The sequence below is a fragment of the Mesorhizobium sp. WSM3626 genome (assembly GCF_000513935.1).
Lineage (GTDB): Bacteria > Pseudomonadota > Alphaproteobacteria > Rhizobiales > Rhizobiaceae > Mesorhizobium > Mesorhizobium salmacidum.
Map to the genome: position 1 here is coordinate 54099 of NZ_AZUY01000020.1, position 45800 is coordinate 99898.

At 62.4% G+C, this 45800-nt stretch carries 45 protein-coding genes and 2 pseudogenes (1 of these 47 only partly in view); 21 read left to right on the forward strand and 26 right to left on the reverse strand.

Annotated features, from left to right (window positions below):
• The 5 genes from M653_RS0115965 to M653_RS0115985 all read right to left on the reverse strand — a co-directional run.
• Window positions 1–104 carry the 5' end (the start) of an ABC transporter substrate-binding protein gene (locus M653_RS0115965; RefSeq protein WP_027144254.1) on the reverse strand. The gene continues 1039 nt to the left of window position 1, outside the view, so 104 of the gene's 1143 nt are visible here — the first part of the coding sequence; it begins with the start codon at window positions 102–104; its stop codon lies off the left edge, out of view.
• Window positions 101–943, reverse strand: coding sequence for an ABC transporter permease (locus tag M653_RS0115970; protein ID WP_084636714.1), 843 nt, complete (start codon window positions 941–943; stop codon window positions 101–103). The genes M653_RS0115965 and M653_RS0115970 overlap by 4 nt, the downstream gene beginning before the upstream one ends.
• Window positions 944–956: 13 nt before the next feature.
• Window positions 957–1835 carry an ABC transporter permease gene (locus M653_RS0115975; RefSeq protein WP_032935355.1) on the reverse strand — a complete coding sequence of 293 codons (879 nt, stop codon included), beginning with the start codon at window positions 1833–1835 and terminating at the stop codon, window positions 957–959.
• A 222-nt stretch (window positions 1836–2057) separates the two neighbouring features.
• A complete protein-coding gene (gene htpG, locus M653_RS0115980) occupies window positions 2058–3950 on the reverse strand; it encodes a molecular chaperone HtpG (protein WP_027144257.1) in 1893 nt (630 codons plus the stop codon).
• A 222-nt stretch (window positions 3951–4172) separates the two neighbouring features.
• Entirely contained in the window at window positions 4173–5057 is an 885-nt protein-coding gene (locus tag M653_RS0115985) for a hypothetical protein (RefSeq protein WP_027144258.1), read from the reverse strand.
• A gap of 174 nt (window positions 5058–5231) precedes the next feature.
• On the opposite strand from M653_RS0115985, the gene M653_RS0115990 reads away from it, so the two are divergent.
• On the forward strand, window positions 5232–7241 hold the full coding sequence (locus M653_RS0115990) for an ABC transporter ATP-binding protein/permease (protein ID WP_032935356.1): 2010 nt from the start codon (window positions 5232–5234) through the stop codon (window positions 7239–7241).
• A 52-nt stretch (window positions 7242–7293) separates the two neighbouring features.
• Here the strand turns inward: M653_RS0115990 and M653_RS0115995 are convergent, their stop codons facing one another.
• Together M653_RS0115995 and M653_RS0116000 are read right to left on the reverse strand one after the other, a co-directional pair.
• A complete protein-coding gene (locus M653_RS0115995; RefSeq protein WP_027144260.1) occupies window positions 7294–8016 on the reverse strand; it encodes a haloacid dehalogenase type II in 723 nt (240 codons plus the stop codon).
• Between the two features lie 42 nt (window positions 8017–8058).
• Window positions 8059–9000: a DMT family transporter gene (locus M653_RS0116000; protein WP_027144261.1), complete on the reverse strand. Its 942-nt coding sequence runs from the start codon at window positions 8998–9000 to the stop codon at window positions 8059–8061.
• A gap of 192 nt (window positions 9001–9192) precedes the next feature.
• Here M653_RS0116000 and M653_RS0116005 point away from each other — a divergent pair, with 192 nt between their 5' ends.
• Window positions 9193–10083, forward strand: coding sequence for a LysR family transcriptional regulator (locus tag M653_RS0116005; RefSeq protein ID WP_027144262.1), 891 nt, complete (start codon window positions 9193–9195; stop codon window positions 10081–10083).
• A 713-nt stretch (window positions 10084–10796) separates the two neighbouring features.
• On the opposite strand, the gene M653_RS01000000132690 is transcribed toward M653_RS0116005, so the two are convergent.
• Window positions 10797–11336 (reverse strand): hypothetical protein, encoded by a 540-nt coding sequence (locus M653_RS01000000132690; RefSeq protein WP_156938204.1) that lies wholly within the window; start codon window positions 11334–11336, stop codon window positions 10797–10799.
• A gap of 118 nt (window positions 11337–11454) precedes the next feature.
• Here M653_RS01000000132690 and M653_RS1000000136725 point away from each other — a divergent pair.
• Window positions 11455–11700: pseudogene (locus M653_RS1000000136725) on the forward strand (LysR family transcriptional regulator); the annotation flags it as partial.
• Window positions 11701–11765: 65 nt separating this feature from the next.
• Here the strand turns inward: M653_RS1000000136725 and M653_RS0116020 are convergent.
• The 6 genes and pseudogenes from M653_RS0116020 to M653_RS0116045 form a co-directional block, all read right to left on the reverse strand.
• Complete coding sequence (locus M653_RS0116020; protein WP_027144264.1) at window positions 11766–12515, reverse strand: glucose 1-dehydrogenase; 750 nt, start codon at window positions 12513–12515, stop codon at window positions 11766–11768.
• 53 nt (window positions 12516–12568) lie between these two features.
• Window positions 12569–13573 (reverse strand): sugar-binding protein, encoded by a 1005-nt coding sequence (locus M653_RS0116025; RefSeq protein ID WP_027144265.1) that lies wholly within the window; start codon window positions 13571–13573, stop codon window positions 12569–12571.
• Window positions 13574–13625: 52 nt separating this feature from the next.
• Window positions 13626–14687, reverse strand: a complete 1062-nt coding sequence (locus M653_RS0116030; RefSeq protein WP_032935349.1) for an ABC transporter permease — start codon at window positions 14685–14687, stop codon at window positions 13626–13628.
• Window positions 14688–14742: 55 nt separating this feature from the next.
• On the reverse strand, window positions 14743–15483 hold the full coding sequence (locus tag M653_RS0116035) for an ATP-binding cassette domain-containing protein (protein ID WP_027144267.1): 741 nt from the start codon (window positions 15481–15483) through the stop codon (window positions 14743–14745).
• A 168-nt stretch (window positions 15484–15651) separates the two neighbouring features.
• Window positions 15652–16181, reverse strand: a pseudogene (locus M653_RS1000000134470) (AMP-binding protein); the annotation flags it as partial.
• A gap of 151 nt (window positions 16182–16332) precedes the next feature.
• On the reverse strand, window positions 16333–17226 hold the full coding sequence (locus M653_RS0116045) for a LysR family transcriptional regulator (RefSeq protein ID WP_027144269.1): 894 nt from the start codon (window positions 17224–17226) through the stop codon (window positions 16333–16335).
• A gap of 104 nt (window positions 17227–17330) precedes the next feature.
• On the opposite strand from M653_RS0116045, the gene M653_RS0116050 reads away from it, so the two are divergent.
• Window positions 17331–18086, forward strand: a complete 756-nt coding sequence (locus M653_RS0116050; protein WP_027144270.1) for an SDR family oxidoreductase — start codon at window positions 17331–17333, stop codon at window positions 18084–18086.
• Window positions 18087–18162: 76 nt separating this feature from the next.
• Window positions 18163–18375 (forward strand): 4-oxalocrotonate tautomerase family protein, encoded by a 213-nt coding sequence (locus M653_RS0116055; protein WP_027144271.1) that lies wholly within the window; start codon window positions 18163–18165, stop codon window positions 18373–18375.
• 172 nt (window positions 18376–18547) lie between these two features.
• On the opposite strand, the gene M653_RS0116060 is transcribed toward M653_RS0116055, so the two are convergent.
• The gene (locus tag M653_RS0116060) at window positions 18548–19363 is read right to left on the reverse strand and encodes an oxidoreductase (protein ID WP_027144272.1); all 816 of its coding nucleotides are present in this window, start codon (window positions 19361–19363) and stop codon (window positions 18548–18550) included.
• Between the two features lie 51 nt (window positions 19364–19414).
• Window positions 19415–19711 carry a YciI family protein gene (locus M653_RS0116065; RefSeq protein ID WP_027144273.1) on the reverse strand — a complete coding sequence of 99 codons (297 nt, stop codon included), beginning with the start codon at window positions 19709–19711 and terminating at the stop codon, window positions 19415–19417.
• A 114-nt stretch (window positions 19712–19825) separates the two neighbouring features.
• Here M653_RS0116065 and M653_RS0116070 point away from each other — a divergent pair, with 114 nt between their 5' ends.
• Window positions 19826–20278: a helix-turn-helix domain-containing protein gene (locus M653_RS0116070; protein WP_027144274.1), complete on the forward strand. Its 453-nt coding sequence runs from the start codon at window positions 19826–19828 to the stop codon at window positions 20276–20278.
• A gap of 60 nt (window positions 20279–20338) precedes the next feature.
• Here the strand turns inward: M653_RS0116070 and M653_RS0116075 are convergent, their stop codons facing one another.
• Complete coding sequence (locus tag M653_RS0116075; protein WP_027144275.1) at window positions 20339–21250, reverse strand: transcriptional regulator GcvA; 912 nt, start codon at window positions 21248–21250, stop codon at window positions 20339–20341.
• A 216-nt stretch (window positions 21251–21466) separates the two neighbouring features.
• Here M653_RS0116075 and M653_RS0116080 point away from each other — a divergent pair, with 216 nt between their 5' ends.
• From M653_RS0116080 to M653_RS0116090, 3 genes are all read left to right on the forward strand, one after another.
• The gene (locus M653_RS0116080) at window positions 21467–21649 is read left to right on the forward strand and encodes a DUF1127 domain-containing protein (RefSeq protein ID WP_027144276.1); all 183 of its coding nucleotides are present in this window, start codon (window positions 21467–21469) and stop codon (window positions 21647–21649) included.
• On the forward strand, window positions 21646–22542 hold the full coding sequence (locus M653_RS0116085; protein ID WP_027144277.1) for an NmrA family NAD(P)-binding protein: 897 nt from the start codon (window positions 21646–21648) through the stop codon (window positions 22540–22542). The genes M653_RS0116080 and M653_RS0116085 overlap by 4 nt, the downstream gene beginning before the upstream one ends.
• Window positions 22543–22809: 267 nt before the next feature.
• Window positions 22810–23910 (forward strand): KamA family radical SAM protein, encoded by a 1101-nt coding sequence (locus M653_RS0116090; protein WP_027144278.1) that lies wholly within the window; start codon window positions 22810–22812, stop codon window positions 23908–23910.
• 8 nt (window positions 23911–23918) lie between these two features.
• Here the strand turns inward: M653_RS0116090 and M653_RS0116095 are convergent, their stop codons facing one another.
• The 4 genes from M653_RS0116095 to M653_RS1000000136730 all read right to left on the reverse strand — a co-directional run bounded on the left by M653_RS0116095 (window position 23919) and on the right by M653_RS1000000136730 (window position 29660).
• Entirely contained in the window at window positions 23919–24563 is a 645-nt protein-coding gene (locus M653_RS0116095; RefSeq protein ID WP_027144279.1) for a 4'-phosphopantetheinyl transferase superfamily protein, read from the reverse strand.
• Window positions 24560–25012, reverse strand: a complete 453-nt coding sequence (locus tag M653_RS0116100) for a GNAT family N-acetyltransferase (protein ID WP_245262161.1) — start codon at window positions 25010–25012, stop codon at window positions 24560–24562. Before M653_RS0116100 ends, M653_RS0116095 begins: the two co-directional genes overlap by 4 nt.
• A 20-nt stretch (window positions 25013–25032) precedes the next feature.
• The gene (locus M653_RS0116105; RefSeq protein WP_027144281.1) at window positions 25033–29151 is read right to left on the reverse strand and encodes a Pls/PosA family non-ribosomal peptide synthetase; all 4119 of its coding nucleotides are present in this window, start codon (window positions 29149–29151) and stop codon (window positions 25033–25035) included.
• Between the two features lie 197 nt (window positions 29152–29348).
• A complete protein-coding gene (locus tag M653_RS1000000136730) occupies window positions 29349–29660 on the reverse strand; it encodes a hypothetical protein (protein ID WP_156938205.1) in 312 nt (103 codons plus the stop codon).
• 107 nt (window positions 29661–29767) lie between these two features.
• Between M653_RS1000000136730 and M653_RS0116115 the strand changes: the two genes are divergently transcribed.
• The 7 genes from M653_RS0116115 (at window position 29768) to M653_RS0116145 (ending at window position 34137) form a co-directional block, all read left to right on the forward strand.
• Window positions 29768–29989, forward strand: coding sequence for a DUF680 domain-containing protein (locus M653_RS0116115; protein ID WP_027144282.1), 222 nt, complete (start codon window positions 29768–29770; stop codon window positions 29987–29989).
• Between the two features lie 120 nt (window positions 29990–30109).
• Window positions 30110–31081, forward strand: a complete 972-nt coding sequence (locus M653_RS0116120) for an MBL fold metallo-hydrolase (RefSeq protein ID WP_027144283.1) — start codon at window positions 30110–30112, stop codon at window positions 31079–31081.
• A 30-nt stretch (window positions 31082–31111) separates the two neighbouring features.
• Window positions 31112–31591 (forward strand): tetratricopeptide repeat protein, encoded by a 480-nt coding sequence (locus M653_RS0116125; RefSeq protein ID WP_027144284.1) that lies wholly within the window; start codon window positions 31112–31114, stop codon window positions 31589–31591.
• Window positions 31592–31949: 358 nt separating this feature from the next.
• Complete coding sequence (locus M653_RS0116130; RefSeq protein ID WP_027144285.1) at window positions 31950–32459, forward strand: DoxX family protein; 510 nt, start codon at window positions 31950–31952, stop codon at window positions 32457–32459.
• 104 nt (window positions 32460–32563) lie between these two features.
• Complete coding sequence (locus M653_RS0116135; protein WP_027144286.1) at window positions 32564–33163, forward strand: BA14K family protein; 600 nt, start codon at window positions 32564–32566, stop codon at window positions 33161–33163.
• 120 nt (window positions 33164–33283) lie between these two features.
• The gene (locus tag M653_RS0116140) at window positions 33284–33607 is read left to right on the forward strand and encodes a DUF2934 domain-containing protein (RefSeq protein ID WP_027144287.1); all 324 of its coding nucleotides are present in this window, start codon (window positions 33284–33286) and stop codon (window positions 33605–33607) included.
• A gap of 242 nt (window positions 33608–33849) precedes the next feature.
• Complete coding sequence (locus M653_RS0116145) at window positions 33850–34137, forward strand: hypothetical protein (RefSeq protein ID WP_027144288.1); 288 nt, start codon at window positions 33850–33852, stop codon at window positions 34135–34137.
• Between the two features lie 968 nt (window positions 34138–35105).
• Here M653_RS0116145 and M653_RS1000000136740 read toward each other — a convergent pair.
• From M653_RS1000000136740 to rlmJ, 4 genes are all read right to left on the reverse strand, one after another.
• Window positions 35106–36050, reverse strand: a complete 945-nt coding sequence (locus tag M653_RS1000000136740; protein WP_156938206.1) for a hypothetical protein — start codon at window positions 36048–36050, stop codon at window positions 35106–35108.
• Window positions 36037–37095 (reverse strand): adenylosuccinate synthetase, encoded by a 1059-nt coding sequence (locus M653_RS1000000136745; RefSeq protein ID WP_156938207.1) that lies wholly within the window; start codon window positions 37093–37095, stop codon window positions 36037–36039. Before M653_RS1000000136745 ends, M653_RS1000000136740 begins: the two co-directional genes overlap by 14 nt.
• Window positions 37077–38954 (reverse strand): ribonuclease H-like domain-containing protein, encoded by a 1878-nt coding sequence (locus tag M653_RS1000000134975; protein ID WP_051442692.1) that lies wholly within the window; start codon window positions 38952–38954, stop codon window positions 37077–37079. The genes M653_RS1000000136745 and M653_RS1000000134975 overlap by 19 nt, the downstream gene beginning before the upstream one ends.
• A 524-nt stretch (window positions 38955–39478) precedes the next feature.
• Window positions 39479–40303 (reverse strand): 23S rRNA (adenine(2030)-N(6))-methyltransferase RlmJ, encoded by an 825-nt coding sequence (rlmJ, locus tag M653_RS1000000135650; protein WP_198028788.1) that lies wholly within the window; start codon window positions 40301–40303, stop codon window positions 39479–39481.
• A 220-nt stretch (window positions 40304–40523) separates the two neighbouring features.
• On the opposite strand from rlmJ, the gene minC reads away from it, so the two are divergent.
• From minC to minE, 3 genes are all read left to right on the forward strand, one after another.
• Window positions 40524–41366 (forward strand): septum site-determining protein MinC, encoded by an 843-nt coding sequence (minC, locus tag M653_RS0116170; protein WP_027144291.1) that lies wholly within the window; start codon window positions 40524–40526, stop codon window positions 41364–41366.
• Between the two features lie 164 nt (window positions 41367–41530).
• The gene (minD, locus tag M653_RS0116180; protein WP_027144292.1) at window positions 41531–42346 is read left to right on the forward strand and encodes a septum site-determining protein MinD; all 816 of its coding nucleotides are present in this window, start codon (window positions 41531–41533) and stop codon (window positions 42344–42346) included.
• On the forward strand, window positions 42343–42615 hold the full coding sequence (gene minE / locus M653_RS0116185) for a cell division topological specificity factor MinE (RefSeq protein ID WP_027144293.1): 273 nt from the start codon (window positions 42343–42345) through the stop codon (window positions 42613–42615). The genes minD and minE overlap by 4 nt, the downstream gene beginning before the upstream one ends.
• A gap of 85 nt (window positions 42616–42700) precedes the next feature.
• Here the strand turns inward: minE and M653_RS0116190 are convergent, their stop codons facing one another.
• Window positions 42701–43426 carry a sulfotransferase family protein gene (locus M653_RS0116190; protein ID WP_245262163.1) on the reverse strand — a complete coding sequence of 242 codons (726 nt, stop codon included), beginning with the start codon at window positions 43424–43426 and terminating at the stop codon, window positions 42701–42703.
• Between the two features lie 127 nt (window positions 43427–43553).
• Between M653_RS0116190 and M653_RS0116195 the strand changes: the two genes are divergently transcribed.
• Together M653_RS0116195 and M653_RS0116200 are read left to right on the forward strand one after the other, a co-directional pair.
• Window positions 43554–45020 carry a hypothetical protein gene (locus M653_RS0116195; RefSeq protein WP_027144295.1) on the forward strand — a complete coding sequence of 489 codons (1467 nt, stop codon included), beginning with the start codon at window positions 43554–43556 and terminating at the stop codon, window positions 45018–45020.
• 278 nt (window positions 45021–45298) lie between these two features.
• A partial coding sequence (locus M653_RS0116200; RefSeq protein ID WP_027144296.1) for a PAS domain-containing protein occupies window positions 45299–45800 on the forward strand: 502 nt, incomplete at its 3' end.

Sequence of the window (45800 nt, forward strand, 5' to 3'; positions counted from 1 at the left end):
GCCGCCGCGGCGGCGGTCAGTGTCAGGAAAGTGCGGCGGCTCAGGTCGCCATTGGCGTATCGGTCGTGCAGCCGCTCCAGCCGCTTCGTGGTGGTGAGTTTCATTGTGTTTCCTCCTTTGGTTCGCCACGTCTTCTCAGTTTTGTCAGGCTTTGCAGGATCAGGCCGCCGATCAGCGGGATGCCGACGGTCACCAGGATCATCACGGTGCCGAGTGCGTTGATTTCCGGACTGATCGAGATCTTGAGCATGGAAAGGATCTGGGTGGGCATGGTCTCGACGCCGGCCGGCCGCCAGAACAGGCTGGCCGAGGTGTTGTCGAACGAGATGGTGAAGGCGAGCAGCGCGCCGCCCACCACGGCCGGAATGAGCAGCGGCAGCGTGATCTCGCGGAACGACGAGAAGCGCGAGGCGCCGAGCGACAGCGCCGCCTCCTCATAGACGCGCCGGATGCCGATCATGCGCGCCTGCGCGATCAGCACCACATAGGGCACGGCAAGCAGGATATGACCGAGCACCAGGAGCAGCATGGTCCTCGGCTGGTCGACCGCCTTGATCAGCACCAGCAGGCCGACGCCGAGGATGGTTTCGGGCACCAGCGCCGGCAGGATCACCAGCGTGCTCAGCGCCTGCTTGCCGCGAAAATCGAAGCGCACCAGGGCAAATGCCGTGGTGACGCCGATGGCGGTGGTGACGATCGCCGTGACCAATGCGATCCACAAGGACGTTCGGAAGGCGGCCAGCACCGCCTCGTTGGCCATCAGCTTGCCGTACCATTGCAGGCTGAAGCCGGTCATCGGAAAGCCGCCGAACATCGAGGCGTTGAACGACAGGATCACCGTCGCCACGATCGGCGCGAACATGAAGATGTAGACGCAGACCGTGACGAAGCCGGTCAGCCGCCAGGCCCATCTGCCTTCCTGCTTGCGCCGTGTTCCTCTCATCCGCCAAGCCCCGTCATCCGCCGAGCCCTTTGACGATCTGCGACATGCCCATGTAGCGCGTGTAGACGGCGGCGAAGAAGCCGAGCACGACGAACAGCACGATCGAAAGCGTGGCGCCCATCGGCCAGTTCAGCTCGCCCATGATGGTGTCGTAGATCAGGTTGCCGAACAGCGCGTCGCGGCCCGAGCCGAGAAGCTGCGGCGTCACATAGCTGCCGGCGGCCAGCACGAAGCAGAGCAGCAGGCCCGCCGCAAGGCCTGGCAGCGACAGCGGCAGCGTGACCTCTCGGAACGCCTGCGCGCTCGTGCAGCCCATCGAGCGGGCCGCTGAAATCAACGTGCGATCAATGCTCTCCAGGCTGACATAGACGTTGAGGATCATGTAGGGCAGCAGAAAATGCAGCATGCCCAGGATGACCGCGCCCTCGTTATAGAGCATCGGCAATGGCTCGTTGATGATGCCCATTTTGAGCAGCGCGACATTGATGACGCCCTGTTCGCCCAGGATGTTGATCCACGAGAAGGTGCGGATGGTGAAGCTGATCCAGAACGGCACGATCAGCAAAAGCAGCAGCAGCCATTTGTGCTTGAAGGTCGTGGCCCAGATGAAATAGGCGGGGAAATAGCCGAGCACGCCGCAGAGCAGCGCCGTCAAGGCCCCAACCCTCAAGGTCTTCAAAAGGAAGCCGTGATAGTAGCTGTCGGTGAGGAATTCATGCCAGTTCGCGGTCGTCAACGCGCTCGTTTCCACGCCGGCGGTGACGAAGGTGAAGAAGGTGTAGGCGCCCATCACGGCGATCGGCAGCACCAGGAAAAAGATCAGCAGCAGGAGCACCGGCGCGACGAGCATCCAGGCCAGCCGTGGATCATACAATGTCCATCGTCGTTTCATGAGCACCCGGACGTCCGCGCTTTCTTCGAAGCGCTGTTTTGTTCCCGAGGCCAAGATTGGGTGATTGCAGGCCCGATGTCTACAGTCGGCGATTGAGCCAGTGGACTTCAACGCCTCGCCGGCTGCGAGAGACGTCGAAATTTGTCGGTAGACGGGGCGCCGTGCAGCCCCGTCTTGCAAGCTCGATCGACAAACACGCCGAGGACGGCTGGCCGGCGCGCCTCAGCCCTTCGAGATGCCGCGCGCGATCAGCCGGGCAAGGCGCTCCGAGAATGCCCTGGCGTCGGCCGGCTTGTCGCCGTCGAGCACGCGCGCCTCGTCGTAGAGAAGGTGGGCGGCATCGTCCTTGAAGGCCTGTTCGTCGTCGCCGAGGCCGGCGAGCGCCAGGACGCGCTCGTGGCGCGGGTTGATTTCGAGGATCGGTTTGGCCGTCTTGTCGAGGCGACCGGCGGCGTTGAGCAGCCGCTCGAACTGCCGGTCCGGACCATGTTCGGGCGCCACCAGGCAGACCGCGCTTTCGGTCAGGCGGTCGGAAGGCTTCACATCCGAGACGGCATCGCCAAGCGCCGCCTTGACGAAGGCCAGGAAGCCATCGACTTCGGGCGTCGCCGCGGTGTCCGGCTTCTTGGCATCATCGAGCAAGGGAATCTCGGAAAGTTCGGCCACGCCCTGCGTGACCGACTTGAACGGCTTGCCGTCGAACTCCGGCGCCATCGACGTCCAGAAACTGTCGACGGGGTCGGTGAGCAGCAGCACCTCGATACCGCGTGCCTTGAAACCTTCGAGCTGCGGCGAGGCTTCGAGCCGCGCGCGGTCGTCGCCGGCCATGAAGAAGATCGCCTTCTGGTCTTCCTTCATCGCCGAGACATAGTCGGCAAGGCCGCGCCAATTTTCGCCCGAGGTGGTCGAACGGAAGCGGGCGAGCTTCAAGAGCTGCTCGCGCCGCTCATGGTCCTCGTAGAGCCCTTCCTTGAGGACGACGCCGAAATTCTCCCAGATTTTGGCATAAGCCTCGGCCTCGTTCTCCGCCAGCTTGGCGAGATCGCCGAGCACGCGGTTGGTCAGGCCCTTGCGGATCGCGGCCAGCAGCGGGCTTTCCTGGATCATCTCGCGCGAGACGTTGAGCGGCAGGTCGGCGGAATCGACCAGCCCGCGCATGAAGCGCAGGTAGCGCGGCAACAAATCGGCCTCGTCGGTGATGAAGACGCGGCGCACATAGAGTTTCATGCGGCCCTTGCGGTCCTGGTCGAAGAGATCGAAAGGACGCGAGCCGGGCACGAAGGCCAGTACGCTGTATTCCTGCCGGCCTTCGGCGCGGAAATGGATGGTGGCGGCCGGCTCGTCATACTGGCCGGAGAGGCCACGGTAGAAATCGGTGTATTCCTCGGGCTTGATCTCGCTCTTCGGCCTTACCCAGAGCGCCGTGCCATCGGCAATGTCGCGCGCCTCGGCGCCGGGTTTCTCGATCAGCGTGATCGGCACCGGCACGTGGCCCGACTGCGACTTGGCCAGTTGCTCGAGCCGGTAGGATCCGGTGAAGGACACGGCATCGTCCATCAGATGCAGCACGACGCGGGTGCCGCGTTTGGGCGCCGCTTCGAGCGGGGCGGGCGCGATCTCGTAGGAACCCTTGCCGTCGGACGACCAGCGCCAGGCCTCGTTGCTCCCCGCCAGGCGGCTGATGACGTCGACGCGGGTCGCCACCATGAAGGCGGAGTAGAAGCCGACGCCGAACTGGCCGATGAGCTGCGTGTCTTCGCTGGCATTGCCCGCGCCGACGCGCTCGATGAAGGCGCGGGTGCCCGAGCGCGCGATCGTGCCCAGCGCCTCCGTCACGTCGTCGCGGCTCATGCCGATGCCGTTGTCCTCGACGGTGATCAGCTTGCTGTCGGCGTCGGCCGATATCGAGATGCGGGGTTTCGGATCGTCGGCCAGCAATTCCGGATGACTGACGGCCTCGAAGCGCAGCTTCTCGCAGGCGTCGGCGGCGTTGGAAATCAGTTCACGCAGGAAGACGTCCTTATCGGAATAGACCGAGTGCACCATCATGTGCAGCAGCCGCGAAACATCCGCTTCGAATGCCTTGGTTTCCGTCGCTTTTGTGTCTGTCGTCATTGCCGAGTTTCCCACGCTGTTCAGCCGCCCGCCGCGCCATGGCGCGTTCAGGACTTCCTTTCAACCATTTTCAACCGTGCTGGCAACCGCGTTCAGCAAGGCCAGCGCGCCGACAATATCGTGATGGGGTGCGGGGGCCGCAAGGGGGCGGAAACGGCGCTGACAGCGAAATAGCCGATTTCCCCCACGAGGGGGGAAATTGGCTGCTTTGGCGCATTGCCCCTACTTGCCCGCCATGTGGTCGGCAAGCGTCTGCGCCTGGGCAAGCAGTGCGGGGAAGACGGGGTTGTCGGGCAGGTTCTTGGCGATGCAGGCGCGGAAGTCGCTGTCGCCTTTTGCCCAGGCGGCGTCGGCGGCATCGGATGTATTGTCGTCGCCGTCGCCGGTGGCTTGCTTGACCAGTTTCTGCGCGGCGGCGTCGGCGGCGGTCCAGACCGCGTCGCAGGCCGCGATCTTCGGGACGGGGGGCGTCGCGGGCGCCTCGGCGATCATGACGCTGTTGCCCCTAACGAGCGTGACGACGACCTCCTGGTCGTAGTTCGGCCCGACATCCTGTGCCCAGCCGCCGAGGCGGGCAATCGCCATGTCGGCGCCATCGGGCGTCTTCAGGGTGAAGTCGAGCGTGCCGGTGAAAGCGGCGTCGCTGCCGATGGCCTGGGTATAGAAGGCATCGAGCTTCAGCGCTGCGTCGAAGCTGGTGGGCAGTTTGAGATCGGCGTCCGTCTCGGCGGCGCGCGATTGGAGCCAGCGCTCGACCAGCCCGCGCGTCGATACCACGATGCTGGGGCCGTCCTCAGTGCCGTGGCGCAGCCCGTCCAGCATGCCAAAGCCGACATCGGAGGAACTGAGGCTTTCGATGTTGATCGTGCCGGCCGCCGGAAAACCCTTGACCGTGAAAGGCCCGAGAAGTGCCGAAAGGCGCTGCTCGAGATCGGCGCGGGCCTTTTCACTGGCAGCATCGAGTGTCTCGACGGGAGCGTTCGCGCTTTCCATCGCCGCGATGGCTGATACCGCCTTGTCGCGCGCGGCGATGTAGTCGTCCTCCGGCGAAGCGGCATAGGCCGCACCGGCTGCCAGCGCGAACACCAAAGTCCAGACCAGACGCATCGTGGAACCTCCATTTTTACAAGCTCTTCGCGTGGCTTGGTGGCGATTGTGCGGCGGTGAAGTCTGGCGAGGCGTTGCAGATATCGGAGTACCAGGACAGCCTTCGCACGGTCGGAGGCCGTCATATGGAGAAGGACAATGAAACCTTCCGATTTCCACGCCGTTATGGCCGTTGTGGCAGACATCAAATCCAAACCGAAGCCGGCCGGCGGCGCCAAGCCAAACGGTGCCAGCAAGCCCCGCCGGGAGAAGGCACCCGATGTCGAGGCCGCCTCCGAGGTCGTGGGCGAGGCCGCACCGCCGCCAGCGGCGGGGGAGCCCGATCCGCAACTGAGCCCCGAACAGGCCGAGCAGGCGCGCAAGAAATATCTGCTGAAGCGTTTCTGGATCAGCGCGCGCGGTTATTGGAGCCGGCGCGGCGACAAGCTCGCCTGGCCATTCACGATCGGACTCCTGATTATGATCTGCGTCAATGTCGGCTTCCAGTACGGGATCAATGTCTGGAATCGCTCGATCTTCGACGCCATCGAACAGCGCAATGCACCGACCGTCTATTTCCTGAGCGCCGTGTTCGTGCCGCTGGTGCTTGGAAGCGCCAGCCTCGTCGTCGCGCAGGTTTATCTGCGCATGACCATCCAGCGCCGCTGGCGCTCCTGGCTCACCACATCGGTCATCGGCCGCTGGCTCACCAATGGCCGCTACTACCAGCTCAATCTCGTCAGCGGCGATCACCAGAACCCGGAGGCCCGCATCGCCGACGATCTGCGGATCGCCACCGAATCGCCCGTCGATTTCGTCTCCGGCGTGCTCAACGCTTTCCTGGCGGCCTCGACCTTCATCGTCGTGCTGTGGACGATCGGCGGCGCGCTGACGCTGCCGATCGGCGGCGCCAACATCACCATTCCAGGCTTCCTCGTCATCACAGCGGTCATCTATGCGGCCATCACCTCCACCTCGATGGTGGTCATCGGCCGGCATTTCGTCGAACTCTCCGAGCAGAAGAACCAGGCGGAAGCGGAATTTCGCTACACGCTGATGCGTGTGCGCGAAAACGGCGAGAGCATCGCCTTGCTCGGCGGCGAGCAGGAGGAACGCAGCGGCATCGACAGGACCTTCGCCGGCGTGCTGAAGCGGTGGGCAATGCTTGCGGGCCAGCACATGCGCACGGCGCTGGTCTCGCAGGGATCGAGCCTGTTCGCGCCCGTGGTGCCGGTGCTTTTGTGCGCGCCAAAATTCCTCGAGGGCTCGATGTCGCTCGGGCAGGTCATGCAGGCGGCATCGGCCTTTGCAATCGTGCAGGGCGCGTTCGGATGGCTGGTCGACAACTACCCGCGTCTCGCCGACTGGAACGCCTCGGCACGGCGCATTGCCTCGCTGATGATGTCGCTCGACGGGCTCGAGCGCGCGGAAGAGAGCGACGCGCTCGGGCGCATCACTCGCGGCCAGACCAAGGACGATACGATGCTCAGCCTCAACAATCTCTCCGTGTCGCTCGATGACGGCACCGCCGTGGTCAAAGAAACCGAGGTCGTGATCCAACCGGGCGAGCGGCTGCTGGTGGCCGGCGAATCCGGTACGGGCAAGAGCACGCTGGTGCGGGCGATAGCGGGGCTGTGGCCGTGGGGTGGCGGCAGCGTCGATTTCCACCCCGGCAAGCGCTTGTTCATGCTGCCGCAGCGCCCCTACATTCCCTCGGGCACGCTGCGCCGGGCGGCCGCCTATCCAGGTGCCGCCGACGACTGGACGGTTCCACAGATCAGGGCCGCCCTCGACAAGGTGGGGCTCGCTTATCTCGGCGACCGGATCGACGAAGAGGCGCCATGGGACCAGACCCTGTCGGGCGGCGAGAAGCAGCGGCTGGCCTTCGCGCGGCTCCTCCTGCACGCGCCCGACATCATCGTGCTGGATGAGGCAACGGCGGCACTCGACGAGAAGAGCCAGGACAGGATGATGGAGACCATCATCCAGGAATTGCCCAATGTGACCATCTTGAGCGTGGCGCACCGGGCCGAACTGGAGGCGTTCCACAGCCGCAAGATCACGCTCGAGCGGCGCAAGGGCGGCGCCAAGCTCGTCAGCGATATCGATCTTGTTCCGCGCCGGCGCAGGGGCTTGCTCGGCCGCGCCTTGTGGGGTTCCGGTGGGCGGGCCGAAAAGCGCGGCGCCGCCCGTAAAAAGACTTGATGGCCGTCAGGCGAGTTGGGCTTCCACCGGGATGGGGCCGACGGCTCCGCCATCAGCCGCGCAATTCCTCCCTATGCGCCTCCACGAGGTCGGCCAAGCTGTCGAAGCGGAAGTCCACCTTCGGCATGTCGCCGGGATGCATCGTGGCCCCAAAACCCTGATCGGCGTGCCGGCGGTGGATCCAGCACGATGCCAGGCCCAGCCGGTTGGCGACGGTGTGATCGTGGAACAGGCTTTCGGCCGTGTGCAGGACCTCCTTGTCGCCAATCCCGAGCGTCGCAAGCTTTTCAAGCATATAGTCGAAATTCCGGGGCGACGGCTTGTAGGAGCCAATGTCCTCCGCCGTGTAGATCGCATCGAAATCGACGCCGAGCTTCCTGTTGCTGAAGGAGAAGCTCGTATTGTCGACATTGGAGAGGATGATCAGCCTGTAGTGCTTCTTGAGGTATTGCAGGGCGGCGGCGGTGTCGGCAAAGGCCGGCCAATCCTTCACGCTTTGGCCATAGGCGATGCATTCCTCCGGCGTGGCCACGACGCCCCATTCCTCGGCGAGCCTTTTGTAGACGACAGCCAGAAGGTCTCGGTAGCGTTTCTGCGGCGTCCAGTTCTGCTGGCTGGATTCATGCCTTGCGTGCGCCTGCAGGATCTCGTCGCGGCCAAGGCCGCGGCCAACCCGTCCCGTCAGCGGCTTCAGGGCTTCGATCATGCCGGATTCCCAATCTATGAGGGTGCCGTAGCAGTCGAAGGTCAGGGCCTTGAAATCAGTCAGCTTCATGGGGTTCACTCCCTTGGGGTCCATGGTTGGTTTGGTGCGGGATCACGACAAATCGGCCGGTTGCCCGATCGGGCCTAGACTTGTCTCGCCCTTGGATACCGTGCCGCGCGGCGACGTCAGCCAGACGCCGAACAGCGTCACCGCAAGGCCGAGGACCATCGCCGCTGAAAGCGGCTCGCCGAAGAGCAGCCAGGCCCAGAGCATCGTCACCGGCGGGCTGAGATAGATCACGCTGCCGACCTGCGCGGCGCTGTGGAGGCGCAGGCTCACATAGTAGACGCCGTAGCAGAAGAAGGTCGAAAACAGCACCAGCCAGGCGATGCCGAACCCGAACCGGCCATTAAGCGGCGGCATCAGCCCGCCATTCCAGCCCGCGCAGGCGGCAAAAAGCATCGCCGCCGTCAGGCATTGGATGCACAGGCCCTGGTGGATGGGCATGTCGATCGTCCCCATCCGTTTCTGCAGCACGGTCGCCAGGGCGAAAACCATCATGGACGCGATGGTCACCATATATGCCCAGCCCGGCGCCGTTCCGAAGCTGAGGCTGTTGAGCGAGACGATCAGCACGCCCAGCGCCCCGAGCGCCGTTCCGGTCCATTGCCTCGATGTCAGCCGGTGGCCCAGGATGGGCTGCGACAGTGCCGCGATGGCGAGGGGGACGAGGTCGGAGATCAGCGCGACCAGACCGGTCGGCACGCGCTGGCCGATGGCAAGCGCGAAGCCGCCGAGATAGAGGAACATCATCGCCATGCCGAACGCCATCTGCCGCATCAGGGCGCGTGCGCCGATGCGCGGCCCGACCATGAGCGCGAAGGGCAGAAGGATCAGTCCCGACATCAAGGTCCGCCAGAACAGCACCAGCATGACGTCGGCACTCTCGCTGGCGTAGCGGATGCCGACGAAGCCGGAACTCCAGCTTACGACCAGCGCGGCCGCCATGAGCGGCCAGGCCAGGCGATGGGGCTGATGTTTCGGGAGCGTCATGCGGTCATTCGTTGAATGGGTGCGGGGTTGAATGCGTGCCGGGGCGGACTTATGGCGGTGCGCACGCGTTTGCACATGACAAATTCCGATGCATCCATGAAATTGCCACTAAATCTGGCATTTTAATTTGCCTGCGAACAGGTTCTGCGCGAGGATTTGGGAGCGCCGCTTTCGTTTCAAACGAGGATTGTCATGGCTGGAGTGATGAGCCGCCGCCTGGATGTCGATGCCTTGCGGGCGATGGTGGCGATCGAGAAACATGGCGGCGTCACCCGCGCGGCCGAGGTGCTGGGCCTGTCGCAGTCGGCCGTCAGCCACAAGATCAGGCGGCTGGAAGCGAGCCTCGACTGCGAAATCCTCAGCCGCAAGGCCAATGCGCCGATGTTCACCAGTTCAGGGCAGGATCTGCTGGGCTATGCCAGGCGCATCCTGGGCATCCATGACGAGGCGATCCTGAGCCTGTCGAAAAGCACGCTGCAAGGAAAGATCGCGTTGGGGATGACCGAGGATACGACCTGCACGGACCTGTCGCGCATTCTTGGCCGGTTTCGCCGGCTCTACCCTGAGGTGAGCGTGCGCACGCAAGTGCGTATGAGCCTGGCCTTGCAGAAGCTGCTGGGCGAGGGGGCGCTCGACGCGGCCATCATCCAGGTGTTCCAGCACGAGGTCCGGCCCACCGACATCCTGCTCTTCCGCGAGAGCCTGCATTGGGTGAAGTCGCCCGAGCTGATCCTGGCGAAAGGGGATCCGGTCCCGTTCCTGTCCTTCGACGACAACTGCTTCTATCGCCGTTGGGGCCTCGATCTCGGCCAGGACGAGGGAACGGTGTTCGAGATCGTGTTCGAATGTTCGAGTGCCGCCGGCATCATCGCCGGCGTGACCTCCGGGCTCGGCGTCGCGCTGCTCAGCCAGCGGCACCTGCAGCCCGGCATGGAGATTGCCGACAAGCAGTTCCCCAAGCCTCCGGACCTCGCCTACGTCATCCGTCGCGCCCGCAACGCCCGCAACCCCGCGCTGGAGACGCTGGTGAAGGAGATCGAGGCCGAGGTGAGACGCCACGGGACGCTGCAGATCGCGGTGTGAGGGGATGGCGGAGAGGCGTGGGCGTTCTGGATTCAAGAAAGTCTTGCTTTTCCCTCCATGAGCCGATCGATGCTGGACGTCTGCTTTGCGCCGCATCCATGGCATGCGCGAGGTCAATCGCTGATCCGAGCTGTCGGCGAAACGGGAGCGTGGCGCCTCAATGCCTTGCCCGCGCCGCCTCGGTCAATCCGAACGCAACAGTCCGCTTCCTGCGGTGGCGGCCTTTTGAATTTCACACGGCAGCGGCTGGGATGGGTTGCGGAACGCAAGGAACGAGTCAGCCGGCGTTCGCGTTATTTAAACTCGAACTAATGGAGGTAACCGTGAGAAAGCTGATATTGGCATCTGTGCTCGCGCTTGCTGCCACAGCCGCTGTGACTTCACCAACCAAGGCGCAATTTCTGTTCTCACCGTTCGGTGGTTTTTTTGGTGGTTTCGGAGGCCCGCCATTCCCCTACCGACCCTATTACAATCCGTATTACAACCCGTATTATGGCCCATACTACGGCTCGTATTACCAGCCATATCGACCGTATTTCCGATACCACCACAGGTATTATCACCGGTACTATTACCCGCACCGGCATCACCACCACAGACGACATCACAGGCACTACTATCGGTAGCTACGGTTGAGCCGTTGGTCAGGTTGACGATCCCTGTCAGGCGCGTTGGCAGGGAAGGAGGTCAAGCCCTCCCTATTCACCCGCTCATCATCTGGCGCGGTTCTTCGCGGACGGCTGCGATCTGTCCATGCCTTTCGATCCCTGGGCCGCTTTGACCAACCGATCCAGCACTGGGAAATCTTTCAAATCTCGATAGGGCGTCAGGTCGAGGTCGTGAGGGACGGCCTTCACCTTCTCCTCGTCGATGGGCTTCTCGTTGCTCTTCATCAGGGCCTGGTAGGCCTGCCATGAAACACGGGCTGCGCGGACGGCATCTCGCTCCGTCCGCAGCGCTATTTGGTGAGCATGCAGATAGTGAAGTCGCAATTTGTCCAAGAGCGATTTCTCGACCACTTCATGCGTGACCAAAAAGGGCGCAAGCCTTACGGCCCGGCCTTGCGACGCCATGGTGCGCGGTAAGTGGCGGTCGATATAGACGGTTCGCCCATCCTCGCTGTAACCGGCAAGATAAGGGATATCGAAATCGTGGTTCACCTCGACCCGCCGCTGCAAGGCAAGCACGACGTCTGTGAGGACGGCATTGTCCACATCCTCGGATTTGTGGCGGGCTTCGTCCTCGAGTTTCATCAGCAGCAACCTGCAAGCAAACGTGCCACCTCACCAACGAGGCCCTTTCCGCATTGTTCCTTCCGATCGCAATCATGATGATGCCGCGCTCTCTGCGGTCTCGGAAGTTTCCTGTTGGGGGGCGCTCGATGCGGCCATCATCCAGGTGTTCCAGCATGAGATCCGGCCCACCGACATCCTGCTCTTCCGCGAGAGCCCGCATTGGGTGAAGTCCCCCGAGCTGATCCTGTCGAAAGGGGATCCGATCCCGTTCCTGTCCTTCGACGATAACTGTTCCTATCGCCGTTGAGGCCTCGATCTCGGCCAGGGCGAGGGAACGGTGTTCAAGATCGTGTTCGAATGTTCGAGGGCTTCGGGAATTTTTTAGTGGCAGGCGATCTCTATCGCCCTGGCACACGCCCCGACAGACGGGTGAAAGCAGTTAGCGGTTCACAGCGAAACCGATAGACCGCCGTCGACGGCCAATACATGTCCATTGACGTAGGCGGCAGCATCTGAGGCGAGAAACACCGCGGCTCCACCGAGCTCCTCAGCCCGGGCCCAGCGGCCTGCAGGGGTCCGCGCTTCGACCCATTTGGTGAAGGCTTCGTCGTTCATTAGCGCGGTGTTGAGTTCCGTTGCGAAATAACCGGGCGCGATCGCGTTGATCGTGATGCCGTGACGGCCCATCTCAGCTGCAGTGGAGCGTGTCAATCCATGCAGGCCCGCCTTCGCGGCAACATAGGCATGAATGGTGGGACGGCCAAGGATCCCTGCAACCGATCCGGTGTTGATGATACGCCCAAACTTGTTGGGCAGCATCAAGCGCACGGCGTCGCGTATCATTCGAAAGCAGGACGAAAGATTGACGGCAATCACCCTGTCGAAATCCTCGTCCTCCCAGTCCACCAACGGCCTGCGATGCTGGATGCCAGCGTTGTTGATCAGAATATCCAGGCGGCCATGGCGTTCGACCATTCCTTCGAGCGATGCCTTCGAGATCGCCGCATCGGTGACATCGAACGGCAGGGCTTCGGCACCGATCCTTTCCGCCGCTGCTGACAGGGCGTGGATGTCGCGGGCATTGACGATCACCGTCGCGCCGTTCTCGGCAAGTGCCTTGGCCATGGCGAAGCCGAGGCCACGCGAAGCGCCCGTCACCAATGCGACACGGCCCTTGAGCGAGAACAATTGCGACATAGAGGTTCCTGTAGCAAGGGGCGGGAGTTTCCTCCCGCCCTTAGGCAAAAGCACTATTTGGCGACGCAGGTATCCGCTGTCTGTGGAGTACAAACGTCGAGGCCCGTGTAGGTCGGGTCAGCCGGCGGAGCCTTGCCGTCCTTCATATCCTTCAGTGCCATCATCGTCTTGTAGCCCATTTCGAACGGGCGCTGGCCAACCTGCCCGAGGGAGTATCCTTCCTTCATTTGTTCAATTTGCGTGGGCAAGGTATCGGCAACGACCAGCGCCAGTTCCTTCTTGGCGATCTTGTCCTTGTACGGCGCGACCGCAGCACGGTTGGCGTCGGGGATGAACTGCGGGAAACCACCGGTTGGGATGAACGCGTCGAGATTCGGGTTCTTCGCCATGATGTCTTCAAACTGCTGCACCGAAAGAGGAAAATCATCGTTGGTATAGAGCGGACAGCCTTCGATTTCGGTCCAGCCGTTCTGGCCGGTTAGCCGGTCCCCGGGCGAGGCGGCCGATTTGGTGCCCGAAAGCGTATCGCGAATGCCCTGCATGCGTTCATTGTGGTTGGCCGCCGCCGCGCCGCCCGATTGGATGCAGATCGTGCCCCCCTTGGGCTTGACCTGCATGGCCAGCTTGGCAAGGTTCACACCGATCTCATAATTGTGGGTGCCGATATAGGCGGCGCGAAGCTCCTTATTCTCGGGCAGGAGGTCGGAATCCCAGGTGAGCACCGGGATACCGGCTTCCTTGGCGGCCTGCAGCGCAACCGCCATCGCCGCGGCATTCGATGGCGACACGGCGATGCCGTCCACCTTCTTGGCTACGAGATCCTGCACGATCTGAACCTGCTCGTCGCCGCCGCCATGCTCGCCGGGGCCTATATACATGCACTCCACGGCGCCCTTCGATTCAGCTTCGGCTTTCTTGCAGCCGTCGCGTGCCTGGTCGAAAAAGGGATTGTTCATGTTCTTCGGTACCAGGGCGAACGTATATTTCGCCTGGGCGCCGGAAACGGCGAGCACCATTGCGCCAAGCGCCACGGCCGCCGTCAGCAGATGTTTTTTCATGTCACGTTCTCCTCCTAGCTGGATGTCCCGCAGGCCTCCCGCCGGCGGGTTTCTAGCGGCCTTTCTTGGGCATCAAGACGGCCAGCGACTTGGCGAGAATGGATTTGCCGCCGGTCTGCATGCCCAGGAGAACCGCAAGAACGATGAAGGCGCCGACGAAGGCACCCTGCCAATTTGAATCGATGCCGGCCATCAGCAGAGCGTTCCTGATCACTTCGAGGAAGGCTGAACCGATGATCGCGCCGAAGGCCGTGCCGGCGCCGCCCATGAGGCTGGCGCCGCCAATGACTGTCGCGGCGATCACGCGCAGCTCGTACCCCTGGCCCATGGCGTTGATGGCTGAGCCGTTGTAGCCGAGGAGCAGGAGGGAGGCGAGCGAGGCGGTGAAAGCCGAGAAGACGTAGGCCTCGAATTTGATCCAGTCGACCGGAACGCCGGTGAGCCGTGCCGCGTCCTCATTGCCGCCGATGGCGAAGAGATGCCGGGCCCAGGCAGTAAAATTGAACACGAAGCCGACGATGAGGGCCAGAACCACCATGGTCCAGAATTGCGATGACAGTTCTGGTATCCAGTGCGGTGCCCAGTGCTCGGGCCCATGCAGCGGCCATCTCCACTGACCGATCGCTTTCACGATTGGAGCATCGGGCCCGAATTGGTAGAGCATTTGGTTGGCCGAAAATACGACGGCGAGCGAGCGCGCCGCGGACAGCATGCCGAGGGTGACCACGAAGGATGGCATTCCGACATAAGCGACGAAGAAACCATTGACCGCGCCGCAAGCCATACCGGCGAAGAGGCCGATGGCGAAGGCCACGTACCAGGGATAGTGCCAGGTCAGAAACAGGCCGGCGACAATGACCACGAGGCCCATGATCGAGCCGACCGACAGATCGATGCCCCCAGTAATGATCACCACCGTCATGCCGAGCGCCATGATGCCGAAAGGTGCGAAGTTGCGCGTGACGTTGGCGGCGTTTTCGGAAGTCCCGAAGCTCGGTTCCATGGCAGTCATCCAGGTGACGAGTGCAATGAGCGCGATCGTCACCCAGAAGGGCTGACTTGACATCACACTTTGGAGCGCGGTCTTTTCCTTGGTCGGGACGAACTCAGACATGCCCGGTCGGCTGATTTCCCGGGCGGACTCCCTGACACTAACTGACTCCCGAGCACTATTCGCCACGGATGGCCCCCGTTATTAATCCAGTGATTTCCTCGGGTGATGTGTCGCCGGCATCCTTGTCGGCAACCTTTGAACCCCGCCTGAGCACAATGATACGATCTGAGACAGCGAAAACGTCAGGCATGCGATGGCTGATCAACATGACGCCAACCCCTTGCGCTTTGAGGCGTCGGATTAATTCAAGCACTTCCGCCACCTGACGCACCGAAATAGCGGCGGTCGGTTCGTCCATCAGCACCAGCTTGGCGTTTGAAAGCCGTGTCCGCGCGATGGCTACCGCCTGACGCTGCCCACCCGACATCTTCCTGACGAGGTCGCTCGGCCGGGTTTCCGATTTCAGTTCCTTGAACAGCGATGCCGAACGCTCGATCATCGCCTGTTTATCGAGCACCTTGATTGGCCAGAAGCCCTTCTTCATCTCGCGGCCAAGAAAGACGTTCTGCGCGGCCGTCAAATTGTCGGCGAGCGCGAGATCCTGATAGACTACTTCGATACCTTTGGCCCGCGCTTGGACGGGTTTATGGAAGTGACAAACCTCGCCGTCCACGACAATTTCGCCGTCGTTCGGCGGAAAATTCCCGGCCACCGTTTTGACTATCGTCGACTTGCCGGCACCGTTGTCCCCCATCAGCCCCACGACTTCGCCTCGCTCCACTTGGAAGCTAACGTCCGTCAGGGCCTGGATGGCCCCAAAATTCTTGGAGACGTGGCGAACCTCAAGTACCGGCATCGCGGTCCTCTCCGGACAACATTGCCAATTGTCCCGGCTATATGCAGGACAGCTAATCAGCGAAACGCTTTCAACACAATGATTTATTGGATCAGGATCCGGCGATCACCTTAACTGAGACGGCGGGAGAGGTTCGGTCTGGCGGATTGATTTCAGCCCATGGGTGGTGCGGAAATCGGTGTCACCTCAGCCACCGCATCGCCCGCACCGAGGATGGTGGCGATTTGCGGAGGGTTCGCGACCTCGTCGAGCTTGCCGCGATTGGCGGGATCGGTGACCACCAGCCTGGCGCAGCTGTAGCCCAGGCGATGCTCGATCGCCTTCGGGCCGACGGCGGTGAACAGAGGCTGGTAGACGGCGCCGATACGCCAGGCGCCGAGGATCAGCGCCACCAGTTCGGGAATGCGCGGCAGCATGCCGGCCACGACATCGCCGGGGCCGACGCCCAACCGCTTCAGCAGAGTGCCGACACGGCCGGATATGTCGGCGAGATCGTCGAAGCTGAATTCGCTGAGCTCGCCGCCGGCCGAGATGGCGCGCAGCGCCAGCCGGTTTCCGCCGGTGTGCCGGCCGCAGCATTCGACATAGGCGTTGATGCCGGTCGCAGGGTCGCCCCGCAGTCTGGCGATCTCATCCTCGATCCGAAAGCCCGCAACGGCATCGTCAAAGCGCGGCAAGCCGGTCTTTGTCGCGGTCATGAAAATCATCCCTGACGGCGCTCCATGTCCCATGGCGCGCCGTCGCAGCGACATTGACATCAGACGGCGCCAATGGGCAACGGTGGGTGCCTGCTTTGTGTTGACGCAATTCCGGACGGAAAACCGCTACACACTTTTCATGGAATTGCTCTTACAAGTTCGCCTCGGCGAAGATGCGTGTCGCCCAGTCGAGGAAGACGCGCAGGCGCGGCGAGAGCTGCCGGTTCTGCGGGTAGAGCGCCGACAATGGCGTGGGCGAAGGCGGGTACTCGGCCAGCACTTCGACCAGCGTGCCGTCGGCGAGGTCCTTCTCGAAGCGATAGCGCGGCGCCTGGATGAGGCCGAGGCCGAGCCGCGCCAAGTCGGCGGCGGTGTCGGAATTGTTGGCGGCGACGCGGCCGGGCAGCCTGACCTCGCGCGTCTTGCCGCCGACGGTGAATTCGAAGGGCAGCACTTCGCCGGTGCGCGAGGAGACGAAGCCGACCGCCTGATGGCCATCCAGCGCGTCGGGGGAGGCGGGCGTGCCGTGGCGAGAGAGATAGGCGGGGCTGGCGCAGGTCATCTCGCGGATCATGCCAAGGCGCCGCATGATCATGCCGCTGTCGGGCGGTTCGCCGACGCGGATGACGCAGTCGACACCCTCGCGCACGAGGTCGACCAGCCGGTCGCTCTGGCCGATCTGCAGGTCGATGCGGGGAAAGCGGGTGAGGAATTCCGGCAGGCGCGGCAACAGGAAGGTGCGGGTGAGCAGCGTGCTGGCGTCGATGCGCAGCAGGCCGAACGGCTCGGCGTCGCGGAAGGCGGCCTCGGCATCCTCGATCTCGGCCAGGATCGACAGGCAGCGCCGGTAATAGACCTCGCCGTCCTGCGTGGCGTTCACCTGGCGCGTCGTGCGCTCCAGCAGCCGGGCGCCAAGGTGCTCTTCCAGCCGCCGGACCGCTTCCGTCGCTGTCGAGCGCGGCAGGCCGAGATCGGCGGCGGCAGCGGTGAAGCTGCGCCGTTCCAGCACGCGAACGAAGAGCCGCATCATATCGAGCCGATCCATGGGCCTTTGTTCGCAGTTTCCGAATAGTTATGTCAAGAGATGGTTGATTATCCGGAAATTGGCCTCGCCTATATCCGTCTCACCGAGAAAACGGAGAGACTTCCATGACTTCTGACCAAACAAGTACGGGACAAACCAGGGCGGCGATCGTGACCGGCGCCTCCAAGGGCATCGGTGCGGCGATCGCGCGGCGGCTCGCCCGCGACGGTATCGCCGTCGTCGTCAATTATGCGCGGGGACAGGCGGAGGCCGAGGCGCTGGTGCGCGCCATCGAAGCCGATGGCGGCAAGGCGATCGCCGTGCAGGCCGACATCGCCGATCCGGCCGGCATCGCCAGTCTTTTCGATGCCGGCGAGAAGGCGTTCGGCGGCATCGACATCCTTATCAACAATGCCGGCATCATGAAGCTTTCGCCGATCGCACAGGCCGATGACGCCTTCTTCGACACCCAGGTCGCGATCAATCTCGGCGGCGTGTTCCGTGGCATGCGCGAAGGCGCAAAACGCCTTCGCGATGGCGGCCGCATCGTCAATTTCTCGAGCAGCGTCGTCGGCCTCTACCAGCCGGGTTACGGCGTCTACGCCGCCACCAAGGCGGCGGTCGAGGCGATGACGCACATCCTGGCCAAGGAGCTTGGCGCGCGCGCCATCACCGTCAACGCGGTGGCGCCCGGGCCGGTCGAGACGGCGCTGTTCACGGACGGCAAGAGCGCGGCGCAGATCGAGGCCACGGCCAAAATGGTCCCGCTCGGCAGGCTCGGCCAGCCCGACGACATTGCCGGCGTGGTCTCGTTCCTGGCCGGACCGGACAGTGGCTGGGTCAACGGACAAATCATCCGCGCCAATGGCGGCGTGATCTGAGGCGGCGGGCCGCTGCTGCCTGCCGACCTGCTCCATCCCAAAACCTCAAACCAACCTCCAGAAACAAGGAACGATCATGCCGTTCGCCAATATCAAGATGCCGCAGGCGGCCCTCTCCAAGGCGCAGAAGGAAGACCTCATCCATCGGACCACAGCCATGTTCGTCGATTTTTTCGGCGAGGGCGTGCGGCCCTACACGATGGTGCTGGTGGAGGAAGTCGCCGACGGCGGCTATGGCCGCGCCGACGAGGTTTTCATCGTGCCGGAAGCTTTTCGCGCCAAGGAATAGGCCTCCGAACGCGATACCCGCCATATGACGACTGGTGGCGGCGCACACCAACGTCCGCTCTGTTCGTGGGGGGTATGGTGGCGGCGGCCGGGTGGGCAGCTCTTGGCTGTCCACCTGTCTCGCTTCGTTCAGGGCGGCGTCTCAAAACTGGCCCGCCGAACAGTGGCGTTTGTCACGCCGGCAGGTTCATCTGTTTTCGAAGGCTTTTGTCGAAAGCATTCGCGGGAACAAACCGTCGCAGCAGGTACAGGCGGCGCGCCTGCTTGCTGGCGGGATAGCGCAGCTTCGGCAATGTCGCGGTGGCTGCGGTGACGACCGCCTGGCCGACGATCTCGGGAGCATCGCCGGCTTCGATCGCACTGTTCCAGACCGCGGTCGCCGTTGCCCGCGCCTGATCATAGATACTCATCATCCTGTCCGGCTTCGTCGCATTGTGATCGAGAGCGGTGCGGGTGAAGGCCGGTTCGACCAGCAGGACGCGAACACCGAAGGGGCGGACCTCATGATCCAGCGATTCGGAATAGCCCTCGACGGCATGTTTCGTGGAAGTGTAGAGCGCGCTGAACGGGCTGGGGACAAAGCCGACGACCGAGCTGATGTTGACGATCCGGCCGCTGCCCTGGCGCCGCATGATCGGCAGGACCTCGTTTGTGACGCGGATGAGACCGAAGACGTTGACGTCGAAAAGGGCCTTTGCCTGTTCGACCGACGATTCTTCGGCGCCCGCGATCAGTGCATTGCCGGCATTGTTGACGAGCAGGTCTATGCGCCCGGCCTGGCTTATCACCTCCGACACCATGCGTGCGACGGAGTCCGCATCGGTCACGTCGCAGCTCAGCATTGTGATCCCGGCCGGCGACCCGGCTGCGGCTTTCCGGGTCGTGCCGAAGACGCGGTAACCGGCTGACAGAAGGGCCTTGGCCGTTGCAAGCCCGATACCGCCGGCTGCCCCGGTGACGACGGCGACGCCGCGATTTTTGGCATTCATTTCAATATCCTTCGAGATGTACGGGTCATGGCGCTTGTGCTGATGCACGGGTCAGCCGCGCACGCTCAGGTGAAGCATGGGGTGATGTTCGTAATGGCCGGCGCCATTCCTCACGATGGGGTCTTGCGAGGTTATCGCCTGGATGTCCTGATCGTCGGCGATCCGGTAGAGCGACAGGCCATAGCCGCCGCCTGGATCCATCACCGGACCATGGGCGACGATCAGTCCGCGATCGAGCAGCTCGTCCAGAAAGGCGCCATGCTGCTTCATCCATTCCCGCTCGTCGCCGGTCATGGTCGCGAGAAAGTCGGCGCGGGGCGGGATGTACTTGCACAGATAGAACTTCATTTGGGAACTCCAGCGGCGCGAGGTCCGGTCGTCGCCTTCATTTTTCGGTGGAACGGCCTCGCGAGATCAGATACTATTAAATTAGTAGTAAGTCACTATCGAAATGGTATCGACGTGAAGAATCTTTCCAGCCAGCCCTGTTTGATCGCCCGCAGCCTCGGCTCGGTGGGCGACACGTGGAGCATGCTGATCATGCGCGACGCCCATGCGGGGCTCAGCCGTTTCGACGAATTTCGCAAGAACCTCGGCATTGCCCCGACGATGCTGACCAGCCGGCTGGCAACCCTGACGGAGGAAGGATTGCTGGAGAAACGGCGATATTCAGAGCGGCCGCCACGCGATGAATATGTGCTGACCCAGGCGGGTCAGGATTTGCTTCCCGTGCTGTTTTCGCTCGCCGCATGGGGGGCAAAGCACCGGGGCGGCGGCGATTTCACCCGGTTCTTCGACGCCGAGACAGGAACCGAAATCGACCCGGTCAGCATCGATCGCGGGACCGGAGCGCCGATCGGCAGCCGTCCCATCCAGATCGTGATGCCCAAGATCGCTGACGAGCCGTCGGACTGACTGGGTGGCTGGGCAGCCTCCGCTCCGGAGCGGAGGAGAGTTCAGGGGGCGTTCGCCGGATCAGCCGCTATTCTTCGCGCCGACCCAGTCGACCGCGATCTCGGCGAACAGCCAGTCGCGGAAGGCCCTGATCTTCTTCTGGCGCAGCGCGCCTTCCGGATAGACGACGTAGTAGCTGGCGGCTGATTTCAGCGCGAGGTCGAAGGGCCGGACCAGCCGGCCTGCCGCAAGATCGGCCGAGACCAGCGCGCTACGGCCGAGCAACACGCCTTCGCCATGCACCGCGGCCTCGACGGCAAAGGTGGCGGAATCGAAGCGCACGCCGCGTTTGGGGTCGATGCCTTCGACGCCTGCCTGTTCAAGCCATGACGCCCAGTCGATGCGGAAGGCGTCGTGGATCAGCTTGTGATGCCTCAAATCCCCGGGCTGCCGCAGCGGATGGTCGCCTTCCAGGAGTTCGGGACTGCAGACGGGGAAGACCTCTTCGTCGGCGAGGAATTCCGCCGTCACCCCGGTATAGCCGCCACGGCCGTAGCGGATGGATATGTCGATGCCGTCGCTGACGAAATCGGCCAGCACGCCCGAGGTCGCCAGCCGCACGTCGATGTCGGGATTGGCGCGATGAAAGCGATGCAGCCTCGGCACCAGCCAGCGGCCAGCGAAGCCGTCCGACGTGCTGACGTTGAGGATGCGGGTCGAGCGGTCGGGCGTGGCGGCGATGGTGGCGGCGGCGATCTGGTCGAGCGCCTTGCCGACCTCCGCCGCATAGGCCGCGCCGACAGTGGTGAGGCGCACGGAGCGTGTGCCGCGATCGAAGAGCTGGATGCCCAGCCTGTCCTCGATGTTGCGGATGGCGCGGCTGACCGCGCCATGGGTGAGGTTGAGCTCTTCGGCGGCCTTGGAGAAACTCAAATGTCTGGCGGCCGCGTCGAAGGCGGGCAAAGCGGTGAGGGGCGGCAATCTGCGCGGCATCGGTTCGACCTGTGAGCGTTGCTCACAAATCCTGCACAAAGAGTCGTTTGTCGTCCAGTCGCGAATGACCCAATATTTAGGCGTACCAAGCATCCATACCGGACTTCCGGTTCATCGATGCGCTGAATTGACCAGACAAGTGTGAGCAACCGTCATGCTCGCCCCGCCCGGGCGACATCGGCAGGCTTGCGCCCAGTGAAACACAGGAGACGGATTATGACCTTGACCCTTCGACCCATCGGGGCCGCGATGAGCGGCCTTGCCATGCGAGGCGCGGCAGCGTTCGAGCGCCGCCGCACGCTGAGCCAGATCTCCCGGCTTTCCGATCGCCGTTTGCATGACATCGGCCTCGAACGCGACTGGGACGGGTCCATCCTCGGCAATGGGAGGGCGATATGACCAGCACCCTGATCATCGGCGCGACCGGGCTTCTCGGCAGCGAGATGGCGAAGGCCAGCGCTGGCAACGGCGACAGCCTCCACGTCCTCGTCCGGCCGGCAACATCAGGCAATGAAGCGCGGATGCGCCCGCTGAAGGAATTGGGCGCCACGGTGCATGTCGGCGATCTCGACGATTATGACAGCCTTGTGCGCGCCGTCGGCAAGGTCGATCGCGTCATCAGCTCGGTCCATGTCGGTTCGGCCAGCGAGATGACGCTGGTGCGCGCCGTCAGGGATGCCGGCGTCTCCCGCTATGTGCCGTCCGCCGGCTTCGGCCTCGACTTTGCGGCCGCCGCACCCGGTTCGATCGAACCGCTCGACATCAAGCGGGCCGTCTTCGACGCGGTCCGGGAGGCCGACCTGCCCTATACCGTGATCTACACCAACGGCTTCTTCTCGACCTGGGTGGCGACACTGGGCGACCTGACGCGCTTCGGCTCGTCGCCATTGCCGCCCGACGAGGTGACGCTCTATGGCGACGGCAATGTGGCGGCGACGTTTGTCAGCGAGAAGGATATCGCGGCGGTCACCTTGCGTGCGCTGGAGGATCCCGACGCCGTTCGCGGCGAAATCCGGATCGCGCAGAACAAGATCACGCAGAGCGCGATGATCGAGCTGTGGCGGCAAGTGAGCGGCCGCTCGCCGCGCGTCAAGCAGATGAGCGCCGAGGAGCTTGAAGCGCTGATCGCGGCGGTTCCCGGCCTTGGATTGCTGCGCGCGTTCTGGATCCGCGGCGAGACCGCGCTCGAGACCGCCACGCCTGAAGCCGGGGCGCTCTATCCGGAGCTGAGGTTCGAAAGCATAGAAAGCGCCTTTGTGGCGATGGCGGGCGCGGGTGGGCGGAGGTTGTGAAGGCAAAGGCGGTGCTCTACGGCGCCCCCCTCTGTCCTGCCGGACATCTCCCCCTCAAGGGGGGAGATTGGCAGCTCGGGCGCCGGCGTTCCCCTTGTAACCTTGGAGATTGGCGAAGGCCGTCGCGACATCCGATTTCCCCCTCTTTTGAGGGGGAGATGTCCGGCAGCGCCGTAGAGCGCGGCGGACATGGTTGGCGTTGCGGCAGTGGTTGACCGCGCTGCCCATCCAGCCGATAGGTCCGCGCGAACAGCCCGAGACCTGCCGATGCCAAACCTCAAAGATGCACCCCGCGCCGCCGACACCGCTTGGCAGGACGATGTCCGCGCCGGCGTGCGCCATGTGCGCGACCTCTCCTCCTTGCCGCTCTCGCCGGCCGAACGCGAAGCCGCGCAGGCCGCCGCCACGCTCCACAAGGTGCGCGCGCCAAAGAGCTATCTCGACCTGATCGACTGGAACGATCCCGCCGATCCGATCCGGGCGCAGGTGATCCCGTCGCCTGGGGAATTGGACGAGACGGAGGGCGAGCTTGGCGACCCGATCGCCGATCATGAATTCAGTCCGGTGCCCAGGCTGACGCATCGCCATGCCGACCGGGTGCTTTTATTCCCGACCTATCAATGCGCGGTCTATTGCCGGTTCTGCTTCCGCAAGGAATCGCTGACCTCGATCGGCCGGGGCTATACGCGCGAGGCGCTGGAGCCGGCGCTGGCCTATATCGCCGGCCACCCCGAAATCCGCGAGGTGATCCTGACCGGCGGCGATCCGCTGTCGCTGCCCGATGCGGCGCTTGCCGAAATCCGTGACCGCATCGAGGCTATCCCCCATGTGAGGCTCTTGCGTATCCACACGCGTGTGCCGGTGGCGTTGCCATCGCGCATCACGCAAGGACTGGTCGCGGCACTGCAGGGCCGGCTGATGGTGACCGTGGTCACCCATTTCAACCACGCGCGCGAGATCACCGATGCCACCGAAGCGGCTTGCCGCACCTTGCGGCAGGCTGGATTCGTGCTGCTCAACCAGAGCGTTCTGCTCAAGGGCGTCAACGATACGGTCGAGGTGCTGGAAGAGCTCTGCCGCGAGCTGATGTACCGGCTGGGGATAAAACCCTATTACCTGCACCATGGCGACCTGGCGCGCGGCATGGCGCACCGGCGCACCACGATCGCCGAGGGCCAGGCGCTGGTGGAAGCGCTGCGGTCCCGCCTGTCGGGCATCTGCAATCCGGTCTATGTCATCGACCTGCCGGATGGCGGCGGCAAGGTGCCGCTCGGACCTTGCCATGTCGAGCAACAGGACGGGCAGAGCTGGCGGATACGCGGGCTGGATGGGGAGGTGAGGGATTATCGCGAGGTGGTTGGCGAATAGGCCGATGCCTATTTTGCAGTAAACGCCAGCACGACCACGCGCGGGGCGATGCAGTATGCCGTGCTGACCTTGCGGCCCATCCTCGTTGTCGCGTGGCCGGTTTCGAGGTCCACGGCGATGTCCTCATAGCCCAGCACCTCGCGATCCAGCGGATAGGCGGCCTTGTAGACCGCTTCCTTGGCGGCGAAGAGGATGCGGCCGGCGAGCTGCCGGTCGGCTGCACCCATCCGGTCGGCGGGAATGGCTACGAGCGAGAAAATGTCATCGGGCAGGGGCAGCGCCGGCTCGACGTCGATGCCGAGCGAGCCGATGCCGGCAACGGGCGCGACCGCCGCCACCGCCATGCCGTCATCATGCGCGAGCGAGCCCGTTATCCCCTCCGGCCAGGCGGGTGCACCTGATGGAGTGCGCAAGAGGGCGAAACCGTCGAAACCGACGTCCGCGAGCAGCCGGTGCACGATCCAGCGCGCCGCGCCACTGGCCCGCCGCATGGCCGGCTGGCGTGCGGGGATCGAGCCTGCCTCCGCCGGCAACAGATGGGCTTCGTCGCCGTCGCGGATGATCCGGCAACCGGTGCGGACCCCGGCCGGGGCCATGGCGGCCATGGCGCGCGCCAGGGCGATTTCCTCGGACGGATCGGCTGATGGCGTCATCGGTCGCCGGCCGGGAGAACGAGATCGGCGATCATTTCGCCGTCCTCGTCGAGCCCCTCCTCGACGAAACCGGCCCTGCGGTAGAGCCGCCGTGCCGCCTCGTTCTCCGGTTCGTAGCATATCGACACGTGCCTGATGTGGCCGAGCCCGCGGATTTCCTCCAGCACCGCCCGCAGCGCGGCCTTGCCGTAGCCCCGGCCCTGCCAGGCGCGGTCGATCATGAAGCGGTAGATGCGCGCCTCGTCGTCGTCCCGTGGCGCCTCGTACATCAGGAATCCGACAAGCTGGTCCCCGACTATGACGGCGCGCGGCCGCGCGTCCCGATCGGATCTGGCTTCGCGCAGGGAGTCCGCATTGCTGGCGACGAAATCCATCTGCTCCGGCGCCAGCTGTAACGCGGTGACCAAAGCGCGATCGGCCCTGGTCACGGGAGCGATACGGATGTCCACTGTGCCAGGCGCGCCGCCCTTCAAGACGCCGATGCCCCGGAGTCCTCGCTGATCGGCTCGACGAACCGGTGCAGCTTGGCCGGGTTGCCGCGCCAGATGGAGTTTGGCTCCAGCTCTTCGCCCTTCATCACGAAGGAATCGGCATCGACCATCGATCCCTTGCCCATCACAACGCCGTAATGGACAAAGGCGGACGGCCCGAGCGTGCAGCCATCGCCGATGCGGATGAAATCAGACTTGAACGCGCCTTCCTCCAACGAATGGGCCTGGATGACGCAGCCCTCGTTGAGCGTCACATCGTCGCTAATCTCCACCAGCGAACGCTCGGTCAGGTTGGCGCCGCCGTCATAGACGCGCTTGCCCACCTTGACGCCCAGCATGCGCAGGATCATCGGCCGGAACGGCGTGCCGGCGAAAAGGCGCACGATGGGCGAATCCGCGAGCTTCCAGTGGCGCTCATGGCGCCAGAAGGTAACGTCGTAGATCGTCGTTATCCGCGGCTTCAGCTTGCGGAAACCAAGGCTTGCCCGCTCGACGAAGATATAGAACGGAATGGTGATCGCCGAGGTCAAAAGCACCGCCGCGAAGAGGGCGATTTCCGCCCATTCGGTGTAATAGTTCAGCGCCCGGTCCCAAATCGCCAGCGTGGCGAACAGCATGACCCATTGCGTGGCCATGAACAGGAGGATCGTCACCAGATTGTGACGGTTCTTGAGCGGGATGCGCTGGCGCCGGTCCGCCTCGTCGATGCCGGCGATGAGTTCCTTGTCGCGGTTCACCATGCGCGGGATTTCAAAGGGCGGCGAGCCCAGAAGGCCGACATTCTCGCGCAACGGCCCGTCGATCGGGACCATCACCTTGGTGCCGAGCAGGACGTTGTCGCCCGTGCGTCCATCCGGCGGATAGTAGATGTTGTTGCCGAGATAGTTGCGCTCGCCGATCCGCGTCGGCTCGAGCCGGAACGCGGAAGCGGACTTGTGCATGTTGATCATGAAAAGCCCGTCCGACACCATGGTCTCGGTGCCGATCTCGCAGAGCAGCGGGTTTTCGTGCTGTTGGTTGGACCCGAAATTGGAGCCGGTCTGCACCACCTTGTTGAGGTTCCAGCCGATGGCGCTCATGTAGTGGACGATGGCCGAGCTGTCGCCGAACAGCAGCCCGAGCACGCGTGAGTTGCTCGAGAACTCGGCAACCGTCTGCAGCCAGTAGCGGAAGCCGTAAAGCGTATAGGTGCGGCCGGGTTTCAGGATCAGGCTGAACAGGCGCGGCACCACCGTGGCGGCGAGGAAGGCCGAGGCGATGTAGCCGAAAAGCGTGACCGTGGTGCCGATCGCCACGATGCCGATCGTCTCCTGATAGTCGTCGCCGACATTCTCCCAATAGCTGTGGAACAAAAGCGGCAGCGGGGTGACGATGGCAAACAGCCCTATCAACTGCACGGCTTCGTAGAGGAAACGCCGGATGCGGGGAGGGTTGACGTTGCGCACCTTGCAATAGTCCGCCGTGGTCGGCACCGCCGGCGATCCATGCCAGTGTTCGCCGTCGGGGATGCTTTGCCCGCGCTGCAGCGAGGACGAATGGCCGAGCTGGCCGCCGTCGCCGATCGCGGTGTCGATGTCGAGCGTGCAGCCGACGCCGACGAAAGCGTCACGGCCGATGGTCAGCGGCCCGGTGTGGATATAGCCGGCCTGGGCGCGATAGCCGAGGATCAGCGATTCCTTGCGCAGGATCGTACGGTCGCCGATCGAAATCAGGTCCGTGCACACGGGCACGGCACGGGATTCGATGACCACGTTCTTGCCGATCCTGGTTCCCAGAAGCTGCAGGTACAGGCTGTAGAGCGGGCTTCCGCGGAACAGCACGACAGGTGCCGTGCGGATCAAGGTTTTCACCACCCAGAAGCGATAGTAACGCAGGCCCCAGATCGGGAACGCTTCCGCTTTCCAGCGGCCGACCAGCACCCATTTGGCGGCAACGGCGAAGCCCGACATGCCGAAGAACACGCCGGCCGAGAGCACCACGCACCTGACATATAGCTGCAGCGGGTCGTCGAGCGTGTCATAGACCCAGTTGAGGCCGTCATTGACCGCCCACAGCGCCACGTAGCTGTAGAGTGCGTAAAACAGCAGCTGCGCCGCGCCGCAGGTCCAGTAGACGAGGTTGGACGCCTGGCGGGTGAGAACAGGCTCGTTGGTGGCCGTCGTCATCTCTTCCGCCACGCTGAGGTGCTTGGCCAGGCGCGCGACGGTTGGATAGAGATAGATGTCGCGCATGGACGTCGTCGCCCATTCCTTGCGGGTGCGCACGCGGGCGCAGAAATGCGCCATGAGCAGCGAGTTGGCGCCGAGATCGTCGAAGAAATTGTCCTCGACGGACACGTCGTCGAATCTCAGCACGGCGCATAGCGCGTCGGCCAGGAAACGCTCGTCGTCGTTGCCGGGCGGCACCATGGCGCGGTCGGCCGAAAGCCGGACGGTCGTCGGTTTGGGAAGCTGGCGAAGATCGACCTTGTTGGAGACCGTCATCGGGATCGCCGGCAGTTCCTCGAGATAGGAGGGCACCATGTAGTCCGGCAGCCGCCGCTTCATCGTCTGGGCGATGTCGGCGCGCGAGAGCGCCGGCTGGCCGGCCTTGGGCGCGTAATAGGCAACGAGCTCGACGCGGCCGGGCTCGATCTCCCAGGTGGTGACGGCGGCCTGCGCGATTTCAGGCTGGTCCAGCAGCACGGCCTCGATCTCGCCGAGTTCAATGCGATAGCCGCGGATCTTCACCTGGGTGTCGATGCGCCCGGCATACTCGATCTCGCCGGCGTCGTTGATCCGGCCAAGGTCGCCGGTGCGGTAGATGCGCTTGGACGGGTTGTTCGGCAGGCCGAGGAAATCGGCGATGAACTTCTGTTCGGTCAGGTCTAGCCTGTTGAGATAGCCGACCGCCAGCCCGATGCCGGCAATGCCGATCTCGCCCAGTTCACCAGGCTCGGCAAGTTGCGGCAGCGAAGGGTCGAGAATGACGATCGAATAGGTGGGCAGCGGCGCGCCGATCGTCACCGGCCGGTCCGGCGTCAGCGCACCCATGGTTGCGGTGACGGTCGCCTCGGTCGGGCCATAGGTGTTGAGGATCTGCCGGCCGGGCTTCGACCAGCGCGCCACCAGATTGTGGGGGCAGGCCTCGCCGCCCACCAGCAGCGTGCGCAGGCTGGGCACGTCCGACGTCATGGACGACAGAAGCGTCGGGCTGCAGGCCATGCAGGTGATGTCGTGATGGCGCAGGAAATCGGCGAGCTCTTCGCCCACCAGAGGCATCTGGCCGGGTGCGGGCACGACGGTCGCGCCGGCGACGAACGGCACCCAGATCTCCTCGGAGGAAAAGTCGAAGGCGATGGTCATGCCCTGGTAGACGCGATCGCCCGGCCGGTAGCCGTAGGACGCGGCGGCGACGCGGATAAAGTTGACAAAACTCTGGTGGCGGATGGCCACGCCCTTGGGCCTGCCGGTCGTGCCCGACGTATAGAGGATGTAGCAGATGTCTTCGATCGCAGTGGCGGCCGGCGCCTTGTGCGGCTTCAGCGGTGCGTCCGACTGGGCCGATATTTCGGCGGCGGCGCTGTCGATCAACAGATGCGGAACCGGCAGCTGGTCGGCCCGCGATGCATAGGTGGCAATGGTGACGATCAGGCTGACGTTGGCGTCTTCGATGATGAGCGCCATGCGCTCTTCAGGAAAGGCGGTGGCCAGCGGCACGAAGGCGGCGCCCGCCTTGACCACGGCGAGCAGGGCCACATAGGTTTCCGCGGACCGGTCGAGAATGAGGCCGACCCGGTCGCCCGGCCGCACGCCGCGCTTGACCAGCAGCCGGGCGAACTGGTTGGCACGGCTATCCAGCTCCTGATAGGTCCAGCCGCGGCCCTCGGAAATCACCGCCGGCAGCGTGGCGAATGTTTCGGCGAGTTGCTCGAAGACCTTGTCGAGCCGCTCGCCCGGCTGACCTGCCCGGGCAAAATCGGCACCCACCAGGACCTGGCTGCGCGCTCCGGAGGCAAGTCCCGCAAGCGCATCGGCGCTGTCGGGGCTGGTCGCGGGCTCTCCGCCCGATCTTGCCGCTTCCCTGTCCAGTTCGGCGATTTCGATACCGTGGTCCATTTCCAAACTTTCTCGTCCTGGCAAAGCTTTCACAGGCACATCTCGATCATGCCGCCGCTCGAGCAGGCATTGTCGGCCGCGCCGCCGCTGCAATTTGATCGTTGTTGATGGAGCTGGAATGACCGAAGCAAAATGGAAGATTCCGGTATTCCGACCGGCGATCGCTGACCGCCGGGTCCTCTTTGGCCGGGCGGTTATCACAGTATCGACCGCTCCGTCTTCACATGTTCGGGAGAATCGGCCCGGGGCGGAGGCGTGCGCATCGCCTGGGCGCTGCCGTCGGCGAGCGACATGCCGGGCAGGGCACCCATCCATCCGTTCGAACCTCGTTGCATCGTCCCTACCCAAACCCCGTATGCCTGTGCGGCGGCCAGATTTCCGGCCGTTGAGGGTTGCTTATGCCATCCGATCTTTTCGCCAGTTTTTCCGAACTGTTGAAACTTGTTTCTGGATTGTGTCTGGGTGCGCTTTTCCGCCTGGCCGCTGCCGCCGGTTTCGGCCCTTCCCAAAAAATCTCGCTCCCCCGGGAATAAAGCACGGTCCTTCCGGGTCTTCTCTGCAAGCGGGGCAATCTTGCGGCCGCGACCCCTGGAAAACGAAACAAGGATTTACCGAAATGACCAAGCTCGCCTTCAGCGTGGCTGCGATGTTGCTCGCCTCGAGTTCTGCCTTTGCCGGCAGCGACCATTTCGGCACGAGCGCCCTCACGCCGGCCGCCGTGACGATCGATAACACCTACACCGCCTCTACCGCCAAGCCGGACATGGTCCGCCACGGCGTGCAGGCGGCAATGCACTCTGATGCGGAGGAACCCGGTCAGGGCATCTGGGGCCGCTGAGTTCATGGGGCCGGCACCGGATCCCGACGGTGCCCGTGCCAATCCGCGGTCAGCGACGGAGGGCCAGCGGTCCTCCGTCATTCCTTCAAAAGTAGCCACAACTCAACAGAGGAGATCACCATGTTCAGCATGTCACGCCGCACAGTGCTTCAATCCGCCGCCGCCGCTGCCGCCTTCGGCCTTGCCGGCAAGCTGGAATTCACCCGGCCCGCTTTCGCGCAGACGCCGGTGGAACCCACCGTCGGCTTCTACAAATACTCGGTCGGCGACATCGAGGTGACCGCCATCTATGACGGTATCTGGAAGAAGCCGCATGACCCGGCCTTCATCAGGGATGTCTCGGTCGACGACACCAAGGCGGCACTCGCCAAGGCCGGGCTGACCACCGACTTCATGCCCATTCCGCTCACCGTCGCCGTGCTCAAGATGGGCGGCAGGCTGATCATGATGGATGCCGGCTCCGGCGTCGGCCAGTGGCAGGCCAACGCCACGCATCTGCCGGCCAACATGGCCGCCGCCGGCATCGACTACAAGGCGATCGACACCATCATGATCTCGCATTTCCATCCCGACCATGTCTGGGGCCTGATGGAGAAAGGCACCAACACGCCGGTGTTCCCCAATGCCGAGCTGATCGTCAACGCCACTGAATATACCTGGTGGACCGATCCCAGCCGTCTGGCCAAGCTGCCCGAAGGCCGCAAGCCGGCGGGCAAGCGCATCGCCGAGAACTTCCCGAAATGGAAGAACTGGAAGCTGGTCGAGGATGGTGCCGAGGTCGTGCCCGGCATCCAGATCATCGCCGCACCCGGCCACACGCCGGGTCATTCGGTGTACCTCGCCAACTCCGGCAAGGAGCAACTGATGATCTCGGCCGACACCATGTATGTGCCGGCGCTGCTGGCGCCGCACCCGGAATGGCAGGGCGCCTACGACCAGGACGGGCCGACGGCGATCGCCACGCGCCACAAAATCATCGACCGGGTGATCGCCGACAACATCCGCATTTCCGGCTCGCACTTCCCGTTCCCGGGCACCGGCGTCTTCGTCAAGGACGGCAGCGCCTATGGCTTCACTCCGGTCCAGATTTGAGCGCCAGCACTCAACCAAGCGAGACAGACAATGAAACGATCCTTTTTGGGCAGAAACGCCCTGTTCGGCCTGCTCGGCGCCATTGCCGTGCTGACCGTGGTTCCCGTCGCCACAATCATGCCGGCCTTTGCGGTCGACGACATCGAGGGCGCCGACGCGCCGGACCTCACTGCCGTCAAGGCCAAGCTCGACGCCAAGGACTATAAGGGCGCGCTGGCCGATCTGCGCGACCTCGCGCAGGACAACCAGCAGGCCGACGTCTATAATTTGCTCGGCTTCACGCTGCGCAAGACCGGCGACTTCGCCACCGCGCTGACCTACTACAACAAGGCGCTGGAGCTGAAGCCCGACCACAAGGCGGCCCGCGAATATCTGGGCGAGCTCTATGTCGAGACCGGCGACATGGCCAAGGCCAATCAGCAACTGGCCTCGCTGCAGAAACTCTGCCCCGCCGGCTGCGAGGAGCTTTCCGACCTGCAAAAGGCCATCGACACCAAGGTGACGAAGTAAGTTCCCCCTCACCCGGATTGCCAACCGAATTGCGAAGGGCAATTCGGGGCAATCCGACCTCTCCCCGAGGGGAGAGGAGGAGGCCAGCGTCGGCGCCTGCCTCTTCTCCCCGCCGGGGGTCCGAAGGACGGGCGAGGCCCGTGAATCGCCCCGGCATAGGTGGCCGCGCAGCGGCCGGATGAGGGGGCCTTGGCGCGAACCCGTCCCCAACACACCAAAGTTCGGGCGCTCGTGGCTGGCGCCCATTGCCGGAGCCGGCGCCTCTCCCTCGAGCCGGCTCCGGCCCTTTCGAACATCACATCCGGCAGGCGCCATCCCTGCTTGGCGTCGCCTGTGCCAGAAATATCGGAGCCCGACCATGACCCTGAACAAACGCGCCGCAAAGCTGCTCGCTACCAGACTGTATCTGAGGGACGCGGCCCTGCTGGTCGGCCGCCTGCTTTTGTCCCTCATCTTCCTGCATGAGGGCGTCACGCTGGCAACCCATTTCGACGCTGCCGCCAAAGCGATGGCGGCCCTCGGCGTCGGCCTGCCGCTGTTCATCGCCACCATCGTACTGCAACTGGGGGCAGGGCTTTCCGTCGCAACAGGCGTGCTGACGCGGCTGGGCGCCATCGGGCTCGGCCTGTTCTGCCTTGCCACCGCAACCCTGTTCCACACCAACTTCGCCAGCCAGAACGAACTGCTGCATTTTGAAAAGGATCTGGCTACATCAGGCGGCATGTTCGTGTTGGCCGCGGCCGGCGCGGGCAGGTTCTCGCTGGACTGGCTGTTGACCGGCTATTTGCAGCAGCGGCGGCGCGACAAGGACATGGCGGCGGCCCTGCTGGCGGTGGAGAACCAGTTTTCCCTGAGGCTGCCGGTTTGAGGGGAGCTGAGCCCGCGCGCCTCATCCGGACACGCTCGCACGCACTTTGCTGGAACCAGCCTTGATGCTCCGCATTCTATAAGCAGGGGCTGAAGGAGCGTGACGTGAAAGCGATTGTGGCACTGGTCAGCGGCTTCGTTTTGACGCTGGCGGTTTTCGGCAGCGGGCTCGCCTTTGCCGCCTGGTTGCTTGCCGCCAAGCCCGCGCATGAGGCAAGGCCGACCGTCAGCGTGGCGGAGCTCTGGACCAGGAACGCGCGGCCGGTGAACAAGGCGGCGCAGAACCTCGAACGCTTGCCGGCCGACCAGCCCGCCCCGCCCGACATCGCCGCCAAGGAGCCGGCACCCGATCCGGCCGCGACCGGCTCGATCGAGCCCGCGGCAAGCGACGCGGTCCTGCCGGCGTCCCATCTCCAGTGGTGCGCCAGCCGCTACCGCTCCTACCATCCCGACGACAACAGCTACTTGTCCTATAGCGGGCTGCTGCGCCCCTGCGTCTCGCCCTATTTCGACGCCGGCGCCGACCAGGGCGCGCAGCCTTCAGCCGAAGTCAGCTATGCCGAAACGGGCGACGCCGCTTCGGCCGCCACGGCGGGGCTTTCCGCCGACCATGTCGATTCCTGCTTCAACCGCTACCGCTCCTACCGGCCCGAGGACAACAGCTACCAGCCCTATTCCGGCGGACCCAGGCGCCAGTGCGAATAGCCGCCGGATGAGGGACCAGCGCTGCATAATAGGCGCCTCGTGACCCCAACGATCACGCAAATTTTTTGGATCGTTCGGATCGGCGCGGCGTTCATGCCTCACATGAGTGGAGGAATGGATATGAGCGACGACCGCGACGACAAGATCAGGAACCGCGCCTACGAGATCTGGCAGCGCGAGGGCGGCGCGCATGGCGACCATGACCGGCACTGGCGCCAGGCCGAGATGGAGATCGACCGGGAAGCCGCCCTGCCGCTGACGGCGGACGACGCGCTGCCGCAGACCGGCGAGATCGCCAGCTCCGACGTTCTGCAGGTTGAAGCGCTGGCGGCGCGCACGGGCATATCGGGCGACGAGGCGCAGGAGCTGATCGACAGGCTGGGCACCGACCGCGCCGCGATCGAGCAGGCCGCGCGCAACCTCAAGGCGAAGCGCAGGCGCTGAACGCGAGGCATTTCGAGACAATGCGTTGGCGCGGCTTGATGAGAAGATGATTCATCGAGCCGGCCCCCAAAATCCGCGAAGTCAGTTCTCTACGACGCCCCCCTCTGTCCTGCCGGACAGAGGGGGTAAAGCGCTGTCCTCCGTCATCTGCGCCCGCTACTTCCGTCATCCGCGGCAATGTCGGAACCCTTGGCCGCCTCGGAGGTTCACCCTGTCCCAACCCCCCCAGAGGAGATGCACTCATGGACCACGCAAACCACGTCAGGCTCCGCCCCGCCGAACTGACCCCGGACACGCTTGAAGGCGCGACCATCTACGGCCCCAACGACGAGAAGATCGGCTCCGTCGACCATATGCATGGCAGCGGCCAGGTGGTCATCGATGTCGGCGGCTTCCTCGGCATCGGCGCCAAACCGGTCGCCGTCGCCGCCAACGAACTCGATTTCATGCGCGACGAGGACGGCGACGTCCACGCCGTGACCAGCTGGACCAAGGACCAGCTGAAAGCCATGCCCGAACACCGCGACTGACAAGGGAGGGGCTCGGCGATCGCCGGGCCCTTCGCCAAGGGAGAGACCGATGATCAGGAAGCTGAAAGACGGAAAATACCGGCTTTATTCAAGGAAGAAGGACGAGAAGACGGGAAGCGGCGGAATTTGGGGACGTTTGATACAAGGGAGGCGGCGGAGAAGCATGAACGGGAGGTGCAGTATTTCAAGCGGGGGTGAGGGGGCAGTTCCTCGCTAGAGGACTGTCAAGCGACATTAGAGACGTGAAGGCGGACCTTGTGGTCTTTCCACCTGCAGCAAAATTCGCGAGCGCGATTTGTGGTGTCGGCATCAGGATTGACTATGAAAAAAGTTCGGCAGCTATATGCAGTCGCCCTGACGGCAATTGCGGGCATCTGTAGCGCGCATAACCACTTATCGACCTCAGTATCGTGGCCACCCTTGAGTCTACTGTTATGATGGTAGATGACGGTGCAACGTCCCTCGCTCAGTGCTTGCGCTTCCACGAGTGGAAGCTGTTTCCCGAAATTCGAAGCCCTTCTGCGCAACGGATCATTGGATACTAGACCATTATCTGGGTCAGCAAAAACCAGACTGCACGGACTTAGATTCTCCAAGAGTTTCAAAAACCACGCGCTTCTAGCGTCAGAACGCTCCCGAGCTCGTAGGGGGACAGGTAACGGCTCTGATGAAAATAATGTATTCTCCCCGAAAGCCTGCTCAAGAGCGCGCACTGATCTGTTGCCATGTACGACCTGCGATAGGTGATCAAATAGCCAAGGATCAAGCGGTCTCCAAAAGCCAGGATTAGCTAAGTATGACGTATGCCCGCCGTCACCATTGTGAGACTCGTCAGGATATAAATACCAAGCTACTCCAACATTATGCGACTTGCCGAGCTCCCTAAGCAATGCAAGCTTTATATAATCCCCAATATCTCCCGAGTATCTATTTTGCATTCAGCGTTAAACCTAAATATCTGATGCGTTTTATGGTTGTATTGCCTCTTTTATGGATGAAATCTCTTTTTGTAAGTCGGCAACCCTGGAGGAAACTTCATTTATATCGGATCGCGTACCAAAATAGAATGATGCCCAAAGGCCAGCGATAGTCAATATTGTGATTAAGACGCCGGCTGAGTTTACGTTCCTTGAAAAATCCGACGATTTCTTCGCCTCTAGCGCTTGTTTTGACGCCAATTCGGCATCTCGAGCAGCCTTGTTTGCCGAATCTTCTGCTTTTGTCGCGCTATCCGGAATGGAGCTTCGGATGCCGATAGGAAGTCTATCAAGGTTAAACTGTCTCGAAGCCTTCAAAATGAACTTTCTTATATCCCAATGCTGTCGTTCTGTCTCCCTTAGGGGTATACGCCCGAGATCGTTGTCGGACGTCGTCTTGGTGAACTCGACCCAAATCAATCCCTCGTCTAATGGAATCTCGTAATCTTCATTTGTTAGATTGTGCAATGGGATGCAAAGCTTTCCCCAGTAACCGGGGTCGACCAACGGGCCTGTTCCTAACAGAAGACCTCTGTGAACGTGCATAATCTGAAGATTAAATCTAACTGCAATATTTCGTGGAAGCCGAAAATCAAGATCGCATTCTACAAATACGATTGAGTTTGCCTTAACGAGAAGGGGTTTTTCTACTTGAAGGATGTTAACAAATTCGTTGCTGTCTTTCGGAAATACATACGCGCAATCACCTATGCGTCCTTCATAAGAAGCCTTCTTGAGCCGAGATCGGTTCCCTCCGCCAATACAAAATGGCGAAATTAGACCGGTCTTTTCGACATATCTCTTAATGTCGGACGCCGATAGCAGCGAGGGTGGAATATCAGTGAAAGTATCCTTTTCTCCCCTATAATTGTTTGCTAGCCCCTCAGCGCGCTGGCGGGATACTATTTCTCGTACAACATCATCATCGAAGTCCATTCGAACGCCCGTGTATCTGTGCTGTGGTTAAATTGATCGGAGAAAAGCCGTACCAATCCACTCGTCGGTTGATCTTATTTTCCACATCCCGAATAAAGCGTGAGAGGTCACTATTCGAATTTTGAAGATCCGTCTCTGCTCCTACGTAGTCGAGATGATTCATTACGAGCGTCGTTGGGTGGTTGGCAGCAAGTGCTCGAATGACTAGCTCTGGATCAAATTTCCCCACGCGGCGCCGTTTGTTGGTTACGGTAGTATACTCAGTGATGTCATACTTTTTTTCAGTTCTTTCGGCGATCGCATTCCAACTCGTTTCGTCGACCAAAGGTCCGGATTCGCCAGCGACTCTTATTGGGTAGGATCTGATTACCATCGTTACGTCATCTACGTCTAACGGGCTCAGTCCTGCTTCGGAGAGCGCTCCGGCCGCCGTCGTAGTGCGAGCCGTCGCCTTGGGCCAATAGCCTCCATCAAGGAGTGAAAGGCCGAAGCCCTGAGTGCCTTCAATTACTATGCGCTCTCCTCGATTGAGTTTATCTCTAAGGACTGTTGTGCAGTCGCGGATGAGCCTGTGAAGGGGGGCGAAATCTGCGGCGCCAACCGAAACTAGAGGAAAATTTGTAGCCCCGCGCGCCACCGAGGCCATAACGGCTCCGCCCACGCCAGAGCCTGTAGAACCCAATGACCCAATTATGCCTGCTTCTTGCTCCCAAGTCCGATGTTCCCTAGTAATAATACGGGCATTCGGGCTTATGAAGATCCGGCGTTTAGGATATTTCAGCGCATCGATCTCATAAAGTAGTACATCGATATCGATATAAGAGCCCGCTGGAAAGACAACATCTACGTTGCGATCAATGCACCCTGCAGGCAACTGCCTGAGCGCCCATTTCTTCCCAGCACGATCGTATCCGGTGTGGCCGGAGTTCGGCCCACCGACCCTGACTACGGTAACGGGGCCGTCACTGCGTCTTGCAATTTCAAGGGCGATCTTCCCTTTCCCTTCGGAGCCGAATTGGCCGCCGATTACGATGGAAACTGGCATCTGCTTTCCTTAATCTGCGCGGCGAGTTCCGCCGCCCACGGATCGATTTCGTCTTTGCATCCCTCGTTCGGGAACACATAATGCGCCAGAGAACGCATGGATTCTACCTGGCTTTCAACATCTGAGTTGGCCACAGCATCGAAATCTTTATCGGAACTGCGGGCTAAATATCTCTGTCGGCGCTTGCCCTCGTCCGCGTCAACGAAGATATGGACGTAACTTCCGCCGGAACGTTCGGCAAGGAATGCGTGATCTTCGGGAAACCGGAGCCCATCTACGACAATGGCTGACGCCTCGCCGACTCGCGAAAGTGTGCGCTCAGCCAACCATGTCTGCCGGCCGGTTCGATTGATCTCGCTGCCAAGTGCTTGTCGATGCTTTCTGTCGAGTGGTTGACCCTGAGCCCGCAACTCATCATCGATAACTAGGCTGAAACGCGTATAGGCAAAGCCCATTTTCTCAAGCGTTCTCGCCATTGTCGTCTTGCCGGCAGCAATCGGCCCGCTAATGCCAATGATGAAGGGATGGGTTTTCCCGTCGAGCTTCGGGACTATCAACGGCGGCTCCTCGGATGTTCCTAAAGCTTCAACAAGACCTGCCCAGTGAAACGAGCCGACTAGGGCTGAGGTAATGGCGTCAAGTTCATCATGCGAGGCGCTGCTTAGGTCGCCGATCACGCCGAAATCCGTGAGACCCAGTTTCAACCATTCGACACCGGCGCCCTTTCTCGGAATGCGCATAATATCCTGCGCCGCGCCAGGGTAGCTTTCAATGACCGGAACGCCCAGCCTTCGAAGCGACCTAGCAAGGCGAATCCCTCGGGCCGTCAGTTTCTGCATGCTAGGCAGCAGACAAGGATAGACATTGACGCCGCGCCTCTTCAGTTCGCGCTCGCATTCGCGCATAATACCAAAGCGCACTCTACCCGGGTCGCTATCCTCAACACTTGTTCGCCCTGCGGGAAGACATAGTGGGGAGTCTATTGAAACCAAATCTGGATGACTGCTGAGCGTGTGCTGGAGGATTTCCTCGTCGGTGAAGACGGTCTTGAAGGAAGCCTCTTTGCCGTTCAGCAAACACCAGCCAGACCCCCGAGCCTCTGAGCCCGTCAGGTCAATTCCAACCACGCGGGCGCCTTCCGCCAGGCTACCTCCAAGCAACTGATCAAAATCGGGGGCTGACGAAAGGTCGGCTGCGGCGGTGCCGAATTGCGGAATGTCGATCCACCCCGCTGGCGCTGCCCAGTCCTTAAAGACAGGGCGGCTTAGGAACAGGTCCGGTTCGATCCCCAGCCTGTCGATCACGTGGTCGAAGATGGCACCCATGGCCGCGATATCGGCGCGATTGTATCGGACAAGGGTTTCCAATGCGGCTATGTCCCCGCGGAGATAGCGATGCCATAGCAAGACTGCGGCAAATCCATCGACATTCGCAATCTCGCCTCGCAGCGCAACCGCAAGTTCTCTCTCAATTGCCTTTTGGCCTCCCGTGAGAGCTACCCGGCGGCAAAGATACATCAGGTCAATGTGATGCGGGGGCAGCGTAACGTCCGGGAACTCCTGTCGGATGAAGCGCTGGTCAAACCGAATGCCATTGAATGTCACCAGGGCGAGCGCCTCCTTGGCATCCTCCACCAGTCTCTGATGACTCTCGCCTTTAATCATCGTGGAGGCGCGGCCACCAATTGACCAACCAACGACGGTAATCTCGTCGTAGTGATGACTCAGACCGGTTGTCTCAATGTCGAGAAACAGCACGCGCTCGGGATACTGACTGCAAAGCGCAAGCTGCTCTTTCAGCCGCAACGGCAACTGAGGTCTGCGCTCGCTAGTCGAGGCTCTTGGTGCGCGGGCCAGCATCAGATAAAGTCCCAGTGAGTTCGCGGGGTGTGAATTGGCTTGAGCGAGGTCGCCACCGCCGGTGTATCATGCGCCACCACGCTCTCTCTTGGCCGAACTAGTGGCACCTCATGCTCCGCTTCTTGCCCCGCACCAGGCTAGCTCGATTAGGCGCTTTTGGCGATAATTGGCGATTCGTTATACAGAGGATATTCGATTGGCTCGTGACATGCACGGTGACCACTTGAAGCGGAAGAAAACGAAAATCAGGGTAGGGAATTACGACATAACGATCGAGTCGATTATGGACAAAACGTCGCGTCTTCATGACTACGGCTTTAATCGCTCCACATGGCATCGAGGCGCGAACCTGATGCGACGTCTCGGCTCCGATCGCGCATTGGAGCTTATGGATGCAAGAGCTGACCGGGCACTCGCAAGTGGGCACTTGGCAACGTGCCACAAATGGCGTGATCTTATGGCCGTTATACACGCGATCGAGAGTGACGAGCCTCAGCCCACCGACAGGGTGCACTGAAGTTGCGCTATGAGCCAGATACGGGCTCTACCGACCAGGAAGCTCCCTTTCCACCCAACAGCACAATGAGTTCCTTACAAAGGCGCCGAAGTCCTTCGTCGATCCGCCAAGGAGGATTGCAAATGACCAGACCGCTGCCGGCTAGAACGACACCGTCTCGCCGGTAAGGGCAGAGTTCAGCTCGGAGAACGTTTGTAAATCCGGCTTCAAGAGATGAATGGGCGATGCGGTCTCCGACTATCTTATCTTTTATGGGATACCAAACTGCGTAAATTCCCGTTGCCCACTTGCGGAATCCAGTCTGAAGCGCAATTGCGATCTGCTCAATTTCGTCCTGCCGTTCGAATGGAGGGTCGATAAAGACCAGTCCTCTCCGTTCTGGAGGCGGCAACATAGCTCCAGTTGCCTCGTAACCGTCCCTCTGATGCACCGAAACTCGACGATCTTTCCGGTACCGCTCTTTTAATCTGGCTCCGTCCTTCGGATGCAATTCACATACAATAAGTCGATCTTTGTCCCGCAGAGAATGCCTGATTAGCTCTGGTGACCCGGGATAAATTCTAAGAGATTGGTTATTAAGAGCATTTATGGCTTTAAGATACATAGGTGCAGAGACAAGCGTCTTGCCAAACACCTTCCCAACCCCGGCGTCCATCTCCTTTGTAAGGACAGCTTCTTCGGAAGTGACATCATAGATTCCGACCCCGCCATGGGTGTCGAGCACTGCGAAAGGCATTGGCTTCTGCAGCAGATGCTCCAAGATGAGTGTCAGCGCTGCGTGTTTGAAAACTTCCGTATGATTTCCTGCGTGAAATGCGTGTCGATAGTTCACTCTGCCGCCAAGCCTTCTCTGCTCGATCCTAAACTTTAGCCTGAGCTTAGATCGAAGGGCGGGTCTGGAGAAGGGGCAGGAAAAATCGCGACGGGGTGCGTTGCTGATTCTTGAACCAGCTTGGCTGGACCTGCCCCGCCGCCTCTCCATTCCTCCCCCGTTAACCATTCGTTAACCATTAACCACCTAGCGTTTACCTCTCAGTAAGGATTCGCTGGCCGTGACCTTTGCCGCCCCCGTCGAAACAAAATCCATTCGTTTTCGCGCCCGTTCTTTCGTGGCCTTTTCGCTTACGCCGGAGGCGCCGATTTCGGCGTGGCTGGAGGGGCTGGATCACTGGATCGGCAATTCGCCGGGGTATTTTGCCGGGCGCCCCGTGGTGCTCGATTTGAACGTGCTGAAGCCCGAGGTCGCCGACACCGCGCTGCTGGTCGCTTCGCTTGGCGCGCGCGGCATCCGGGTCTATGCGATCGAGCTCGAAGGGGCTTCGCTCGGGCTTGACCTGCCGCCGCTTTTGACCGGCGCCAAGGAGGCGACTTCGGACGGCCTGCTTTCCGGCCGCAAGGGCAAGGCGGAGGCGTTGGAAGAAGCCGGCAAGCTGGAGACGGTGTTCTCGGATCGCGGCAAGGATGCCGGCAAGCCCGAAGAGGGCAAGCCGGTCGAAATCAAGGCCGAGGCCGGCAAGGGCAAGGCTGCCAAGGCGGCGGAAGCCGGCGTGGTGGAAGCGGTCCAGGCCGGCACGCTGATGGTCAAGTCGCCGATCCGCTCGGGCCAGTCGATCTTCCACCCGCATGGCGATGTCATCGTGCTGGGCTCGGTCGCGTCCGGTTCGGAGATCATCGCGGCGGGCTCGATCCATGTCTATGGCACGCTGCGCGGCCGCGCCATCGCCGGCTCGCAGGGCAATCGGTCGGCGCGCATCTTCTGCCGCAGGAACGAGGCCGAGCTGATCTCGGTCGACGGCTGGTACACCACCGCCGAGGAGATGGAAGGCGTCTCGCGCGGCAAGGCCGTGCAGGCCTTCCTCGAAGGCGACATGCTCGCCGTCGTGCCCTTGAACTAGGGCGGCGCGATGCTGACGCCCGGTTTCACGGTTCCGGTCCGGACAAGCGCCGAGGCAAGATCGCCATGCGCAAGCTTCGGACCGGCTTGGGATGGCATGATGGCAGGCTCTGACCGTGCGGTGCACGGCATAACAAACGACAACAGGCAACGGAGGCTTTTTCCATGGGCAAGGTAGTGGTCGTCACATCGGGCAAGGGGGGCGTCGGCAAGACCACCTCGACGGCCGCGCTGGGTGCCGCGGTCGCCAAGACCGGCAAGAAGGTGGCGCTGGTCGATTTCGACGTCGGCCTGCGCAACCTCGACCTGATCATGGGCGCCGAGCGGCGCGTGGTGTTCGACCTCGTCAACGTCATCCAGGGTCAAGCCAAGTTGTCGCAGGCGCTGATCCGCGACAAGCGCGTCGACACGCTGTTCCTGCTGCCGGCCTCGCAGACGCGCGACAAGGATGCGCTGACGGAGCAGGGCGTCGGCGAGGTGATCGACAAGCTGCGATCGGTCTTCGACTACGTCTTCTGCGACAGCCCGGCCGGTATCGAGCGCGGCGCGCAGCTCGCCATGCGCTTTGCCGACGAGGCCGTCATCGTCACCAATCCGGAAGTGTCGTCGGTGCGCGATTCCGACCGCATCATCGGCCTGCTCGACGCCCGCACCATGCGCGCCGAACAGGGCGAGCAGATCGCCAAGCACGTACTGGTCACGCGCTATGACGCGGCGCGGGCCGCGCGCGGCGAAATGCTCTCGATCGACGACGTGCTGGAAATCCTGTCGGTGCCGCTGCTCGGCATCATCCCGGAAAGCCAGGATGTGCTCAGGGCCTCCAATCTCGGTTCGCCGGTGACGCTGTCGGAGCCGCTCAACAACGCCGCCAAGGCCTATCTCGAAGCGGCCAGGCGGCTCGAAGGCGAAGATTTGCCGGTGGTGGTGCCCTTCGAACGCAAGGGTTTTCTCGACCGTCTGCTCGGAAGGAGGGCCGCATGAGCATCCTCGACCTCTTCAAGCGGCGCACCAGCGCGCCGGTGGCGCGCGAGCGGCTGCAGGTGCTGCTCGCCTATGAGCGCCGTAGCCGTGGCCAGCCCGATCTCGTCTCCATCCTGCGCGAGGAGATCATGGCTGTGATCGCCAGGCATGTGCAGATCGACCAGGATTATCTCCAGGTCTCGATGGATCGCGGCGAGACCATGTCGACGCTGGAAATCGACATCCAGATCCCCAACAAGAGCGCCGTGCCGCTCGCCATGGCGGGGTAAAAACGCCGCGCTTTTTCCTCGCCCCACTCCACAGGGGGCGAGGAACCCGGATTTGCCGGGCCGGCCCCGCCGGTATTCGTCCAGATCAGTTCAGCGAAAATCTCGACCTGAAGCCCGTCGCGTTGTTGCGATTGGGATAGTCCTGATCCGGTATCGCAAGGCCAAGATGGGTGCACAGTGGTTCCCAGCCATCGCCAAGGGCATGGACCAGCAGCCGCTCCGGTGGTACCCCGGCGTACACCGCACGGACATTGGCCTCGTAGCAGGCAATGGCATGCGCTCGATCGCCGGGCCGGCCGCCGAATACCTGCCTGGCGATCAGGGCAAGGCCCAGCGATTCCCGATCCACGCTTTGCTCAAGTCCCGCCGCGATCGTTTTCTCAAAACTCTCCCACCAGCTTTCGGCCGAACGGTAGGTCAGGATCACCCTGGCATTCGGATAGAATTCGATCAGTTCGCGCCAGTAGTATGCCGAGGGCCAGTCCAGACAGGAGACATAGCCCGAGAGCAGCTGGTTCCAGTCCGGCGTGGCACCTTGGGCCAGCGCGCGCCACATCCGTTTCTGCTCCTCGTTGCCATTCACTTCATGCATGTGATGACAGGGGCCGAAGCCGAGAATGGTCAGCGCCTCGCGCATCGAATCCGTGCCCGTTCGGCCGAAGCCGGTTCCGATCACCTTGATCGACATCTCCACGCCCTCCCGTTCGACCTGCAAACCGTTTGCCGACACCATATCAGGCCGCACACCACGTTCACACCGTCGCGAACGCCACGGTCCGCGCCGGAGGCTTGGCACCGGCTGCCGCGGCATCCAGATCGCCAATGTCGAAAATTTACATTTTCCACCGGGGGCTTCCCCTGCGGAATAAGCGGATGTAAGGATACATATTAGCAGTTTGTTAAATATCCGGTTTTGGTTGCGTAAGAGGGAGTTCCGTATGAACTTCAAGAGCCTGATCAAGCGTGCTGAAGATGTAGATAACGCCCTCCAGGAGTTGCAGGACGATCTTGCGGACGCCCTGGATGCCAGCCTTGATAGCGAATTCGAGTCACCGCCAAAGGGCGACGGTGTCCCCGATGCCGAGTCAGGCGCCGATGCCTCGCCGCCACAAGTCGATGCCGATTATGCGGATGCCGCGGACAATTCGGATGACGCGGGCAATGCCGAAACCGCCAAAACCGCGCCACGACTGACCCCCCACGCCCAGACCCGGCTGGCGGCGTTGAATGCCTTCGAAGGGATGTTCCACGACGCCAGGGATTATCTGGATGAGATCAACGGCAAACTGTCGGAGATCTCGACCTCGCACCATCTGACGCGCGAATTCCTCAACATCCTCCACACCGACATTCTTCGCGCCAACGAGCTGGAGCTCGCGAACGCCGGCCTGATCGCGGAGCAAAGAGCGCTGTCGGACAAGCTGCACGACACGGCGGCAAAGCTGCGCGAGCGTGACGGCGCGTGCGAATTGCTGCAGCAGCGCGAGACAAGCCTGGTCCAGGACCGGGAGACGCTTCGCGCAACGCTTGCGGCGGTAAGGCTCGAGCTCACGGAGACGGCCAATGCCAGCGCCAAACGCGACGCCGAATTCGGCGACATCGCCAACCGGCTGACGGCCAGGACGGTCGAAGCCAACAGGCGCCTGCGCGAGAGCAAGATGCTGCGGGAAAAACATGTCAGCCTCTCGGCCGAGCTCGACAAGGTGCTGAAGCGGGAGACCCAGGCGCGCCACAGGCTGGACGAGCTTTCGACAATCCACGCCAGCGAAGCGGCGCGGCTTGCCGAACTGATGGCGGCGCTCGGCAAGAGCGAGAAAGAGGAGATCCGGCTGCAGAAGGCGCTCGAGGCCACACAGGCCAAGCTGGCGGAAAAGACCGAGTCGGCCAGCATGATGGAAGGCGACTGGGAAGCCGAACGGGCTCGCGCCCAGACGGAAATGCGCGGATTGCGTTCCGAGATACAAGACCTGGAATCGCGGCTGGAGCGGGTCTCGAACGAGAACAGCGCGGCCGCCGCCGAGATGGCCAGGCTCAAGACCGAGCTGGACGACGCAGTGGCCGAAAAGAAGATCGCCGATGAAAGACTGTCCGCGCTCACGGATGAGAACGAAGCCGACAAGCTGAGCCTTTCCAGGGCGAACGCCAATCTTTCGCAGCTCACGTTGCAGCAGGCGTCGGAAGACATACAACGGGATGTCCAACGGCAGGAATGCGAGGATCTGCGGGCCGAAATCGCCTCCCTCAATGTGCGGATCAAGGAATTGCTGCCCTACGAGCGGCTCCACAAGGCCACCAACGGCAGACAGCGCGAGGGCGAGGTGGTGGAGATCGCCGCCGTGGTGGCCGAGAAAGCCCGGGCAACGGGCAGGCGGCCCATCCGCAGGAACCTGCGCGCCACGTCGTAGCTCGGCTCCGCAGGTCTCGTTGCCCCAGCGCTTCGGGCTCAGCGTGCGCTGTTCAATGCCGGGCAGTCGAAAGCGGCCGTCGAGGCCGCCAGGCGCATCGCGACCAGTATTTCATCACCTACCGGTCTTCGGTATCGACCGCGCTCCATGGCGCTACCGTTGCGTGAGACCAGGCTGGTGCCGGCCTGCTCATTGTGCCAGTGGCAATGCCGCTTTGGCGATAGCCCGCGCAATACTTCGCTGATATTGATGGCCTCAGAAAATTCCTGGATGAGCAGATGACATCGAATTCAGATAAGGCGGAGACGGTCGAGCAGTTGCTCGAAACGCCGGACCTTGCCAGCGCGCTGGAAAGCGAACANTTCAAGAAGTTCCTCGACCAGGTGCCAATTGCAATCGCCGTTTCGGATGTCAGCGGGCAGGAACGTGTCGTCTATGCCAATCCGGAGTTCGAGAAACTCTCCGGTCTGAAGGCGGCCAAGCTCGCCCAGAAGCATTGGGCGGCACTTTCCGGCATCGGCCTGCACCAGCAGAAGGATCGCGCGCTATCAAGTGCGGTGGTCGACGAAACCGATTTCGTCGGTACCTTCCGACTGGAGCGGGCCGAGGACAAGCCTGCAATCGTCGACGTCTATTCCAACGTCATTGAGGATGACAATGGCAGAGCCTGCTTCCGGCTGGTGGCTCTGGTCGACGTCTCGGCCCATGGCGAGACCGAAGATGCGCGCTCGATCGAAGAGCGCGTTCGCGAGAAGGACACGCTGTTGCGGGAATTGCAGC

Bases quoted from the DNA above. Each gene is read 5' to 3' on its own strand.
- M653_RS0115970 (WP_084636714.1), bottom strand. From the start codon at position 943: ATGAGAGGAACACGGCGCAAGCAGGAAGGCAGATGGGCCTGGCGGCTG.
- M653_RS0115975 (WP_032935355.1), bottom strand. From the start codon at position 1,835: ATGAAACGACGATGGACATTGTATGATCCACGGCTGGCCTGGATGCTC.
- htpG (WP_027144257.1), bottom strand. From the start codon at position 3,950: ATGACGACAGACACAAAAGCGACGGAAACCAAGGCATTCGAAGCGGAT.
- M653_RS0115985 (WP_027144258.1), bottom strand. From the start codon at position 5,057: ATGCGTCTGGTCTGGACTTTGGTGTTCGCGCTGGCAGCCGGTGCGGCC.
- M653_RS0115995 (WP_027144260.1), bottom strand. From the start codon at position 8,016: ATGAAGCTGACTGATTTCAAGGCCCTGACCTTCGACTGCTACGGCACC.
- M653_RS0116000 (WP_027144261.1), bottom strand. From the start codon at position 9,000: ATGACGCTCCCGAAACATCAGCCCCATCGCCTGGCCTGGCCGCTCATG.
- M653_RS0116005 (WP_027144262.1), top strand. From the start codon at position 9,193: ATGGCTGGAGTGATGAGCCGCCGCCTGGATGTCGATGCCTTGCGGGCG.
- M653_RS01000000132690 (WP_156938204.1), bottom strand. From the start codon at position 11,336: ATGAAACTCGAGGACGAAGCCCGCCACAAATCCGAGGATGTGGACAAT.
- M653_RS0116020 (WP_027144264.1), bottom strand. From the start codon at position 12,515: ATGTCGCAATTGTTCTCGCTCAAGGGCCGTGTCGCATTGGTGACGGGC.
- M653_RS0116025 (WP_027144265.1), bottom strand. From the start codon at position 13,573: ATGAAAAAACATCTGCTGACGGCGGCCGTGGCGCTTGGCGCAATGGTG.
- M653_RS0116030 (WP_032935349.1), bottom strand. From the start codon at position 14,687: ATGTCTGAGTTCGTCCCGACCAAGGAAAAGACCGCGCTCCAAAGTGTG.
- M653_RS0116035 (WP_027144267.1), bottom strand. From the start codon at position 15,483: ATGCCGGTACTTGAGGTTCGCCACGTCTCCAAGAATTTTGGGGCCATC.
- M653_RS0116045 (WP_027144269.1), bottom strand. From the start codon at position 17,226: ATGGATCGGCTCGATATGATGCGGCTCTTCGTTCGCGTGCTGGAACGG.
- M653_RS0116050 (WP_027144270.1), top strand. From the start codon at position 17,331: ATGACTTCTGACCAAACAAGTACGGGACAAACCAGGGCGGCGATCGTG.
- M653_RS0116055 (WP_027144271.1), top strand. From the start codon at position 18,163: ATGCCGTTCGCCAATATCAAGATGCCGCAGGCGGCCCTCTCCAAGGCG.
- M653_RS0116060 (WP_027144272.1), bottom strand. From the start codon at position 19,363: ATGAATGCCAAAAATCGCGGCGTCGCCGTCGTCACCGGGGCAGCCGGC.
- M653_RS0116065 (WP_027144273.1), bottom strand. From the start codon at position 19,711: ATGAAGTTCTATCTGTGCAAGTACATCCCGCCCCGCGCCGACTTTCTC.
- M653_RS0116075 (WP_027144275.1), bottom strand. From the start codon at position 21,250: ATGCCGCGCAGATTGCCGCCCCTCACCGCTTTGCCCGCCTTCGACGCG.
- M653_RS0116080 (WP_027144276.1), top strand. From the start codon at position 21,467: ATGACCTTGACCCTTCGACCCATCGGGGCCGCGATGAGCGGCCTTGCC.
- M653_RS0116085 (WP_027144277.1), top strand. From the start codon at position 21,646: ATGACCAGCACCCTGATCATCGGCGCGACCGGGCTTCTCGGCAGCGAG.
- M653_RS0116090 (WP_027144278.1), top strand. From the start codon at position 22,810: ATGCCAAACCTCAAAGATGCACCCCGCGCCGCCGACACCGCTTGGCAG.
- M653_RS0116095 (WP_027144279.1), bottom strand. From the start codon at position 24,563: ATGACGCCATCAGCCGATCCGTCCGAGGAAATCGCCCTGGCGCGCGCC.
- M653_RS0116105 (WP_027144281.1), bottom strand. From the start codon at position 29,151: ATGGACCACGGTATCGAAATCGCCGAACTGGACAGGGAAGCGGCAAGA.
- M653_RS0116115 (WP_027144282.1), top strand. From the start codon at position 29,768: ATGACCAAGCTCGCCTTCAGCGTGGCTGCGATGTTGCTCGCCTCGAGT.
- M653_RS0116120 (WP_027144283.1), top strand. From the start codon at position 30,110: ATGTTCAGCATGTCACGCCGCACAGTGCTTCAATCCGCCGCCGCCGCT.
- M653_RS0116125 (WP_027144284.1), top strand. From the start codon at position 31,112: ATGAAACGATCCTTTTTGGGCAGAAACGCCCTGTTCGGCCTGCTCGGC.
- M653_RS0116130 (WP_027144285.1), top strand. From the start codon at position 31,950: ATGACCCTGAACAAACGCGCCGCAAAGCTGCTCGCTACCAGACTGTAT.
- M653_RS0116140 (WP_027144287.1), top strand. From the start codon at position 33,284: ATGAGCGACGACCGCGACGACAAGATCAGGAACCGCGCCTACGAGATC.
- M653_RS0116145 (WP_027144288.1), top strand. From the start codon at position 33,850: ATGGACCACGCAAACCACGTCAGGCTCCGCCCCGCCGAACTGACCCCG.
- M653_RS1000000136740 (WP_156938206.1), bottom strand. From the start codon at position 36,050: ATGGACTTCGATGATGATGTTGTACGAGAAATAGTATCCCGCCAGCGC.
- M653_RS1000000136745 (WP_156938207.1), bottom strand. From the start codon at position 37,095: ATGCCAGTTTCCATCGTAATCGGCGGCCAATTCGGCTCCGAAGGGAAA.
- M653_RS1000000134975 (WP_051442692.1), bottom strand. From the start codon at position 38,954: ATGCTGGCCCGCGCACCAAGAGCCTCGACTAGCGAGCGCAGACCTCAG.
- minD (WP_027144292.1), top strand. From the start codon at position 41,531: ATGGGCAAGGTAGTGGTCGTCACATCGGGCAAGGGGGGCGTCGGCAAG.
- minE (WP_027144293.1), top strand. From the start codon at position 42,343: ATGAGCATCCTCGACCTCTTCAAGCGGCGCACCAGCGCGCCGGTGGCG.
- M653_RS0116190 (WP_245262163.1), bottom strand. From the start codon at position 43,426: ATGCCGCGGCAGCCGGTGCCAAGCCTCCGGCGCGGACCGTGGCGTTCG.
- M653_RS0116195 (WP_027144295.1), top strand. From the start codon at position 43,554: ATGAACTTCAAGAGCCTGATCAAGCGTGCTGAAGATGTAGATAACGCC.